Annotated in this window: 37 protein-coding genes; 25 read left to right on the top strand and 12 right to left on the bottom strand. The window is 47.7% G+C overall.

Annotated elements, in window-relative coordinates:
• Positions 1-33: 33 nt before the first annotated feature.
• Together FHS16_RS24765 and wecB are read right to left on the bottom strand one after the other, a co-directional pair.
• Positions 34-1,017 carry a UDP-N-acetylglucosamine 4,6-dehydratase family protein gene (locus FHS16_RS24765; RefSeq protein ID WP_183569213.1) on the bottom strand — a complete coding sequence of 328 codons (984 nt, stop codon included), beginning with the start codon at positions 1,015-1,017 and terminating at the stop codon, positions 34-36.
• A 65-nt stretch (positions 1,018-1,082) separates the two neighbouring features.
• Positions 1,083-2,210, bottom strand: coding sequence for a non-hydrolyzing UDP-N-acetylglucosamine 2-epimerase (gene wecB, locus FHS16_RS24760; RefSeq protein WP_183569211.1), 1,128 nt, complete (start codon positions 2,208-2,210; stop codon positions 1,083-1,085).
• Positions 2,211-2,514: 304 nt separating this feature from the next.
• Here wecB and FHS16_RS24755 point away from each other — a divergent pair, with 304 nt between their 5' ends.
• Together FHS16_RS24755 and FHS16_RS24750 are read left to right on the top strand one after the other, a co-directional pair.
• On the top strand, positions 2,515-3,624 hold the full coding sequence (locus tag FHS16_RS24755) for a polysaccharide biosynthesis C-terminal domain-containing protein (RefSeq protein WP_183569209.1): 1,110 nt from the start codon (positions 2,515-2,517) through the stop codon (positions 3,622-3,624).
• Positions 3,625-3,642: 18 nt separating this feature from the next.
• A complete protein-coding gene (locus FHS16_RS24750; protein ID WP_183569207.1) occupies positions 3,643-4,707 on the top strand; it encodes a hypothetical protein in 1,065 nt (354 codons plus the stop codon).
• 172 nt (positions 4,708-4,879) lie between these two features.
• Here the strand turns inward: FHS16_RS24750 and FHS16_RS24745 are convergent, their stop codons facing one another.
• Positions 4,880-6,001 (bottom strand): glycosyltransferase family 2 protein, encoded by a 1,122-nt coding sequence (locus FHS16_RS24745; RefSeq protein ID WP_183569205.1) that lies wholly within the window; start codon positions 5,999-6,001, stop codon positions 4,880-4,882.
• Between the two features lie 326 nt (positions 6,002-6,327).
• Here FHS16_RS24745 and FHS16_RS24740 point away from each other — a divergent pair, with 326 nt between their 5' ends.
• The 5 genes from FHS16_RS24740 (at position 6,328) to FHS16_RS24720 (ending at position 12,627) form a co-directional block, all read left to right on the top strand.
• Positions 6,328-10,134, top strand: a complete 3,807-nt coding sequence (locus FHS16_RS24740; RefSeq protein ID WP_183569203.1) for a phospholipid carrier-dependent glycosyltransferase — start codon at positions 6,328-6,330, stop codon at positions 10,132-10,134.
• Positions 10,135-10,175: 41 nt separating this feature from the next.
• Positions 10,176-11,177 carry a glycosyltransferase family 2 protein gene (locus FHS16_RS24735; RefSeq protein ID WP_183569201.1) on the top strand — a complete coding sequence of 334 codons (1,002 nt, stop codon included), beginning with the start codon at positions 10,176-10,178 and terminating at the stop codon, positions 11,175-11,177.
• Positions 11,170-11,604, top strand: coding sequence for a GtrA family protein (locus tag FHS16_RS24730; RefSeq protein WP_183569199.1), 435 nt, complete (start codon positions 11,170-11,172; stop codon positions 11,602-11,604). Before FHS16_RS24735 ends, FHS16_RS24730 begins: the two co-directional genes overlap by 8 nt.
• Before the next feature lie 16 nt (positions 11,605-11,620).
• Positions 11,621-12,280 carry a class D sortase gene (locus FHS16_RS24725; protein ID WP_183569197.1) on the top strand — a complete coding sequence of 220 codons (660 nt, stop codon included), beginning with the start codon at positions 11,621-11,623 and terminating at the stop codon, positions 12,278-12,280.
• A gap of 122 nt (positions 12,281-12,402) precedes the next feature.
• Positions 12,403-12,627, top strand: a complete 225-nt coding sequence (locus FHS16_RS24720; protein ID WP_006040330.1) for a helix-turn-helix domain-containing protein — start codon at positions 12,403-12,405, stop codon at positions 12,625-12,627.
• 68 nt (positions 12,628-12,695) lie between these two features.
• Here FHS16_RS24720 and FHS16_RS24715 read toward each other — a convergent pair whose 3' ends face one another.
• Positions 12,696-14,399, bottom strand: coding sequence for a methyl-accepting chemotaxis protein (locus FHS16_RS24715; protein ID WP_183569195.1), 1,704 nt, complete (start codon positions 14,397-14,399; stop codon positions 12,696-12,698).
• A gap of 396 nt (positions 14,400-14,795) precedes the next feature.
• Between FHS16_RS24715 and FHS16_RS24710 the strand changes: the two genes are divergently transcribed.
• Both FHS16_RS24710 and FHS16_RS24705 read left to right on the top strand, forming a co-directional pair.
• A complete protein-coding gene (locus tag FHS16_RS24710; RefSeq protein ID WP_183569193.1) occupies positions 14,796-23,930 on the top strand; it encodes a family 43 glycosylhydrolase in 9,135 nt (3,044 codons plus the stop codon).
• Between the two features lie 597 nt (positions 23,931-24,527).
• The gene (locus tag FHS16_RS24705; protein ID WP_183569191.1) at positions 24,528-25,838 is read left to right on the top strand and encodes a GHKL domain-containing protein; all 1,311 of its coding nucleotides are present in this window, start codon (positions 24,528-24,530) and stop codon (positions 25,836-25,838) included.
• Between the two features lie 63 nt (positions 25,839-25,901).
• Here the strand turns inward: FHS16_RS24705 and FHS16_RS24700 are convergent, their stop codons facing one another.
• Entirely contained in the window at positions 25,902-27,476 is a 1,575-nt protein-coding gene (locus FHS16_RS24700; protein ID WP_183569189.1) for a catalase, read from the bottom strand.
• A 214-nt stretch (positions 27,477-27,690) separates the two neighbouring features.
• Here FHS16_RS24700 and FHS16_RS24695 point away from each other — a divergent pair, with 214 nt between their 5' ends.
• From FHS16_RS24695 to FHS16_RS24645, 11 genes are all read left to right on the top strand, one after another.
• Positions 27,691-28,365 (top strand): tetratricopeptide repeat protein, encoded by a 675-nt coding sequence (locus FHS16_RS24695; RefSeq protein ID WP_183569187.1) that lies wholly within the window; start codon positions 27,691-27,693, stop codon positions 28,363-28,365.
• Positions 28,366-28,480: 115 nt separating this feature from the next.
• Positions 28,481-30,235: a sensor histidine kinase gene (locus FHS16_RS24690; protein WP_246431945.1), complete on the top strand. Its 1,755-nt coding sequence runs from the start codon at positions 28,481-28,483 to the stop codon at positions 30,233-30,235.
• Positions 30,236-30,398: 163 nt separating this feature from the next.
• Complete coding sequence (locus FHS16_RS24685) at positions 30,399-32,015, top strand: SWIM zinc finger family protein (RefSeq protein WP_183569186.1); 1,617 nt, start codon at positions 30,399-30,401, stop codon at positions 32,013-32,015.
• Complete coding sequence (locus FHS16_RS24680) at positions 32,012-34,915, top strand: DEAD/DEAH box helicase (protein ID WP_183569184.1); 2,904 nt, start codon at positions 32,012-32,014, stop codon at positions 34,913-34,915. The genes FHS16_RS24685 and FHS16_RS24680 overlap by 4 nt, the downstream gene beginning before the upstream one ends.
• A gap of 9 nt (positions 34,916-34,924) precedes the next feature.
• Positions 34,925-35,113, top strand: coding sequence for a hypothetical protein (locus FHS16_RS24675; RefSeq protein WP_183569182.1), 189 nt, complete (start codon positions 34,925-34,927; stop codon positions 35,111-35,113).
• Between the two features lie 193 nt (positions 35,114-35,306).
• Positions 35,307-36,677 carry an extracellular solute-binding protein gene (locus tag FHS16_RS24670; protein WP_183569180.1) on the top strand — a complete coding sequence of 457 codons (1,371 nt, stop codon included), beginning with the start codon at positions 35,307-35,309 and terminating at the stop codon, positions 36,675-36,677.
• 96 nt (positions 36,678-36,773) lie between these two features.
• Complete coding sequence (locus tag FHS16_RS24665) at positions 36,774-37,655, top strand: carbohydrate ABC transporter permease (protein ID WP_183569177.1); 882 nt, start codon at positions 36,774-36,776, stop codon at positions 37,653-37,655.
• Positions 37,655-38,500 carry a carbohydrate ABC transporter permease gene (locus FHS16_RS24660; RefSeq protein WP_183569176.1) on the top strand — a complete coding sequence of 282 codons (846 nt, stop codon included), beginning with the start codon at positions 37,655-37,657 and terminating at the stop codon, positions 38,498-38,500. The genes FHS16_RS24665 and FHS16_RS24660 overlap by 1 nt, the downstream gene beginning before the upstream one ends.
• Before the next feature lie 19 nt (positions 38,501-38,519).
• Positions 38,520-40,331 (top strand): cache domain-containing sensor histidine kinase, encoded by a 1,812-nt coding sequence (locus FHS16_RS24655; RefSeq protein ID WP_183569174.1) that lies wholly within the window; start codon positions 38,520-38,522, stop codon positions 40,329-40,331.
• Positions 40,328-41,962 (top strand): response regulator transcription factor, encoded by a 1,635-nt coding sequence (locus FHS16_RS24650; protein ID WP_183569172.1) that lies wholly within the window; start codon positions 40,328-40,330, stop codon positions 41,960-41,962. Before FHS16_RS24655 ends, FHS16_RS24650 begins: the two co-directional genes overlap by 4 nt.
• A 38-nt stretch (positions 41,963-42,000) precedes the next feature.
• Entirely contained in the window at positions 42,001-43,617 is a 1,617-nt protein-coding gene (locus FHS16_RS24645) for a glycoside hydrolase family 3 protein (protein WP_183569170.1), read from the top strand.
• Positions 43,618-43,781: 164 nt separating this feature from the next.
• Here the strand turns inward: FHS16_RS24645 and FHS16_RS24640 are convergent, their stop codons facing one another.
• On the bottom strand, positions 43,782-44,924 hold the full coding sequence (locus FHS16_RS24640; protein ID WP_183569169.1) for a YfbR-like 5'-deoxynucleotidase: 1,143 nt from the start codon (positions 44,922-44,924) through the stop codon (positions 43,782-43,784).
• A 111-nt stretch (positions 44,925-45,035) separates the two neighbouring features.
• Here FHS16_RS24640 and FHS16_RS24635 point away from each other — a divergent pair, with 111 nt between their 5' ends.
• The 3 genes from FHS16_RS24635 (at position 45,036) to FHS16_RS24625 (ending at position 48,695) form a co-directional block, all read left to right on the top strand.
• Positions 45,036-46,016 (top strand): bile acid:sodium symporter family protein, encoded by a 981-nt coding sequence (locus FHS16_RS24635; protein WP_246431944.1) that lies wholly within the window; start codon positions 45,036-45,038, stop codon positions 46,014-46,016.
• Positions 46,017-46,088: 72 nt separating this feature from the next.
• Positions 46,089-47,864: a two-component system histidine kinase PnpS gene (gene pnpS / locus FHS16_RS24630; RefSeq protein WP_183569167.1), complete on the top strand. Its 1,776-nt coding sequence runs from the start codon at positions 46,089-46,091 to the stop codon at positions 47,862-47,864.
• A 108-nt stretch (positions 47,865-47,972) separates the two neighbouring features.
• Positions 47,973-48,695 (top strand): response regulator transcription factor, encoded by a 723-nt coding sequence (locus FHS16_RS24625; RefSeq protein ID WP_183569165.1) that lies wholly within the window; start codon positions 47,973-47,975, stop codon positions 48,693-48,695.
• A gap of 25 nt (positions 48,696-48,720) precedes the next feature.
• Here FHS16_RS24625 and FHS16_RS24620 read toward each other — a convergent pair whose 3' ends face one another.
• Positions 48,721-49,587, bottom strand: coding sequence for an AraC family transcriptional regulator (locus FHS16_RS24620; protein WP_183569163.1), 867 nt, complete (start codon positions 49,585-49,587; stop codon positions 48,721-48,723).
• Positions 49,588-49,788: 201 nt separating this feature from the next.
• On the opposite strand from FHS16_RS24620, the gene FHS16_RS24615 reads away from it, so the two are divergent.
• Positions 49,789-50,643, top strand: a complete 855-nt coding sequence (locus FHS16_RS24615) for a lipoate--protein ligase family protein (protein WP_183569161.1) — start codon at positions 49,789-49,791, stop codon at positions 50,641-50,643.
• A gap of 157 nt (positions 50,644-50,800) precedes the next feature.
• Here FHS16_RS24615 and FHS16_RS24610 read toward each other — a convergent pair whose 3' ends face one another.
• The 5 genes from FHS16_RS24610 to FHS16_RS24590 all read right to left on the bottom strand — a co-directional run bounded on the left by FHS16_RS24610 (position 50,801) and on the right by FHS16_RS24590 (position 55,279).
• The gene (locus FHS16_RS24610) at positions 50,801-51,751 is read right to left on the bottom strand and encodes a phosphotransferase (RefSeq protein ID WP_183569159.1); all 951 of its coding nucleotides are present in this window, start codon (positions 51,749-51,751) and stop codon (positions 50,801-50,803) included.
• A 30-nt stretch (positions 51,752-51,781) separates the two neighbouring features.
• Entirely contained in the window at positions 51,782-52,219 is a 438-nt protein-coding gene (locus FHS16_RS24605; RefSeq protein WP_183569157.1) for a threonine/serine exporter family protein, read from the bottom strand.
• 24 nt (positions 52,220-52,243) lie between these two features.
• On the bottom strand, positions 52,244-53,002 hold the full coding sequence (locus FHS16_RS24600; protein ID WP_183569154.1) for a threonine/serine exporter family protein: 759 nt from the start codon (positions 53,000-53,002) through the stop codon (positions 52,244-52,246).
• A 27-nt stretch (positions 53,003-53,029) separates the two neighbouring features.
• Complete coding sequence (locus FHS16_RS24595; protein ID WP_183569152.1) at positions 53,030-54,217, bottom strand: M20 family metallopeptidase; 1,188 nt, start codon at positions 54,215-54,217, stop codon at positions 53,030-53,032.
• Between the two features lie 228 nt (positions 54,218-54,445).
• Positions 54,446-55,279, bottom strand: coding sequence for an AraC family transcriptional regulator (locus FHS16_RS24590; RefSeq protein ID WP_183569150.1), 834 nt, complete (start codon positions 55,277-55,279; stop codon positions 54,446-54,448).
• 136 nt (positions 55,280-55,415) lie between these two features.
• Between FHS16_RS24590 and FHS16_RS24585 the strand changes: the two genes are divergently transcribed.
• A complete protein-coding gene (locus FHS16_RS24585) occupies positions 55,416-57,485 on the top strand; it encodes a beta-galactosidase (RefSeq protein ID WP_281379181.1) in 2,070 nt (689 codons plus the stop codon).
• Positions 57,486-57,671 lie beyond the last annotated feature (186 nt).

Raw genomic sequence — 57,671 nt, 5'->3', positions numbered from 1 at the left:
TTAAAGTTTGCTTTCCCCTCATTTCTAATCGTATTAAATGAATTTTCCTTTTCTTAGCAATGTCTCAATCTCGTCATAGGACATGAGATCTTGGTCGGACTGGAAGTACGGGAAGGTTACTTTCGGGAGATGGTTATATTGGTTATAGAGCTGCTCCGTTGGATGCGAAGGGAGAATGACATAATATTGCTCATCATACTTGTACGAGTAAGGCGATTCGGATTGCGAGATCAATACCTCGTGCAGCTTCTCGCCTGGGCGAATACCGATGTCCTTGATCGGCAAGTTCGATCCTCCGAAAACATTTTTTAATACCTGAATCAGATCGATGATTTTGCATGCCGGCATCTTCATAACGAAGGTTTCGCCTCCAACGGCTACCGCAGTAGCCTTGAGCAGCAGTTGAATTGCTTCAGGCACGGTCAGAAAGAAACGCGTCATGTCGATATCGGTAAGCGTAAGCTCCTGACCGTCGATGATCTGCTGTTTAAACAAGGGAACGACGCTGCCGTTCGTTCCGAGCACATTGCCGCCGCGTATACAAACAAAACGTGTTTTCTCGCTTAAATCATTGGCTTTAATAATGATTTTCTCGCCGATTGCTTTGGTCATGCCATAGAAGTTGATCGGGTCTACCGCTTTGTCGGTCGAGACATCGATAACCTTCTCGACGCCTTGCGCGATGCTTGCGCGGATGATGTTTTGGGTGCCAAGCACATTGGTTTTGAGCGCTTCGTAAGGCTGGTATTCGCAAATCGGCACATGCTTCAGCGCGGCAAGATGGAAGACATAATCTACGTTTTGGCAAGCTTCGTACACAGCATCATAATCGCGAACGTCCCCGATAATGAAATTGAGCTTCGGGCTGTTGAATTTTCTTTTGAGATCGACCTGCGTAAATTCATTGCGGGAGAAGATGCGAATTTCCTTTGGATTCGCTCCTAGTAGGTTTCTAGTCAGCTCTTGTCCCCATGAGCCTGTACCGCCCGTAATTAATACCGTTTTATTTGTAAACATGTGTAACCCTCCTCAGATACTTATGCTTAGCTTTGTGCTGCATGATCGCTCTTCTTTACTTGCTTCTACTTGTTCCAGATGACTCTATTAACGATTTTGGTATAGCTCTGAATGATCTTGACCACCTTAATGGAAACATTCGTATCCTGATAATCTGGAACCAATGGGTTTACGTGAGTGTTATTGGAGTAAATGCCAACCGCGAGGTGAATGGATTCCAAAATATCATGGCCGGATACGCCTCCAATAACGACGGTCCCTTTATCCAGCACCTCCGGCCTCTCCGTACTGGTTCGAATTAATACGCCGGGGAAATTGAGAATGGCAGATTCTTCGCTTAACGTTCCGCTGTCGGAGAGCACGCAGTAGGCATGCTGCTGCAGATGGTTGTAATCCAAAAAACCAAACGGCTGGTGTATGCGAACGAGGGGATGGAGCTCCAATTGCTTTTCCTGCAGTTTTTTGAGCGATCTGGGATGGGCGGAATAGATGACGGGAAGCTGTAGATTGTCTGCGACGTGGTTAATGCCTTCAATCAGGGAGGTGAAACGCTCATCGATATCCAAATTTTCTTCACGATGCGCGCTGAGCACGATATATTTCTGCTGCTCCAGGCCGAGTTGGGATAAAATATCCCGGTTGTCCACTTCATGCTGGAATTGAGCGAATACTTCGGGGAGCGGGGAGCCTGTCACGAAAATGTGTTCCTTGCGAACGCCTTCTGCAAGCAAATACCTTCTGCTATGCTCCGTATAAGGCAAATTCACATCACTGATGTGATCTACGATCCGACGGTTCGTTTCCTCCGGAACATTCTGATCGAAGCAGCGGTTGCCTGCTTCCATATGAAAGATCGGAACCTTCAATCTTTTGGCGGCGATCGCGCTCAGCGCGCTATTCGTATCGCCTAACAGCAGTACGGCATCCGGTTGTACCTGTACCATTAAATCGTAGGAGCGGGAAATAACGTTGCCGATTGTTTCTCCCAGATTTTTGCCGACTACGTTCAAATAATAATCGGGTTTTCTAAGTTGCAGATCTTCGAAGAAAACGTCATTGAGCTGGGGATCCCAGTTTTGGCCCGTATGCACAAAGACATGATCAAAGTATAGATCGCAGGCTTTGATGACCGACGCCAAACGGATGATCTCCGGCCTCGTGCCAAGGATCGTCATTACTTTCAATTTGTTCACCGATTACCGCCTCCGGGTAAAATATAGTTGCCTTAAGCTCCTCCTAGCCGAGTGCATCTTCAAGATCCTTACATTAGAACTCACCTCCTATAGTACGGTTGTACGTCTATGGCTTCTGCGAACATTACTCTATGTTATTCGCTCGGATAGCTTGCCGCGCCGGTCATTCAACCACCCGAAAGAGATTTAGTTCATAGACTAGAAGATATCAGCCTTATTTTGAAAATAGACTCGCATTGTTTAGTAACGAACATATACTAGACAGAGGATTTTTCGAGTTGAACATGTCGGAGAGGGGAATGTTATGAGAAATATTCTGGTTACAGGCTCTAACGGGTTTATTGGCAAAAATCTGATAGAAGGATTAATGCAGCTCCCGGATGTGCTTGTGCTATCGTGTAGCAGAAGCACGAGCAGCGAGGAGCTTCAGCAGCAATTGTCAAAGGCGGATGTCATCTATCATTTGGCGGGCATTAATCGGCCTGAGCGGCCGGAGGATTACCGCGGCAATGTGGAGCTGATGCAGCGAATCATAGATGGATTGAACGCAATGACGAACAGGCCAAAAATCATATTCGCATCGACCATTCATGCAGCAGCCGACAATCCTTATGGGAGAAGCAAAAAGGAGGCTGAGGCTCTACTGATTCAATATGCCAAAGAGACTTCGACAGCTATTCATATTTGCAGGCTTCCGAATTTGTTCGGCAAATGGTGCAAGCCGGAATACAACTCCGTTGTCGCTACATTCTGTCATCATATATCCCGAGATTTAGAGATCCGCATCTCGAATCCCGACCAGCAGGTTGAGCTTGCTTATATTGATCACGTCGTAGAGCGGTTCATCGCTTTGCTCGCGCAGGCTGAACCTATTGAGGATGTGTATTGCCATGTAGAGACTACCTTTTCTGTCACATTAAAGGCTTTGGCCGATCAAATTTATGCTTTTAAAGCGATACGCACGCATTCCATCCTCCCCAATTTGTCGGATCCGTTTACGAAGTATTTATACTCCACTTATTTGTCTTATTTGGACCGCTCCGATTTCGCCTATGCTCTCCAAACCTTTCACGATCATAGAGGAAGCTTATTCGAAACCGTTAAATCTCCCTACGCCGGACAGCTTTTTGTGTCAACAACAGTGAAAGGGGTGGAGAGAGGAAATCATTACCACAATACAAAGGTTGAGAAATTTTGCGTCATTAAAGGGAAGGCAGTCGTAAAATTCAGGCATATATTCGAACAGGAATCTTTTTCCTACACGCTGTCAGATGAAAAAATAATGATTCTAGATATTCCGCCTGGCTACACCCATGCGATCGAGAACATGTCAGACGGTGAATTAATCGTGTTGTTCTGGGCAAATGAAATATTTGACGCAAACAATCCTGATACGTACGGGGTCAAGGTATAAAAAGGAGCGGGGGAGCTTATGAAAAAAAAGACGGTAAAACGGAAAGTTTTGGCCCCAAAAAAGACGAAGGCGGTTCGTCGGGGAACCTTGAAGAGAAAAGCGAAGAGCGTAGGCTTGAAAAAGAAAGCGACGAGGCCAAAGGCGCTCAAGCTTAGAAAAAAAGGGAATAGAAAAAGAATCTATGCCAAGAGGAGAGCGGTTCCCGTAAGAGCTAGCGCGGAGGAACAGCTGCATGAAGGAAATACCCGGTTGATCGTCTACATCCCTTTCAACAATTTAAATGTTAGGGAAACGCTGCCGGCCTCAATATCCGCGCTCACATTACCGGAGGCGAACACCCAGTTCACGGAGGCCTGGATCAATAAAAGAGTCGAAATCTTTATGAATTTCACGTTAAAGAGCCTGCTGAATCAAACCAATCCACATTATCTTGCTTATATCGTCTATCATGACACCTCAAGATTTTTTATCGAGAATGCGCTGCTAGGCTATCCTGCACTCCCCTCTAACATCCGGTTTATTTCAAGCAGTGAATATGAAGCTGAGGTTATTAGGCAGCTGGAAGGCTATAAATACTGGTATGAGCTTCATCTTTATAGCGATGACATGTATCACAAGGCATATATCGACATGCTGTACAACTACCGGCCGAGACCGGGGACGAAAGTTCTGATCTGCCAGAATGGGTATATTTACAACTCAGTATCGAATATTTTGGCCAAATATTTTAATTTCTCCAGCTCCTTCAACTGTCTGATCTATAAAGTCAGCGATTATATCAATGGCGTTAGGCATAATATATTCCAGCCGTCGGAAACGGGGGTATGGACAGGAGCTATCCAGCTCGAGCATGAAATTATGCCATATCCGGTCTACATTAATCACGGGCATGATGCGAATACGGCGTTTTTCTTCGCGCAGGAAGTACAGAACAATGCGGCTCAGGACGTATGGACGAACAATGCTGGCCATTATTCCTTGTTTGGGGATATTATCTACGATCCTTATATGAAACAACGGATTTTGGAAGATTTCCTAGGTGCATCGGCACCAGTTGCTTCTCCGCCGTACATGACCGTTTAATGATTGCAAATAGACTGATTCTGCAGGTTAGAGACCTTGCTCGGATCAGTCTTTTCGCTTGCTATCGATTCAAGAGAAAAATAGATGGAAACGCTAAACAGCCGAGCAGGAGTCCGCATCCTGTTCGGCTGAATGTTTAAAGCGTTCGTTTAGTGGGATTGCTGAGCGGGTGTCATATCGGGACAGCTGAACCGGTATGATACAGCTGCAGAAACTGAGGCGATGCCGGATCATAATTTGCGATCGGCATGCTGTATAGCATTTTGTCGAGATGATAGATGTCAGGCAGCGGCTCCTCAGTCCTGTAGAGCATGAAATACGGCGTATCGGCTTGCTTCAAGCCTTCAGCGATGACCTGCTCTCTCGTTGCGTTCGGCAGCCAGAAATATTTGGTGCGGGAGTCGGGGTTATCCGCAATAATAGGAATGATAGATTGGTTAGGAGTTACGTCAAAAAGCAATACTTTGTAGTTTGAAATATTTGATTCGTACAGCGTTTCAAGATTTTGCGTGAATGATGCCGAACCTTCCGATCCATACAGGATAACCGTCACCAACGGACTAATATTTCTCCGTAAGCGTGCTTGGTGCATGACATGGTACATGATGTAGCGGCGGTTGCGTTTCTTCTCGATGTTGTTTTCGATCTGCATCGAATTGCTGTGAGGCGTTGTGAGCATGAAATCCATGAGCATCTTCGGAACATAAACGATATCGCAAATTTCGGTTAGGCGCAGGAAGAAATCATAATCCTCAACAGGCGTGTACTGCCAGCCTGCGATCTGCATCGAATATTCTTTTTTGTACATGAAAGAGTAGCCGATGAAATAGAAATCGACGAGCCGTTCTTTCGGCTGGTCCTGCCAGATCAACCACGTTTTCGTCGTATCTAGTCTTCTGCCGCCTCGGATTAAGCCAAAGCTCCCATAAGCGAGCCCGACATTGGGAGAAGAATATTTGAGCTTATTCCGTAGAACACCGACAAAATTGCGATAATAGTAATTATCGCTTGAAACCCATGTTAAATATTTGATTCTCGGCATGCTTTGCAAAATTTCAAAACCAACGTTCAGGGCGGTGGCGGTGCCTTGGTTCTCATTTCTTGGAATGACCCTAACCCGCTTATCCCTGCGCGCGTAGAATCTAGCAATTTGGAGAACGTTAGGCGTAACGCCGTCAATTACGATTAGCAATTTGAAGTTTCTGTATCTTTGATTCAGAATGGACCGTATTGCTCTCCTAAACAGCCTGCTGTCTTGCGTATACACAGGCATAACTATACCTACATCTGCCATTGCGGAACATCACTCCCTTATATCTAGTTACCCATTTCATTGTATTCCGCGGTTCGTGTTCAGCCACGGCACCATCCTAGTAGGGATATGGAAATGGGCATAGATTTTCATTTGAATATGGCCGCGGGAGCAGATAGTAGAATAGGAGATAGACGTGCAACTAGAGAGGCGCGTTTTTCGTTATTATTATTGACCATGCGGGTATTATCCTTTAGAGTTAATATGTCATTATGGTTGAATAATCCAGAAAAGAAAGCCGTTTGAAGCGTATAACCGATATTCAAATGAGCTCTACCTAAACCTAATTCGAGGTGAGTAAAAGAACGATGATAAATAAGTTTAGTCGCGCTATGATAACCATCCTTCTACTGACTCTTCTTTGGCCAGCTTCTCTGCATGCGGCGAGCAATCTACTCGTTAACGCAGGGTTTGAACAAGTAACGGACAATGCCCCGGCACAATGGCAGCATGACGCTTATTTGAAAGAGGAGCACATCACCTCATACACGATATCGAGTTCAGAAGCCCACACAGGCACGTATTCGGCTGTTCTAGAGAATAAGGAAGCAAACCATTCGCGTTGGACCCAGACCATAAAGGTCAAGCCGAAAACGACCTATAAGCTGTCTGGTTATATTAAAACCGAACAAATCGGCGCAGATGCGACCGGGGCTCACTTTTTCGTAGACGGCGTGGCTGTTGCGTATCCCGAAATCAAGGACACCAACGGCAAATGGGCGTATGTCCACTTTTATGCGAAGTCAGGAAAGGATCAGAAGAGCATCACATTCGGCGCGAGTCTCGGTGGTTATGGCAGCATCAACACCGGGAAAGCCTATTTCGATGATGTCACCGTGGAGAAAGTATCGAAGGCCCCTGGAGGGACAGAAGTATTCAGCCTTGTTGCAACAGAAACCGGACAAGCTGCCGATCCTGATGAAGCGGCTGTGCCTGTATTGCCGCTGCTCCTATTCGCCGGGCTGTTCAGTCTATTATTTGCTGTGATTTATAAGAAGCTGCTGCGGCAAAGAAGCTGGCTGGAAGAGAAGACGCATTCGCAGGGTCTTATCCTTGCCATCGTATTTGCGGCTGCATTGGCATTGCGGCTATGGCTGGCAGTTACGAATAAAGGTTATGCCAACGATATTGCGTTGTTCATGGCTTGGGCCGATCAGGCCGCAAAGCAGGGGCTTGGCGCCTTTTACCATACGGAGATGTTTGTAGATTACCCGCCAGGCTATATTTATATTCTTTATATTCTCGGTTTGATCAAGGACATGCTCTCATTAGACGGAGCTTCAAACGCTGCGCTGCTGCTGTTTAAGCTGCCAGCCATATTGGCTGATCTTGCCGCTGCTTATTTTATCGTTCAAGCGGGCAAAAAAACAGCAGGATATTCGGTATCGCTTGGCCTGGCTTTGCTGTACCTATTCAATCCAGCCGTAATTGTGGATTCAGCGGTATGGGGCCAGGTTGATTCGATCTTCGCGCTTGCTCTCGTTCTGTCCATTCACGGCCTTGCCCACAATAAAATTGAGCGCGCTTCAGTGTGGTACGCGATTGCAGCGCTTATTAAGCCGCAGGCGTTTATATTCATGCCGGTGCTGCTGCTTTGGTTTATTTGGCGGAAGGAATGGAAAAAAGTCGCGATTAGCGCCATTTACGGTTTTGCGACGTTTATTGTGCTCGCGCTTCCGTTCTTTTGGGGGAATGGCGGGTTATCCGGTCTAATCCAGCTCTATAAAGGCACCTTGTCGTCCTATCCGTACGCTACTTTAAATGCGTTCAACCTTTATACGCTCACCAATGATAATTGGAAGCCGATTACGGATACATGGCTGATTTTCTCTTTTCAGACATGGGGTATGATCTTTATAGCTGCTGCAGTCGTTTTGGCTGCCTTCTTCGCGCTGCGAAAGCGTGACGCTGCCGCTTCGAGCCGGGTATATTTCATTGCAATGGTTCTTATTGCGGTCGTTTATATCGGCGTGACCAAGATGCATGAGCGGTATTTGTTTCCTATACTGCTGCTCGCGGTGCTGGCATTCCTGCAATCGTTGGACAGAAGGATGCTGGCAGTGTTTTTGGGATACAGCCTTACCAGCTTTGTCAACATGACCTATGTGCTCGATTACAGCACGATTACGACGAATGTTCCTTTTAATGGAATCGTGCTGCTGTGTTCGCTGGCAAATATCGGGTTGCTGCTATACTTGCTTTATATCGGATATGATACTTATATAAGCGGCAGGATCAAACCCGTTGAGCCGCTGCTTCCAAGCGAAGCCGAGAGGGAGGATCACGAAGCGTTAGCTGCCTTCAAGACCGGAGCCGCGTCCCGGATGACGCAGAGCGCCAATCGCTTCGTACGCAAAGACTGGCTACTTATGGGCGCTATTACGCTGATATACGGGATCGTTGCCTTATTCCAGCTCGGAGAGATGAAAGGTCCGCAATCGGCATGGCAGCCTGAATCGGCGGGGCAAAGCTTCTATGTCGACCTTGGAGACGTGAAGCAGCTTGACCGAATCAACAGCTTCGGCGGAGTGGGTACGGGGAAATTCAAATACGAATTTAGCCAAAACGGCATCGATTGGGATCAAGTCATGGAAATAGACAGCAGCCATGTTGCCGTATTTACGTGGACCAGCCAACCAGCGGCTTTGCAAGCGCGTTATGTCAAGCTTACGGCGGTTCAATCGGGCTTCTCGATGCATGAGCTTGTGATCTACGCACAGGGCAGCAAAGAACCGCTCCCAATCGTCGGTTTTAACGATGAGCTTGCCAAAGAGCCCAAACGAGGCAGCGTAGCACTATTGTTCGACGAGCAAGAGCTCGCGAAATATGACGCAACCTTTATGAATGGCTCTTACTTTGATGAAATCTATCATGCAAGGACCGCGTATGAACACTTGGAGCATATCGTAGCCTACGAGAACACGCACCCGCCGCTTGGCAAAATCATCATAGCAATTGGGATTAAGCTGTTTGGTCTTAACCCGTTTGGCTGGCGCATCATGGGTACGCTCTTCGGCGTTGCCATGCTTCCCCTGATGTACGTATTCGCCAGAAGACTATTCAAAACGAGTACGTACGCGGCGCTTGCGACAGCACTGTTTGCCGCCGATTTCATGCATTTCACGCAGACGAGAATCGCGACGATAGACGTTTATGGCGTGTTCTTCATCATGCTAATGTTTTATTTCATGCACAAATATTATACGCTCAGCTTCTATCGGGTAAAGCTGGGAGTCACCCTTATGCCGCTGTTTCTTGCAGGCTTGTTCTTCGGAATCGGCGTTGCGTCCAAATGGATTGTGCTTTACGGGGGAGCAGGGCTAGCGATTATGCTGGGCATATCCTTGTTTGAGCGTTACAAGGAGTACGCGGCCGCGAGGCGCGTTCTGAGAAGCGGCAAGGGTGCTGCCGCAGCCTTCAATGCCGAGAGCCTTCAACACATTGTCAAAGTCTTTCCAAGATATCCGGTGATTACCCTTGCGGTATGTTTGCTATTCTATATTGCAATTCCGTTAGCCATTTATGCCTTGTCCTATATCCCAGTTCTGACCGTAATGGATGACGGGTATACGCTGAAAAGTCTAATCGACTATCAGAAGCATATGTTCAGCTACCATAGCCAGCTTGTATCGACACATCCGTTCTCCTCTTCCTGGTGGGAGTGGCCGTTCATGAAGAGGCCGGTATGGTATTATTCCGGTGATAATATGGCTGAAGGGCTCAAGTCCACGATCGTAGCTATGGGCAATCCCCTTATTTGGTGGGCAGGTATTTTTGCGATGACCGCAACAATCTGGATTAGCATTAAGCGTAAAGATAAAGCGATGTATACCATTTGGATCGCTTTTCTCGCGCAATATGTGCCGTGGATGCTCGTTACGCGGCTTACTTTTCTGTATCACTATTTTGCCATGGTGCCGTTTATCATTCTGAGCCTTGTCTACATGTCGAAGGTGATCGAGGAGCGGAGGCCGAGCTTTAAGCATGTACGCAACCTTTTTCTGGCTGGAGCCGTCCTATTGTTCGTTGTGTATTACCCGGCGCTTTCTGGCATGACGGTAAAAAGCTGGTATGTGGAGCATGTGCTGCGCTGGTTCCCGAGTTGGTTATTCTAAATGATAAGCTTGCAGCAAATGCAGGAGAAAGGGGAAATAGCATGAATCAAGCTGCTGTAAAATATAGCATTATCGTTCCTATGTATAACGAGGAAGAAGTGATCGAGCATACGTATGAGCGGTTGAAGCTGGTGATGGATAACACCAATGAGCATTATGAGCTCTTATTCGTTAACGATGGAAGCAAGGACCGTACCGTAGAATTGGTCTCCATGATATGCGAATTCGATCCGCATGTCCGACTCATTAACTTTTCCCGTAATTTTGGGCATCAGATCGCGATTTCGGCCGGCATGGATTATGCGCAGGGAGATGCGATTGTGGTCATTGACGCCGATCTTCAAGATCCGCCCGAAGTGATCCTTGATATGATCGCGAAGTGGAAGGAGGGCTATGAGGTCGTATATGGCAAGCGCCTTAAGCGCAAAGGTGAAACCATGTTCAAGAAGCTGACCGCCAAAATCTTCTACCGTACGCTGCGCAGCCTGACTAACGTCGATATTCCTGTTGACACGGGTGATTTCCGCTTGATTGATCGCAAGGTGGGCAATGTTCTGCGCGGCTTGAAGGAGAAAAATCGTTTCGTGCGCGGGCTGGTCAGCTGGATCGGCTTCCGCCAGACGATGGTTGAATACGAACGCGAGGAACGATTCGCTGGTGAAACTAAATATCCATTGAAGAAAATGATATCCTTCGCCATCGACGGCATTACTTCGTTTTCCTATAAGCCGCTTAAAATAGCCAGCTATGTCGGCTTTACATTATCCTTCACAAGCTTTCTCTATCTGCTCGTCGTTATTTTCCAGCGATTGTTCACAGGCAGCACGATCACCGGCTGGGCTTCGATTGTGGCGGTGAACTTATTATTTAATGGAATTATCCTGATGCTTCTCGGGATCATTGGCGAATACATTGGCCGAATCTATGATGAGTCCAAAAATAGACCATTGTATATCGTTCGCGAGGTGCAGGGCTACCAGGAGAATGCAGACCGACATGCGCAAGATACAAGCGATGGGGATCGGATGAAAGAGTATGTCTAGACCAGCTTCGAGGAAGCTGCTTATTCAATTTCTTACCTTCAATGCGGTCGGTCTGCTGAATACAGCCATTGATTTCCTCTTGTTCACTTTGCTTATTTGGTTCGGCACTTATTACTTGCTCGCGCAGGTTATCGCTTACGGAGCGGGGATGATTAACAGCTACGTCCTAAATAGCCGATATACTTTTCAGAAGGATGGCAAGCAATCCTCGAAGCAGCATAAGCTGAATAGAGGGATGAAATTCATCGCGTGGAACGTTATTCTTCTCGGCATCTCCTTGCTGCTCCTTGCAGCCTTAACCAGGTGGCTAGGACTGAACGAAATTGTTTCCAAAGCGATCGTTACGGTGATTACGGTGGCGCTAAATTTCTACGGGAGCAAGAGATGGGTATTCACAGCGAGCAAGCCGCAGACAGAGAGCAGCTAGCGGAAGGTGGGGGGAAATGAAAAAATTACTGTCTTATGTGTTGGTTATCGTAGGCCTGATGATTTTATTGTATCCAAAAGCAAGCGAATGGTACGACAACCGCCAGCAGGATAAGCTGATGGCTGATTGGGAGGCTGCTAGCTTCGATGAAACGGCGGAACAGCAGGCACAGCAGCAATTTGAGGAGCTGACGGATTTGTTCAATGCGGAATCCGCAGCGACCGATGAGCCGACGGCAGCACCGACTGAGGCTCCGGCTGCGGCAGTCACTCCAGCAGCCCAAAAGATCGTACCGATCGCAACGATTAAGATCGACAAAATAAAGCTGAAGCTGCCTGTCGTCGAGGGAGCAACGCAGAAAAACATGAAGGCTGCTACCGCCCATTTGAAGGAGACAACGGCTATCGGCCAAGTCGGCAATGCGGCCATCGCAGGCCATCGGATGAGATCCAAGGGCAGGCTGTTCAATCGGCTGGGCGAGATCGAGGTCGGTGACAAAATCGTAGTCGACACGAAGGATCAAACCTATACATATACCGTCTATAAAGTGTCGATCGTAAAACCTACGGACGTCTCCGTACTGAACTACAATAACAAAGATAAGCTGCTTACCCTGATTACATGCGATCCAATCGTAAACCCAACGCATCGCTTGATTATCCACGCCAAAATGTAAGCGTCAGCGCCCATTTTCTCCGCGCAACAGCACCAATGGTATCGCCCCTTCATAGTATAAGTTGACTGTATCCCTTAACCTTGTTAAACCATAAAAACCCGCGCAAGGAGGGGTGACAAACATTGAAGGGTAGCGACCATAAGAGCAAGTTTTTATTGACGCATCGTGAACGCGAGGTATTTGAGCTGTTGGTACAGGACAAGACAACAAGAGATATCGCACAGCAACTATTCATCAGCGAGAAGACCGTCCGCAACCATATTTCTAATGTCATGCAAAAGCTGAACGTAAAAGGTCGTTCACAAGCGGTTGTCGAGCTTATTAAGCTTGGTGAATTACAAATCTAACATAGCTAAATAATTGGACAGTATAGCAATTTGCTATACTGTCTTTTTCTTTGAAAAAGCAAACGATTTTATTTTTGAAATATGGAAACGGTGTCATTAAGCTCGCTAATATGCTTTGTAAGAATATCTGATGAGGCCGCTATCTGCTCAAGCGCTGCTACCTGTTCTTCCTCCATCGAGGAGATTTCATAGACATCCTGTTTGATGCGCTCCGCACGGATATTCACTTCTTTCACGAGATAGTGAATTCGATTCAATCGTTCGCCGCCATTGCTCAATTCCTCAGTTATCGTTTGGATTTCGGCTTGTACGGTAACATTTGCTTCATGGATAGACTGATAACCTAACTGAGCCTTTGTTGCAACCTCTTCACCAAATTGCAGCTGTTCGATGCTTTCCATCATCCGGTTTTGAATCATATGAATGGTGTGTCGAACGTTAGCCATTTTCTCATCGATTTGCACAGATAGATTCGCGGTTTGGCCAGCGAGCTGCTTGACTCTGCCCGCTATAACCGCAAATCCTCGTCCATGCTCAGAAGCTCTTTGGGCTTCAATGGATGCATTGAGGGCAAGGATGTTAGTCTCGGATGAAATTTTGCGAATGTTCAGAAGCATCACGGCCATCTCACTAGAAAGTTGGTAGAGCAGTTTAGCATCTTGGTTGACATAGGATACGGTCATTTTAAGTTTAGCGAATTGTTCCATAAAGCTCTCGATATGCTGATTTCCTTCTTCGGCGATATGGAGCGAGTCGAATGCTTTTGTGTTGATTTTGTACGAATTTGTCGTGATCGTTTGGAATAACCGCAAGAGCTCATCGCATTCACGCACAGATAATTGAACATATTCATCATGCTCATACAGAGATTGAGAAACCTTCATTGTAGCGGTTGCGATGTCTTCACCGGCTTGCTTGTTCTCATGGAGACCGGCGTCCATTTGATAGGAAGAGGTGACAACTTGCTCATTCGTTTCTCGTACTCTGTCGATAATCGTGCGCAGCGTTTCGAACATCATGTTAAATGCGTCGCATAATTTTCCGATCTCATCGCGATTGCGGCTGAAGACAGGCTCTACCGAAAGGTTTCCTTGCGCTAATTGCGAAACATTTATGCTTAATTTACGAATTGGTACCGCGATTTCACTGGAGATTTTCCATGCAATGAGGAGCGAAACGACGATGCCGACAATAAAAACGGAACTATAGATGAGAACATTCTGTTGAAACTGTGAGGTGATCAAGTCCTTTTCGGATGAATTGACGATTAATTTGGCGCGAATAAGCTGATCCAAATCAGACTCGACAAGACTCGAAATCAATACTATATTTTCGAAAGCCTCTGTCTGTTCATCGACCGTTGCTTTGTCAATAATCAACTGATTTAGCTTATTCAATTGAGATCGTAGAGAATCCAACGTTTTATTGGTAGCGTCAATTTTCTCTTTGGTTAAGGATGCGCTTTCATTTTGTTTTAATTCAATTAACTGATCTTCAATGTATTGGACCATCGCGTGATGTCCGCTTTCCTCGAAGGTTTGCCTGCCATTCACGATTCTTTCAATTTCAGGATCGAATTCGGATTTGAGTGAGCCGGTCAAAGCGTTCGACTTTTCAATTGAAACGAGCATGGTGTTGTATTTGTCTATATATTTGTTGAACATAAACATTTGTGCCCCGCTTACCGTCCCCATCAATAATAACACTAGAATAAACGCGATAATCAGCTTATTTCTAATGGGTTGGTGTCTAATCCCGTTCATAATATTCATTCAATTTCCCCCTTTGAAGATAATTCATAATAAAAGATACTATGAAATCCATAAAAGATCTTTATTATTTTCAGTTATTTTGTGTAATGTTCTGTTTTTATAGAGGGGATCCATAAGCAGTCTTTCTTAAAAGCCGTGAAGCCACAAGCGTTGTATTAGAGTCTGACTATTAACTGTGGAAAATGAAGTTATGAAGACTCAGTGAACATTCAAACAATGCTAGTGCCGAAAACTATAAAAAAAGACAGTTTATTATAAATACTAGACTAATAGCTATCCTCTATAATGAATAATCATGACTGGATAGTCCGAGAGGAGTGTCATGAACAGGCTTATGCCATGCTTGTTTTTTTAAGTAGGGCACACTATCAATTATTTCTAGAGGAGGAAGAAGCGTTGAGAAACTCAGCAGCAGGCAGGGAAAAAACACTGCATAAAGCATTGGCGTACATACTATGCGTTAGTATGTTGTTCTCCTTCATGCCGCCAGCTATGATTTCGGCAGCAGAAGTTACGTCAACAGCAGATACACCGTTGAATGTGTTCCATGAAGACTTCAATGACGGGGATTCCGTTGGCTGGAGTACTTATGGGTCTATGGATGCTGGAAATCGGGGCGTATGGTCAGTGAATCCGGCGAAGCAGTATAGTATTAAAGGTGCTCCTGGTGCTAAAACGGTAGCAGACAGCACTTATTTTCAAGATTTGGTTTACGAAGCTGATTTGAAAATCGGCGGAACAAACTCAGACGGAACTGGTGTTCTCTTCAGAGTGAACAATCTATCAAATAATGTTGCTGACGGTTACACAGGCTATTATGCAGCATTAACTGTAGATAAGAAGGTTACGCTCGGTAGAGTAACTGGCAACGGAAATGAATGGAAGGAATTGGTGGCGCCTAAAGCAGTCCGTTGGAATCAAGGACATGTCAAGGTCGTTGCAGTTGGAAATCACATTCAAATGTATTTAAATGATATGACCATTCCGGTAATTGACTATGTCGACAATGATGGCAAGCAGATTACAAAGGGCGGACAGGTAGGTCTACGTACTTGGTGGGGAACATCGACCATTGATAACATCACCGTTAGAGAGTATTCAGAGAATAAGACATCCGCGCCTGAATTTAGCGTTGCCTCCGGTAATTACGCAAAATCGCAAGCGGTTTCATTAACGTCGGATACTCCTGGCGCGATTATTCGATATACCACGGACGGAAGTCAGCCGAACAGCAAATCTGCGATATATTCTTCACCGATTGTTGTGACGTCTGTGGCAGTTATTAAAGCGTATGCAGAGAAATCTGCAGAGATGGTCTCAGATACAGTTGAGGCGCTCTACGTGATTGCTAGAACCGAAGCAGAATTGACGGATGATTTTGAGGATGGCAATTCGGTTGGTTGGTCTACTTACACAGGTAACCAATCAGGTGCTTGGTCCGTAATAAACGGCAAGTACGAGGTTCAAAATGCTAGAGGCGACAAAGCGATGCTAGACGTAACTCCTGAGCTGTTTGTAATGGAAGCGGATATCAATCCATATGCCAGCCAACAAACCAGCGGTTTTGTATTTAGAGTTACGGACCCTGGCAATGGCTCGGATAATATGAGTGGCTATTTCGCAGGAATATCTCCGAACGGATCTCTTGAAGTTGGTAAAATGAATTCGGCTGCGAATAATGGCAATGGCAATTGGACTGAGATTACGAGGGACACGGTTGCTGTTTATCCTAATCAAGTTAATCAATTAAAAGTGATAGGGCTCGACTCGACTTACTATATTTTCGTAAACGGCAAATTTGAGGTTCAATTTACAGATACGGAGTATACAACAGGCGCAGTCGGACTTAGAGCTTGGAACGATAATAACAAAGTTTCTTACGATAATGTTAAGGTTACAGGCTTGACATACAAGGCAGAGACGTTTGATGAGAATTTTGATGATGGAAACGCTCAAGGCTGGACGACTTATGGCGGCTCTTGGAGTGTTACTGACGGCAAATATAAGGTGCTCGATGGTGCTGGCTTCAAAGCAGTTGCAGATGGAACCAACTACAGCAACCTGACTTACGAAACTGATATTTCTATAAGTAATGCTACTGGCGACCAGAATGCGGGCGTCCTATTCAGAGTTAGCAACCCAACGATTGGTACTGACAATCTGAAAGGCTACTATGCTGGCATCGGCATAGATGGGCGTGTATCGGTCGGTAAATTCAATAACAATTGGACAGGATTAGCATCGATCCCTTATCCAATCAGCCAAAACAAGGTATACAAGATGAAGGTAGTGGCAGAAGGCAGAAATATTGAAGTTTATATTGACGGCGAGATCGTTGTTAGTATCGTAGACCGTTCTTATACAGAAGGTGCTATCGGGCTAAGAACATTTCTTGTGGATGCGGTCTATGACAACATCAAAGTTACGGATACGGGTAAAGTTACTCAACCAACTTACGATTGGTCATGGGTGCAAGGAGCGGTATTCGTTCCTACGAATGTGGTTAACCAAATTGAGCAGTGGCGTAATTATGACCATGAGATTAACGATCGTGAGCTTTCGTATGCCAAAACATATGGCATTAATTTCGTTCGCGTATTCATGCACAATCTACTATGGGAAAATGATAAGGATAACTTCATTGCGAATATGAATGATTTTCTAGCATTAGCGGACAAATACGATATTAAGGTGGAGCTTGTATTCTTTGATGACTGCTGGAATGACTTCCCGGTATGGGGCGATCAGTTGGCACCAAGATACGGCGCGCATAACAGTCGCTGGGTGGAAGGTCCAGGGGACGCTGTTAAACAAAACTATGCAGCTAACAAAACGAAGCTTAAAGATTATGTCCAAGGTGTAGTAGAAGAATTCGAGAACAATGATGCAGTAGTAATGTGGAACGTGTATAACGAGCCAAGCAACGGAGAAAGCGGCTTGATGGACACCGTTACGAAGCAAATTATGAATGATTCAAGAATTTGGATTAAGGAAACAGGATCAAAGAAGCCGATCACTTCTACTGGCGGCAAGTTCTCTGGAGGACCTTACTCTGACTTCATTACTTATCATCCTTATGAATCTAATTACGAACGTTTCTTTGAACAAATCGGGCCAAATAGCGGTGTTCTAGCGGATGAGGTTATGAACCGTAAGAATCAATCTGTACCTGGCGTTGTAGAGAATCTCGGTGATAAAGGTATTGGTTTTGTTATTTGGGAGCTTGGTATTGGCCGAGATAACACACGATTCCCTTGGGGAAGCGAAAATACGCCTATGACTGAGGAACCAACCGTTCCGTTCCATGGTATCGTTTACCCGGATGGCCATCCATGGGATGTTAATGACATTAAAGTGTTAGTAGGCGATGCTTATGATAAGCTGCCGATCTTTAATGTACAGTATTATAAAGATAACAATTTCTCTCAGCTCGTTAAGAAATCTATTACGCCTCGTATTGATTTCGACCTAGGAAACGAGAGAGGAACAGGATCTCCTGATCCAACAGTGGGCATCGGTGAAGATAACTTCTCCGTAAGATGGAATGGAACAATTCAACCCGCCGTTACAGGAGACTATACGATTTATGCAGACAGCGATAATATCGCGAGAGTATGGATTGACGGTACTAAAGTTATTGATAAGATATCTAATGTTCGAGATGAGGTAAGCGGTGTCATTAACCTGACAGGCGGAGAAAAGCTTGCGGTAACTGTCGAATATGTACATGCGACAGGCGATGCTAGCTTGCATGTAAAATGGTCCGGACCAAACATGACGAAGCGAGTTATGCTTCCGGTATTTTCCGAAATTCCGGTTTCATCCGTTTCGGTAACACCGGCTGATGTGTCGGTAAAGGTTGGAGAATCTAAGCAGCTTATTGCTTCTTTTGAACCGGTAAATGCTTCGAATCAACAAGTAACTTGGAGCTCCAGCAAACCTGGAATCGCTTCTATTAGTGCAGACGGCGTAGTGAAAGGTCTTACAGCAGGATTAGCAACGATTACCGCTATAACGGTTGATGGCGGGAAGACAGCCACGGCAGAGGTAAACGTGACAGCTGGAACAACCTTCACGAACCCAATTGTTCCTGTCTCATCGGGTGCAGGTTCGGCGGATCCATCGATTGTATTCAAGGATGGCTATTACTATTATGTGAAGTCATTGAATGATACTTCATTAGTCGTAGCCAAGGCCAAAAGACTAGAAGACATCGGTTCAGCGCCTCGCACAACGGTGTATACACCGCCTGCAGGCACGATGTATTCGAAAGAGCTTTGGGCTCCCGAGTTGCAGTATATTAACGGCAAGTGGTACATCTACTTCGCGGCAGATGACGGGAATAACGCCAACCATCGTATGTATGTTCTGGAAGGGAATTCACAAGATCCACAGGGCTCATATACGTTCAAAGGAAAAATTACTGATTCCACGAACAAGTGGGCAATTGACGGCGCTGTATTGCAAGCTGATAATAATTCCTTGTACTTCCTGTGGTCTGGTTGGCCTGGCGATGTCGATGGAAGACAGAATATCTACATCGCGCCAATGAGCAACCCATGGACGATTAGCGGTGAACGAGTATTGATTTCTACACCGACTGAGTCGTGGGAGTTGAATGGAACTCCTCGCATTAATGAAGGTCCGGAAATCTTGAAAAAAGACGGTAAAGTATTCATCGTATATTCCGCTAGCGGAAGCTGGACAGATGATTACACGCTTGGTATGCTGACCAACACGGATGGCAATTTCTTGACTCCGGCTTCTTGGACGAAGAGTGGCCCGCTTTTCACAAAAATTGCCACAACATTTGGTCCAGGTCATAATTCCTTTACCAAATCACCGGATGGAACTGAGGATTGGATTGTTTATCACGCGACATTGAAATCTGGCGCAAGCTGGGGCAATCGAAGCGTGAGAGCGCAGAAATTCACTTGGAATCCAGATGGAACACCAAACTTCGGGACCCCTGCAGCGTACAACGCACCAGTTGAACAGCCTTCGGGCACACCTGCTGTTGACCGTTACAAGTATGAAGCCGAAGATGCAGTTCTTCACGGTAGCGCTGTAGTTGTTGCATCAGAGAACAGCTCTGGCGGCAAAGTCGTTGGCAAGCTGGATACTGCCAACGATTATGTAGAGTTTACGGTTGAAGCTGCAAATGCTGGTGCTTATAGCTTGATCGTTATGGCTGAGAATGGATCAGCAAGCTCTGCAATTGCTGAGCATGAACTGACAGTTAATGGTGGAACAAGTCAATCAGTTTTCTACCAAAACTTTGGTTGGAATCATATTAATCCGACATCACTAGATGTCAATTTGAACAAAGGCACAAACACGATTCGTCTTGCGAAGAAATCGGATTTTGCACAGGTGGACTACATCGTGCTTGACCGTATTGTTGCTGATGCAGCTAACATTCTTCCAGTAGAATCATTAACTGTGGATAAACCTGCTTTGAGCATTTCAGTCGGAACAACTGCGCTACTAACATCATCACTAAAACCGATTAAGGTTTCGGATCAAACGGTTTCGGTGCAATCATCGAATCCTGCTGTAGCGACTGTAACTCAAGTAGGAACAGATTCTGCAACAGGAAGCGCTATATTTAAGGTAACCGCATTGATGTCTGGTACTGCGCAAATTAAAGTTGTTAGCTCAGCGAATGGCAGCGTCATGGCGGAAAGCGTTGTAAAAGTTCTGGCAGAACCAAATCTGTCACTTTATGAAGTTGATCAATTTGATACGGCAACTTTAAATAGTGCATGGTCAGTTTTCCAGGAACTCAAATCCAATTGGAGTTTAACAAACAATAATGGGTTTATGACCATCCGTACGACGGCTACAGACATCTATCAAACCACCAACTCATTAAACAACGTATTCTTACGTAACGTACCGGCAAGCGGGGATTTTGAAATCCTTGCGAAGTTAACAGCCCCAGTTACGAAAAACCATCAACAAGCTGGTATCATCGTATGGCAGAATGCGGACAACTTCGTCAAATTCAACCATGTTTGGGCTGATGGAAAGACTCTCGAGACTGCGTACGAAATTAATGCAAAGTATCAAAAACCGGGTAACTTTGTAAAACACCCAGGCGGAGAAACTCATACACTTAAGATCAAAAAGATAGGTAATCTTTACACAACCTACTATTGGGATGGTTATGAGTGGATTCAAGCATCTGATCCTGTTACAGCTACTCTAAGTAATATTAAAGTAGGGCTTTTTGCAAGTAATATCGTAGCTAGTGATTCTCCAATTGATGCGAAGTTTGATTACTTTGCGATCAGAGAGATCGCAGGCGGCGTAGACTTATCTCCGAAGGCAGCTTCGCTGCAAGTTGGAGATACGGTACAGCTTGAGAACACAGGTATAAGCGGCACTGCTGTAACATGGACTTCAGCGAACACAAACATTGCTACCGTTAGCAATACAGGTTTGGTTGAAGCGAAAGCACCAGGTAGAGTCATGATTCAAGCGGTATCCAATGGTGGAGATTTCAGCTCGAAATCCATCGTAACGGTTCAAGGCAATGTTACGCCAGGAGAAGAGCTGTACGGTGAAGATTTCACTAGTGGTAATACTGGTGATTGGACCACTTATGGCGGTGTATGGTCTGTAAAAGACGGAGCATATACAGTTACAAGCGGCGCTGGATATAAAGCCATGCTGGAGACAGAGCAGTTCACTGACTTTGTATTGGAAACTGATGTGAAGATCATTAGCGGAACAGAAGCTGGCCTCGTATTCCGGGCATCTAATCCAAGTATCGGTTCTGATGCGTTAGACGGTTACTATGTCGGAATTAATGCAGTGAAGAAATCCGCTACACTAGGCATGTTCACGAATGGCAAATGGAGTGAGATTGCGACAAGGAATTTGCCGATCTATGTGAACGAATCGTATTCGATTAAAGTTATCGTGAGCGAAAACCACATCCAGGTTTACATTAACGACAATCCGCTTAACACGAATCCTTATCCGAAGTTTGATGTGGCTGAGCCATCGCATCCTTCGACTGGCTTGATCGGTTTAAGAACGTTCAATGCGGTAGCGCAGTTTGATAATGTGAAGGTTAGCTCCTACGTGGAAATAATTACAGGCCCAACCTACAGCAACTTAAATCAACTGGGTGGCATTGCAGATCCGCATGCCATGTTCTATGAGGGAGTTTACTATCTTTATGGTACGGACACTGCGAATTCTCCAAACATGCAAACTGGCATTAAAGTCTATACATCGACAGATCTCGTAAATTGGACAGAGAAAGGTTACGCTCTTCGTAGAGAAGATTCGTGGGGCGAAAAACAATTCTGGGCACCTGAGGTTATCGAGAGAGACGGCACGTTCTATATGTACTACGCTGTAGAGGAACATCTGGCGGTTGCAACAAGTGATTCACCGCTTGGGCCGTTTAAACAAGATGTTAAAGAACCAATTCATCAGAATCCAAAAGAGATCGATGCTCATATCTTCACGGACGATGATGGAAAAACTTACATGTATTTCGTTCGATTCAACAATGACAATCATCTTTTGGTTGCTGAGATGAACGATGATATGAAGACGATCAAAGAAAACACGATTAAAATGGTATTCGCTGCAACTCAGGAGTGGGAGAATAGTCAGAAAGCGCCCGTTGCAAAGATTAATGAAGGACCATTCGTCATTAAGCATAAAGGCACATACTACATGACCTATTCCGGCAACCACTTCCAAAGCCCGGATTACGGAGTAGGCTACGCAACAGCGCCGACACCGCTTGGTCCATGGACAAAGTATGAGTTCAACCCGATTATGAAAGCTAACGCACTCGTACCTGGAGCAGGACACCATTCGTTAATTCAATCGCCGGATGGTACTGAATTGTTTATGGTTTACCACACGCACTATGCAATTGGTCAAACCGAACCAAGGAAGCTGGCGATAGACCGCGTACAATTTGTACCGCAAGCAGATGGGCCGGATCTGATGGAAGTTTGGGGTCCAACGATTACACCGCAGCTAATGCCTTCAACTAATGGAGCCATTGACGTTCATTCGATCGTATTGGGCGGACAAGGCGGTGCAACTGCCATTACTGCAAAAGGCGGTACATTGCAGTTGATTGCGACTGTACTTCCGAACAATGCGATTAACAAACAAGTAACATGGACGATCTTAGATGGATCTACATTTGCTGAAATCTCGGCAAACGGCTTGTTGAAAGCTAAGGCAGATGGAACGGTAACTGTGAAAGCAGTGTCGGTTAGCAATCCTTCTGTTTCGAACACGATTGCTATTATGATCTCCGGTCAAGCCGATGTGGTAGATCCTGGACCTACTAATCCACCGGTATCGACGCCTACCCCTGAGGCACCAGCCAAAGTTGAAGGCAACGTCTTGACGCTTCCTGTTGTGAAGCCGGATGCGAACGGTGTGCTGACTATTAAGGTAGCAACTTCCGATTTCAACAAGGTACTTCAACAAGCGGATAGCAATTCCGTAAGTATTGAGGTTCAAAATGCGGGATCGGCGAAAAAAGTTGTCGTTGCGCTTACAGCAGGACAGCTTGAAGAGGCAAAAGCAAAAGGAATTGAAAGCGTCAATGTGGATATGGGCGCAGCGACATTTACCGTTACAGCAGGTCAATTTACTGCTGGACTAGACCCAGCGACAGAAATCGCGCTTTCGATTTCCAAAGTGGATAACAGCAGCTTGCATGCTGAAGCCATCGCAATTGTCGGCAGCAACCCTGTCTACGATTTCACACTCAGCATTAACAGTGCTAATGTTTCTAATTTCGGTGGGGAAACGATTAAAGTCGCATTGGATTATAACCTGAAATCTAATGAAAATCCGAACCAAGTTGTCGTCTACTACATTAGCGAAAGCGGCAAACCCGAAATCATTAAAAATGCGAAGTACAATACTGAGACTGGCAGAGTAGAATTTGATGCAAAACACTTTAGTAAATACACGGCTATGAACAACGCTGTTACATTTACGGATCTCGCAAATGCGGCATGGGCGCAAACAAGTATTGAAGCGCTGGCAGCTCGCGAGATTGTGAACGGTGTAGGCAACGATAAGTTCGCACCAAGCAGCAAAGTGACTAGAGCGCAGTTTATTACAATGCTGATGAACGCCTTTGAATTCACTGATTCGAGCACAGTAAGCTCGTTCAGTGATGTGAAGGAAGGAACTTGGTATTATAATGCTGTAGCTCTTGCGCAGAAGCTTGGAATTGTTAAGGGTAAAACTGACGGCAGCTTTGGTGTAAATGATGAAATTACTCGCGAAGAGATGGCTGTTATGGCTTATCGCGCATCGAAGCTTGCAAGGGTAGACCTGAGCGCTGCAGGGGAAACGCAGCAGTTTGCGGATCAATCTGATATTGCAGCTTACGCTTCAGAAAGCGTCAGCGCAATGCAAGGCGCAGGAATTGTGAATGGCAAAGGTGATGACTTCTTCGCTCCGAAGGATCTTGCTTCGAGAGCAGAGGCTGCCAAAATCATTTACAGCTTATTTAATCTGATGCCTTAATAGTTAAATCATTTAAAAACAGCCACCCTCTCATACTTATGAAGGGGTGGCTGTTTTTGCAGTTACTTAATAATTAGCTATACAAAAGAACCGAATAGTATATTAAACTATTTATGTATGAATTCATGAACCCTTAGATTAAGTAAAATTATAAATGATTATAGCTTGCTTGTCTCAATGACGATATGGCTCTTGGCGCAATCCAAGCTATCGAAGAGTATGGCTTGAAACCAGGTACTGATATCTTCATCGTATCGGTAGATCGACGCATTGCCAAACCGTACGTACTAATATAAAAATGGCGCAATATACTTGAAGAAAAGAGAATAGGAATCAGGTGAGAAAAGGATAGCGGGCATGAGGAGTTTGGAATACATGCAATGGTTTTAAAATCGAAGCATCCGCTTCAAGCTTCTCATTTATTTTGTCACTTACTTGTCGAGCTTATTAAGCTTGGTGAATTACAAATCAAACATTGCTTGAGGATTGGACAGCATAGCGATATGCTGTCTTATTTTTTGTTATAATCTAATTATTACATTGGAATAATCCGATAACTAACTTTTAACGCTAAGAGGAAACGAGACTAATGCGAAAATGAGAATCCAACTATCTATTAAAAAAAGAATGATTTATTTTATCATCATTTCGATGGTGGTAATGAGTGTGTTAACGGGTATTAAATTATATTTTTCCTATCATTCCACGAGCAAAATGGCCGAGATCACATTAGCGAAGCAATACACGGAGATTGCCGCGGACATTGCCGCTGATTTGGATAAAGAAACGTTTGGAAAGTTTATGCAGACGAAAACGCAAAATGAGCATTACATACAGCTGACACAGTTTTTGGAGGAGTATCAGAAACGAATCAACGCTCTTTATGTTTACATTTTGATGCTGGATGACACCGACGTTTCCAAAGTTATGGTATCCGCAATGCCGTCGACAAGCGTTAAGGAGTTTCCGATTGGTTATCCTTGCACGGTGCCTGCTGAACAGGTTCAGCTCGCTAAGCGAGGGTTCGATTATCATACAAGGGTTATACATGACGAGCTGACTGGCTCTTATTTATCGGTAGGCGTCCCGTTTTTTGACGACAAAGGCAAGGTTCTCGGAGTAATCGGGATCGACATTTCAGCAAGTGAGCTTGGCAATATTAGCAGGCAGGTCATTCAAAACAACATGAATGTGTTCGGCTTGGATATTCTATTTGCAATCCTTCTGCTGGCAGGGGTTTATTTGCTGAATAGATGGTACAAGGGACGACTGAAGCAGGATATGCAGGAGTCTGAGGAAATGTATATATCCGAACTAGGGAAGGTCGTAGACACGATCAAGTCGAGCCGACATGATTTGATGAACCATTTTCAGGTGCTGAACGGGTTGATGGATATTCGCAAGTATGAGAAGGCACATGACTATCTGAAACAATTAACGGAGGAGTCAAAAACACTGCATTTATCCTTAAGCGTTAAAAACCCAATGCTGCTGGTACTGTTTAAGAGCAAGTGGGAGCTTGCCCATTCTCACAACATTCAAATGAGCTTCGATACGGAGTTCGATGGGTTTGATCGCATAGCGCCAATGGATATGGTGAAGCTCTTTTCGAATTTGCTGGATAATGCGATTGACGCGACAGCAGTCTATGAAGGCGTGCTGCCGCGAGATATTCAAGTCAGCTGCCATATGCACAAAAACAAATATCTGTTTGTGATTACTAATCCAACGGAGCTATCGGAGACCGAGCTGGGAAGCTTGTTTCAATCCGGATATACGACAAAGCAGCAGGCGAATGGTGCTCATGGCAACGGCCTGTCTATAGTACGAAGAACCGTTGATAAATATGAGGGTGAATTGAATTGCCGCCTTGAAGAAGGCAAGCTGCGGATGGAAATATTGATCTAATGACGAAGTGCCGGCAACATGCAAAGAGGCCAGGACCACCAGTGTCCAGGCCTTTTTCGTATTTTAATAGCCATCGGTCGATTGGCCAAGCTCGCTTGCCAGCTCCATGCCTTCGTTTGCCGGATTCGTTCCTACATGCACGCCGTTTTTCATTTGCTGGTCGGCATGAGCGAGTCCCTCTGAAACTCGGTTTCCATAGTCTTTGTCGGCCTCCGTGAAATGCTTTACCATTTGCTCGCGAATGACGGTGCTGCAGCTCTTGAGTGCATCGACTAAATTCTCAATAAGCTCGTCACGTTCCCATTGCTCGAATTTGCGATAGGTTTCGCCCGCTTGCTGGAAATTGTTCGGGCGGTCAATGGGTGCTTTGAGCAGCTTCGCCGAGTAGTAGGGCTCATGCGGTTCGCCTGAGCGCTCGGATTCTTTAAGTCCTCCCATCGTCGATGGTTCATAATTGACATGGGGATTTTGTCCCGGTGCGATATCAATGGAGAAAGCCATTTGACCGTCCCGTTGATTGGTAGCTACTTTCGTTTTGGGCGCATTAATCGGCAGTTGAAGATAGTTCGTTCCGACCCGGTGACGCTGCGTATCCGAGTAAGAGAACGTACGGCCCTGCAGCATTTTATCATCGGAGAAATCAAGTCCGTCAACCAGGACTCCCGTCCCGAAGGCAGCCTGCTCTACTTCTGCAAAGTAGTTTTCCGGATTTTTGTTTAACACCATTTTGCCAACGGGCAGCATGGGGAACAGCTCAGGATCCCATAGCTTCGTATCATCGAGCGGGTCGAAGTCGAGCTCGTCATGCGCGTCATCGCTCATCCATTGCACTTGAAGCTCCCATGCGGGATAATCGCCGCGTTCGATGGCCTCATATAAATCTTGCGTCGCATGATTGAAGTTTTTTCCTTGAAGCTGCTCCGCCTCGCTTTGCTTCAGGTTTTTGATTCCCTGCAGCGGCTCCCAATGGTATTTGACAAGAACCGCTTTGCCTTCGGCATTTACCCATTTGTATGTATTGACGCCTGAACCTTGCATCTGTCTGTAATTTGCAGGAATTCCCCATGGGGAGAACAGGAACGTAATCATATGCGTCGCTTCAGGCGATTGCGAGACAAAATCGAAAAAACGCTCCATGCTTTGCACATTAGTAACGGGATCGGGCTTGAATGCATGTACCATATCCGGAAATTTCATAGCATCGCGAATGAAAAAGATTTTGAGGTTGTTGCCTACCAAATCCCAATTGCCGTCTTCCGTATAAAATTTGGTAGCGAAGCCGCGCGGATCACGAAGCGTTTCGGGAGAGTGTCCGCCATGAATGACGCTCGAGAAGCGCACGAATACGGGAGTGCGCTTGCCTGGTTCTTGGAACAGCTTCGCTCTGGTGTAAGCAGCAATCGGCTCTTCGCCGAGCTTGCCATACGCTTCAAAATATCCGTGTGCGCCAGCCCCTCGCCCATGAACGACACGCTCAGGAACACGCTCACGGTCGAAATGCGATATTTTCTCAATGAAATGATAGTTCTCCAAGGTTGAAGGACCGCGGTTGCCAATCGTTCGGATATTCTGATTGTCCGAGATGGGATGACCCTGCCGGTCGGTAAGCGTCTGCTCATTTGTTTCATTGGTCGACATTGTGTTTCATCCTCCGCATTTACTTTTATTGGAATCCTTCCACCTATTTTGTCTTGCGGGGCTTAACATTATTCATGGACAAGCTAGCGAAAGGAATTGCAACAATTGATCAATAAAAGGTAGGATTATGGTATAATAGAGCCATATTTCAACATTTATTTTATTTCAGGGACGAAGTAACTGGCCGATTTTTACAAATGCACAGGAGGGTAAGATGTTAAAATTTGGACTTTTTGTATTTTTGTTTTGGTTGCTCGGCAACCCGTTTATTGCCATTATCGTTATGCTCCTCCTGCTTTACCTACTCGATCGGCGTTTTGTTGGCATATCGCCTAGTATCCTCAAACCATTAAAAAGACTATCGAGAATTAGGAAATTAAAACAGCAAATAAATCAATCCCCGAACGATGTATCTTCCAAGCATGAGCTAGCGCGCCTGCTGCTTGAGCGGAAAAAGTATGGCGAGGCTCTCCGATTGCTTGAGCCAATCGAGCATGTGCTAGCGGATTCGGCTGAGTATTGGGATGACCTGGGCATCGGCTATATAAATAGCGGAAATGAAGAGAAAGGAATGGCCAGCACGCTCCGTGCGTTGGAGCTTAACCCGCGCGTCAAATACGGTGCTCCTTACTTGCGACTTGCTGCTCATCTGGCAGCAGCGAATTCAAGTCAGGCTCTCGCATACTTACATGCTTTTCAAGAAGTGAATTCTTCCTCCTGTGAAGCCTATCACTACCAATCCTCCATTTACAAAAAACTTGGAAATACCGAAGAGGCGAGACTCGTAGCCGAAGAGGGGCTGCGTGTGTATCGCATGCTGCCTAAATACAAGAAGCGCCAGGAACGCCAGTGGGCCGTACGTCTATGGTTCAGAAAACGTTTTGGCTGATTCGCTCCTAACCGATTTCTCTTGCGGATATTTGTAATCATTTGTTAGCGGGCAGCATATTGTCGTTTGGATGTGTTTGTTACATAATGAAAGCTATAATAGATAGAAGGGCAAGATGCATGAGATGCAACGCAACATTTGGCTTGTGGCCATAAGTGTTATAGTCGTTTTGGTTTTACTGAATAACACGGCCTATTATTTTTTAACCAAAAGGACACTGGAAGAATCGTTTAACGAGGAGCTTGTCACGGCTGCCAAACGGCTGCAAGTTTCGCTGGAGCAATCAAGAGAAGGTTCGCAGCAGTTCCAGAATCAAATCGGACGCGAGCTTCGCGCAGCGTCGATTGCCATACAATATGCGCTAGACCCGGATGTTGAGAAGGTCACGACCGAGCAGTTGATAGAGCTTCGCGACAAGCTGGGACTTAGCCACATTACGCTTCTTAAAAAACTGCAGGATGATATCGTGTTATATAAATCAACGAATCCGAATCAAGTGAATAAGAGCACAAAGACATGGAAGCCTTGGTACGAAGTTTTCAATCAGCTCTTTGACGACAAGAACGCCTCAGTGGATTGGCTTGGGCAATCGCTGCCGAACTTCTGGAGCGGACCGTTCGAGGTCTCGTCCACAAACGTGGATCAAATCAACAAATGGGGTTATTACTTCGACGGTGCAACCAATTACATGATTGATCCTTATGTAAATTATGAGCGCCAGGAACAATATGAAGGCGCAACCGGCGTTCATCGGATGATCGAGAACTCGCTGCAAAGCAGTGACTCCTTGAAGGAAATCGCATTTGTTAATCCGGAGACGTTCCCTGACGGCAAAGAGACGATCAATACGGAGGGGCATGTACAAGGTCACAAAGTGCAGGAGCCAATCTTCTACGGTTCTTATACGATTAAGTCCGCGAAGGATACGGAGCTGGTGCGCAAAGCCTATTTCTCCAAAAAAACGGTCACGCTCCGAGAAAATATTAATGGGCAAGAAATTTATAAAATGTACATCCCAACCTTTGCGAATGAAAGCGGGATAAACATTACAGACCGTGACGGCCAGCCGATGAACAGCTACGTGCTAATGCTGTCGTCTGATTATCATGTTATTCAAGACAAATTGGATTCACAGTTCTTGAATCTAGGCATCATAATTCTGATCGTAACCGGATTTAGCTTGCTAATTGCCGTTGTCGTTATGCGTTATTATAGACAGTCGAAGGAAAAAGTTGTCCGCGTGACGCAAGAAACCTACGTCGAAGAGATTAACCAAATGTTTCATTCGATTCGTGCGCAGCGTCATGATTTCCTGAATCATGTGCAGACGATTCATTCCTTGGCAGAGCTGAACAAATCGCAAGAGCTTGTAGCCTACACGAAGGAGCTGACCGGCGATATTCGGCTCATGAATGATATTATTAATATCGGAAACCCAGCCATTGCTGCGCTCGTACGCTCCAAAATTTCGCAGGCGGAAATTCATAAGATTCAATTCAGCTGCTCCTTTACAGGCCTCAATATGCAGGAAATGGGCATTAAAACGCTCGATGTGAACCGCATGCTGGGCAACTTGATCGATAATGCATTTGATGAGGTGCTGAAATACACTGAGGATCGCCGTCATGTAACGCTCGTCGGCAAGCAGACTGCGACTGCTTTGGAATTCACAATCACGAATATTTGCGAGAATGCGGAGGAAGCTGTCGCCATGCCGATATTCGAAGCGGGTTATTCCACGAAGCAGCAGGATCATCAAGGCTTGGGTCTCTCTATTGTGAAATCCATCGCTAAGCAATACAAAGGCGACGTATATGTTACTGCCGAGCCGACGGGCAAATTGACATTTGTCGTGAAGATGCCATTATAGGAATGAAACGCCTGACCGCAGGATAACAACTGCAGTCAGGCGTTTCTTCTTATTCGATGAATTATTTTAGTCGTTATCGTCGTTTTGCCTCCAAATGATGGCACCGGCGGTTCTCGCTTGGTATAATAGTAAGAATGCAAGTGAACGGAAAGGAAGCGGGTGAATGTCTGTAATGCACCTCAATGAAAAGCTGCACGCGCTGATGGAACAACAGCTTAACGTTCATGTCGAGACCACGATCATGAAACGGGGCTGGCAGTACTATATGGAAGGCAAAGTGAACAGTGCCAACGAAGGAAGCCAGGACCATCTCTACGGCGTGGTGAAGGGTTCGGATTTGTATGCCGTTATTCTGGATGCCGGCAATTTGAGGTATAGCTCTTGCACTTGTCCTTATTCTGGATTTTGCAAGCACATGGCAGCCGTTTATTTTCAATATTGCAGTCAGCAGGAGGGCGGGCATACGCTTGCCGAACGCTCTTATTTCCGCTTGCTCGGACTGTCGTCCGCAAGCAACTTTGTCAAGAACAAGCCGAGCGTGCAGGAAGCTCCTCAGCCGGAGGCGGCACCCGTCATTCAGAGAGATCCAGGAGAATCGGCAACGGCTCTGGAATGGTTTGCTTGGATGGAGGCAACCCATGGCGAGACGTGGCGCAAATGCAGGCATTCGCTTCATGCGCTTCAGCCCTTGCTCTCGTCGCTGAAGGGACTTTCCAAGGATTGGGAGAAACGGATGCAGCGCCTGCACTGGTCGACCGCGATTATTTTTGTTCTTGAGCAAGCTGAACGGGCGATCAATACAGTTGATTCGTTCAGCAGATATTATCATGAAATGTCATTCATCCGTATGGCGGAGCCTTGGATTGAACATTTATATACGCTCGTTTCGGAGCTGGCGCCAGCTGAGATGGAGCCGCGGGAAGAGGCGTGGGCGGATGCTTTGATTGCTCACGTCAAGCTATGGGCATCCAGCACGGAACGGCAGCTATTTGATTGGGAATACATGTATTTGGCTTTTTGCGAGAAGCTTGCCGAAAACCGAAGCTGGTTTGAAGGAGAGCTTTCGGCGATGGTGGAGCAGTCGGGGGAGGAAGCTCCGGAGAGCGTGAACAAAGCATTTTTGCACACTGCCATTGGGATCATGTACTTTTTGGATAGACAGGACAAAGAAGCAATCGAACATTTCTCATTGACGGAATTTGAGCGTTCGCAGAAAGTGATGTACCCTTGCGCGGCACAACGAATGGAAGAGGGACGTTGGGAGCTTGTTGCCGAGTGGATGAGCTTTCTTTTCGAGAGAGTGAACAAGGGCAAAAACGGAAGGTCCGTGGGACCTTTCGTAACCTTATGCCGCAGAGCGGATCTTGATCGTCCGGATATGCCGGTCTGGTCCGAGTATATGACGCAGCTGCTGCCTCATTCCTATTCTGAATTATCGGATCATTGGCTGGATCAGAAGCGGTATGAGGAGTGGGCGGATCTTCAAATGCTTGTGGGCTCGCGCCCTGAGGACGTTGGCGCGCATGCGCTGAGGGAAATTGCCAAGCTTGCGCCTCGTGCGTTAATGCCGCTGTATCACCAGTCTGTAGAGGCATCGATTCAAACGCGCAACCGCCAAGGCTACCGGGTAGCCGTTAAACAGCTCAAGAAGCTTGAAAAGCTCTACAAAGCCGATAAGGATGCAGTACGGTGGGAGCAATATATTGGAGGGCTGGTACACAAGCATCAGCGTCTTAGAGCGTTCCAAGAAGAGCTGTGGAAAGGGAAAATTGTTACATGAAAACATATATTGGCGCACGCAAATTGACGGTAGACGGATTTTGGAACGAGGATGAGAGCGGCGCCTCCGTTTTATTAAGCGCTGTTGACCGTAAGGATGCGGCAGACGGGAAGCTGCGTACGTTATTGTTTGCATGGCATAAAGCTTCGTGGTACGGGGCAGATATCGAGGAAATCAGCATTGGCGAACGGAAGCTGTTGAAGATTCCTCCATTGCTCGCCATGGACTACTTGTCTTCGCCTCAGCATGTCAGGCTGCTTCAGGTAGATTGGACGGATCGCTTAGGCGTTTTGATGCAAATGGCTGAACACATAAGAACGGCACTGCTTAACGGCTGGTTTGCGCCGGATTGGGAACGCTGGAACGACGAGAAACGAGCATGGCGGATGTCGATTCCAGAGAAAGAGCATGCGTTCTCCCTTCAATGGGATACCAACGCGCAGGCTGCCCATCGGAATGGCGATATCGGCATCGAGCATTGGATCAGCGGAGCCATTGAACAAATGATTGAAGAAAACGAGCAGGCAGGGAGCGCTTGGAAGGCGGTAAGCTCGGCCTCGGGCGAAGCTGTCCTTAGGCGGAAAGCTGCAGATGAGGAAGATTGGCTCATCGCGATCGGACTCCGGAAGGATGTGCTGCCGTTTCGGATCGCGCTGCAGCTTGTTGAGCCTGCGGAGTCAGCGTATTGGCGGCTGCGCCCGGCATTGCAGGATAGGGATGGCGGCCCTTGGCTGCCCATTCGGTTCAATGAGAAGGATGGCGGCTGGGAGGCGGATACGGAGGATGAGCGTGAAATCCCGTCCGAATGGCTGTCGCTACTGGTGGGCAAGCTTGCAAAAGAACAGTTGAAATGGATAACTGCTCTGCCTGAGCTGAAGGCTGCCTCGAATGAGAACGAGCTTAGAGAAAGGCTCTCCGACAACGAAGCGTGGAATTTCCTTGAGCATGCGAGCGTTCAGCTGTTGGAAGCTGGCTGCCCCGTGCTGCTGCCTAGCTGGTGGGAAGCGGTACGCACGCGCAAGCTGAGGCTGAAAGCAAAGATGAAATCCTCGGTAGGCTCTGCAGCACAGCCGATGTTTGGCCTAGACCAAATCGTCCAGTTTGATTGGAAGCTGGCGCTTGGCGATGTCAATTTGTCTGAAGCGGAATTTATGCAGCTGGCCGAGCAGAACCGCCGGCTCTTCCATATAGGCGGAGAATGGGTCCATTTGGACCCCCAGGATGTCACGCAGATCAAGCAGTGGTTGAAACGAATGGGCAAACGCAAAGGCTTGTCGTTCCGTGACGTGCTTGAGATGCATCTAAGAGGCGGCATCCCGCTGGATGACAGCGGGGAGCTGGAGTCGGAGCTGGAAGCGGAGGTCGAGCTGAATGAGCATATGACCGCATGGCTTACGCAGCTGCAGCAAATATCGGAAATACCGTCTGCCGAAATTCCTCCGTCTTTTTTAGGCGAGCTACGCCCTTATCAGCATCAAGGTGTTTCTTGGCTTCTATTTCTAAGAAAATTCGGACTCGGCGGCGTGCTTGCAGATGATATGGGACTGGGAAAAACCATTCAATTTATGGCTTATCTCGTCTATATAAAGGAGCGGAAGCTCCAATCGAACGGACCTTCCCTGTTGATTTGCCCGACATCGGTTATCGGGAACTGGGAGAAGGAGCTTGAGAAATTTGCGCCGTCTCTTCGTGTCATGCTTCACTACGGAAACAAGCGGGAGAAAGGCGAGCATTTCCGCGATTCAGTCGCTGAGGCTGATCTGGTCATAACTTCTTACTCACTTGCACAGCTGGATGAAGAGGACTTGAACCTGGTCGATTGGGATGCGTTATGCTTGGATGAGGCGCAAAACATTAAAAACGTGTATACGAAGCAGTCGACGGCTATTAGACGTTTGCCTGCCCAGCATCGAATCGCGTTAACCGGAACGCCGATGGAAAATCGGTTGACGGAGCTTTGGTCGATCTATGATTTCATCAATCCAGGTTACTTAGGCAATATTAACGAATTCCGGAAGGAAGTCGTTGCGCCAATCGAAAAAACGCGGGACGAAAAAATGATTGCGGGCCTTCAACGCTGGGTGAAGCCGTTTATGCTGCGCCGTGTAAAAAAAGATCCGAACATCCAGCTTTCGCTGCCGGATAAGAATGAATTTAAAACCTATATGACATTGACGGCCGAGCAAGGCGTGCTATACGAAAATTTAGTTGCGGACCTGCTCGAAAATCTCGATAAGCTGGGGCCTATGCAGCGTAGAGGTCTCATTCTTGCAGCATTAACGAAGCTAAAGCAGCTGTGTGACCATCCTTCCTTGCTTAGCGGTGAAGATAAACCCGCTGCCTGGGAAATCGAACGCTCCAACAAAGTGGCTAGGCTGCTTGAAATGTGTGAGGAAATTGCAGCAGAGGGTGAACGCTGCCTTATTTTCACGCAGTACATCGATATGGGCCATCAGCTCAAGCAGATGCTGGAGGAGAAGCTCGGCCTGCCTGTTCCTTATTTGCATGGCGGTGTGCCAAAGGTCAAACGCGACCAAATGATTGAGCAGTTCCAGAATGCCGATGAGCCTTGCTGCGCCTTCGTCCTTTCGTTGAAAGCCGGAGGAACGGGGCTGAATCTAACGGCAGCGAACCATGTGTTCCACTTCGATCGCTGGTGGAATCCGGCCGTAGAGAATCAGGCGACCGACCGGGCGTTCCGTATCGGGCAGACGAAGCAGGTTCAAGTGCATAAGTTTATTACGCTCGGCACGCTGGAAGAGAAAATCGACGAGATGATCGAGCGGAAGCAATCACTTAACGATCAAGTCGTCGGGCAGTCGGAGCAATGGATTACCGAAATGACAACCGAGGATTTACGAGAGCTTTTTGCGCTTCGAAAAGGCTGGTTAAAGGGATGAGGGATCTAAATGATTGAAGGCAGCTTGCGGGCAAAGCAGGAGAAGCTGCAGCTTGACACCCAAAAAGCCAATCAAGCTGAGCAAACCTCACATATCGAGGAATTTCCTGCAGTGGAAAGAAGCCATGAGGAAGCAAATGTGGAATGGCAGCAGTTTTATGAGGTTATCAAGGGCATTACCAAGGATATGCGTTACTAATATGGAATGAACATTGACATAGCCTGTCGGGAATAATAACCCGGCAGGCTATTCAATTTTATCCCTCTTGCGAAAAATAAGAGAATTGTATCCCTAACTTATCGTTTTTTGGACCTCCTGCCCTAGGAGCAGACCCGACTATAATAAAGGTGCGAGGCAAACAAGTACGACCATAAACGAGGAGGTCTTCCGAATGAGAAAAAGATCTACAGTAATTGCGACTCTATTGGTATCGATCATGCTGGTTGCATCGGCATGCGGCTCTAACGGAAATGCAGAAACAAACACAAACACAGGCACGAATAACAGCACGAATACGCCGGCCGAAGCGACTGATCCGCCAGTCGAAGCTAAGGACGTAACGTTGTCGCTTCGTCATACGCAAATCAAAGAAACGAGCAAGACCCGTTTGAAAATTCTGGAGGATGTCGTAGCCAAAACGCAGGATGAAAACAAAGGCTTGACCTTCAAGCTTGAAGGCATTGACGAGATTGTCAACCGCGATCAGAAGCTGAAGGCTGAAATGGCTGCCGGCAACCCTCCCGATATATTTGAAGTATTCGGCGGCGCAGACCTTAATCTTTATGTGAAAGCAAATCGCATGCTCGACCTGACGCCAATCATTGATGAGCTTGGTCTTAAAGACAAATTCGCAAGCTTGGATGAGTTCACGGTAGATGGCAAAGTGTACGGCCTGCCTTTCGGCGGCTATAGCGAAGCGATCTTCTACAACAAAAAAATCTTCTCTGAGCTAGGTTTGGAAATTCCGACCACTTGGGCGCAATTGCTTGACGTGTCCGAGAAAATCAAAGCAGCAGGCTACACGCCTTTCGGGCTAGCGGCCAAAGACGGCTGGGTAAACGGCATGCTTTGGAATACCGTGATGGAACGCAACGTAGGCATTGACGCCTTCAGCAAAGTCGTATCCGGCGAAGCGAAATGGACGGATGAAAACTTCGTCAAAGGTTTTGCTTCCTACGCGGAGCTTGTGAATAAGGATTACTTCACGAAAGGCGCTCTAGGCCTTGCCTATGCTGACCAAGGCGCGCAATTGCTTTCTGGCAAAGCCGCAATGGTATTTACGGGTACTTGGGACGCTAACCGTTTCTCTGGCGATGAAGCAGGCGAGCTTAAAGGACAAATTGGATACTTTGCATTCCCGTCCATCGATGGCGGAGCAGGCGACCAAACGTCCATTAACGCATCGTATTCGAATGGATTCGGTTTCTCTGCGAATTTGAACGAGGATCAAATTGAGGCGGCTAAGAAGTTCATCGCGAACTTCTTCACGGAAGAAGTTCAAAAACGCACGCTGGTTGAAGATAAATTGCTTCCTTCCATGAAGCTTAGCGATTTGTCCGGCGTTGACCCGCTTACAACTGAAATATTGACGGTTATGGCAAATGCTTCGACTTCTTGGAAGGCTTATGACGCAATTGTACAACCGGCAGTAGGCGCGGACGTTAACGTTGGCATCCAAGAGCTGATCGGCAAAGTAAGCACGCCGGAGAAAGTAGCGGCAAAAATACAAGCGTCGCAAGACAAAGCTAACGCAGCGAAGTAATCGCGAGGCATTACAATCGATCCTGTGACGGGCGAGAGGGTGTCCTTCCTTCCAGGAGGACACCCTCTTTTCACGCCAGGGTAAAAGGAGGACATTATGAACAGAGCACTTAAAAATCCGATTACTTACGTGGCGTTCATTATTCCGACGCTTGCTTTATACGCCTTATTTTTCGTATACCCTGTTATCGTATCCTTCTTCTACGGTTTCTTTCGCTGGGATGGCATTACCGAAAAAGTGTTTATCGGCTTCGATAATTTCACGAGACTTTGGCAGGATGAGGTTTTTAGAAAAGCACTAGTCAACAACTTTTATTTCATGGCGTTTTCCTTAATCGTGAACATTCCGCTCGTCTTCCTGATTTCTATCATTATTAGTAAAGTTAGACGGATGCGTGACTTTTACAAATCGGCCGTGTTCGTACCGGTCGTCATATCGACGGCAACGGTTGCGATTCTGTTCGGCGTGCTCTACAACTATGATTCGGGTATGATCAACCAATTTATTCGCCTCGTTGCGCCGGATGATTGGGCCCGCGAGTGGTTGTCAGATCCGAAGCTTGCGATGCTTTCGATCTTGATTGCCAATGCCTGGCAAAATATCGGCTTCTTCATTGTGCTTTGTTTGGCAGCGATTCTAAACATTCCGAAAGAGATTGTCGAAGCCTCCAAGCTGGACGGGGTAAACGGCTGGCAGGAAACATGGTCCATTACACTGCCGCTCGTTAGGCCGATCCTATTCGTCATGCTGCTGCTCACGGTTTCGGGAACGATGAAGGTGCTCGATATCGTACAAATTATGACGAATGGCGGACCGTTCCAATCTACGGAGGTCATGTCGACCTATATGCTTAAAGTAGGCTTCCGTTCGCTGGAGCTTGGTTACGGAAGCGCGATTGGAGTAGCGATGTTCATTATTATTTTGGTGCTGACCGGCATTCTGCAGCGCATCACGAAAAGCGAAGAGGTGCAATACTAATGGAAAAAACACGGAATTCGCAGTGGTGGATGCATACCTTCCTGTTCGGTTACGTGATCGTATTGCTGTTCCCGCTGCTATGGCTGTTCATGTCTTCATTCAAAACGAATCGTGAAATAACGGTCAATACTTGGTCGCTGCCAACAAGCTTTAATTTCGACAATTATGCAGCTGCGTGGCAAACGGCGAATATCGGCAAATATGCGTGGAACAGTACGTTCGTAACGGTCATTGCCTGCGTGCTTACGCTGTTGTTCGCCGCGATGACTTCCTTTGCGATCGCTCGCATGAAATACAAGAAATCAAATAAAGCGATATATCAATTTATTTTGCTTGGCCTGATCGTGCCGCCAGGCGCGCTATTTATCCCTTTGTACCGATTGGTACAAGGCATTAAAGTATTCGGACAGCCTTTATACGATACGCATTGGTCATTAATTTTGGTATACTGCACTTATGCATTGCCTATAACCGTGTTTATCATTTATGCCTTTATGCTCTCGATCCCGAATGAACTGGAGGAAGCGGGCATTGTGGATGGCTTGGGTGCAGTAGGCCTGTTCTTCAAGGTCATCATTCCAATTTCGCTGCCTGCACTCGTTACCGTCTTCATTCTGAACTTCATATCCAATTGGAACGAATATATATTATCGCAGTTGTTTATTACGTCCGAATCGCTCAAAACGCTTCCAACCGGCATGGCTACCTTCAATGACGGATATCGCACAAACTTTGCGTCGTTGTCAGCTGCGGTCATTATCAGCATTATACCTGTGCTTGCCGTGTACGTGTTTTTGCAGCGGCAGATTATTGAAGGCATGACGGCGGGAAGCGTGAAGGGGTAAACAAGAAGGAGCCTGCCAGATGAACCTGAGACCGAAATTGATGCTTGCTTTCATATGCCTGATCGTGATCCCAATGATTGGCCTCGGCATCTTCTCCTTCCTTAATTCAGAGACGCTGCTTGAGAAAAAATATAGCGAGCAAACGGAAATTTCGCTCAGGGCGGTTGGAGGGAACATCCGCTATTTCTTCCGCGAGCTGGATCAGCTCTCCGATGGCAATCTTACAAGCTCTGAGGTTCAGGATACGCTGAAATACAGCACTTACACATCGAATGACGCCAGTACACTCATTGCGATTAACCAAGCCGAAAAAGAAATGAAAAGAATCTTGTTTCAGCATCCAGCCGTCAGCTTCGTGGTTCTCTATGCGAAGGACGGTACGATGTTTCGCTCTTACCGCAACGATCCAACAACGTTCAAGCCGATTTCCTTCGACATGCTGAAAGCCCATTCGACGTATGATCGAGTGATAAAACTTGGGGGGCGACCGCTTTGGATTGGCCCGTATGAGCAAAGGGAGCTGACAGGCGTTGATCCGCCGCTGTTCACGCAGATGCGCGTGGTGAAGGATATCGAGACGTTCAATGATTTAGGCGTCATGATTACGCAGTACAAAACGGAAGAAGTTTCGGCGATGCTCAAAGCGTTTCAGAATCCACAGGCGGATGCCGCCGAAACCAGATATTTGATCGTTAATAAGTCGGGGCTCATCATGCTTGACAGCAAGAGCGAATTCGATGGCCGGAATATCAATGAACAGACTGACTCTCTGCCGCAGCAGACGAGTAACTACAATAGCTCCAGGGTAAAGTTCGAAGGCGTGGACAGCCTGGTGTCCTCTTACCAATTGGATCGCAACGAATGGATTCTGGTCTCCGTTAAGCCTTGGAACTCGCTGACGAACGAGAATGTCAGATTCGTGCAATGGATTGGCATGATAACGGTGCTGGGCTTATTGTCTGCGGTTCTATTTAACGTCTTCTTCGTTAACCGTGTAGCCAAATCGATTATTAAAGTGGTGCGCAAGATGAGGCTTGTCGAGCAAGGCTTGCTTGATATCCGAGTGACCGCACAAGGCAAGGACGAAACGGTGCTTCTCGCCAATAGCTTCAACAGCATGGTTGAACGGATCGGCAACCTTCTCAGCGAGGTAAGGCGGGAGCAAGCGCGCAAGCAGCATGCCGAGATGATGCTGATGCAGGCGCAGATCAAGCCCCATTTCCTTTTTAATACCTTGGAGTCGATCAACGCGCTTGCCGCTCAGAATGAAGGCGCCAAAATCATGCTGATGGTGCGCAGGCTAAGCAATCTGCTTCGTACGAGCATGCATCATTCGGAAGAAATCAGGATTAATCAAGAGATTGAGCATGTACGCAGCTATTTGGAAATTCAGAAGTATCGTTTCGAGGAGCTGTTCTCCTATGAGCTGAATGTGCCGGCAGATGCCTTGGATTTCTCCATTCTTAAGCTTACGCTGCAGCCATTGGTGGAAAACAGCATTCAGCACGGTTTTGACGGTTATGAGGATGGTCAAGGCAAAATTGTGATCGATGTGTTGACCGAGCCTTATCAAATAGTCATTATGGTCCGTGATAACGGGCTTGGCATGAGCGCAAATGTGCTCAAGAAGCTCGCGGCAGAGCAAGGCTCGACAAACGGCCCGACAAATGCCGCTGAGATTGGCGAGCGCAGAGGACTTGGCCTTCGCAATGTTGCCGATCGCTTGCGCATTCATTACGGCCCTGCTTTTGGCTTGTGGATATGCAGCCAAGAGGGCAGCGGTACCGTTATTCGCTGTGTAATTCCGAAGAGCAGAGGTGATCAGCTATGACAGGTAAAGTGCTCTTAGTCGACGATGAAGCACATATAACGAGAAATCTAGAAAAGGTTATTCCCTGGGAAATGCTTGGCCTAACTGTCGGCGGGACGGCAAAAAACGGCATGGAAGCATTGGAGCTTATGGAGCAGCATTCCTTTGATTTATTGCTATGCGATATCCGTATGCCGGTAATGGACGGGTTGGAGCTCGTGCGGCATATCCGGGATAAGGCGATGCCGTGCGATATTATTATGCTCTCGGGTTATCAGGACTTTGCTTATACGCGCACAGCCATTCAATTCGGAGTCAATGATTATGTGCTGAAGCCCATCCCGTATGATGAGCTTACCGGCGTTATCGCACGTGTAATGTCCAGTCAGCGGAACAAACAGAAGCAGCTGCAGGAAGAGAAGCAGAAGCTCGGCCGCATGATAGATCTGGCCAGCGAGAAAATTTTATACGATATTATTATGGATTATACGGATGTGACTGCAGACAATTGGCTGCTGACCGGAGACGAACAGCAGCTGAAGCAGCAGCAGTTCGTCTTAATCGTGCTCGATCTGGATGTTAGCTCAGAGTCGACGAAGGATTGGCGGGACTGGTCGGATAAGGAAAGAAAGCTATGGAACTTCGCCGTCTGCAACGTACTTCGTGAACGACTGCAGCAGAACGGACTGCATCATGCAGTCATTCAAATTCGCGATGGCGAATGGTGCGTGCTTATTGAAACGGATAAGGAAGCTGCCTTTGACCTATCAGCAATAAAAGGCTGGGCAGAAATGCTGATGTCCGCCATCAAAAACCATGTAAAGCTATCTTTGTTTGCGGGGATATTCCGGGAATTTGCTGCCGTGGCTGATTTGTCGCAAGCCTATAAGCTGGTGCAGCAAGGGATGCAGCTAACGCCGGAGCACGATAGCATTGCGGTGTATCCATCCGAGCAGCAGAAATCATCGCAAGCCGATCAAGCATTCTGGGATACCGCCGAGAAAATGATCGGAGCAGTCAAGCGCGGTGATTCTATCGGCGTAGACAACGAGTTGCAGGGCATCACGACGCTGTTGCAGCGCATGAATGAGCCTTCGCTTAATCGCGTCAAGCCGCTGCTGCATTTCTTTGTGCTCCACCTGATGCGTGAGATGAAGGAAATGGGGATCTTCTCGCGCGAGCAGGAAGATATGCTGTGGCGAAGATTGGACCGGCGATTTGGCGTTAAGGATTTGCTGTCGGTCATCCGTCAGGTTACGAATGCCGTATCGGAAAAGTCGATGGATAAGAAAAAACAATCCGAGATTTCAATGTCGGAGGCGAAAGCGTTTCTGGATCGCAATCTATATCGTGATTTAAGCGTAGAGGAGACAGCGACGCATGTCGGGCTGAGCACATCGTATTTCAGCTTATTGTTTAAGCAAACATTCGGAGAAACGTTCATTGAATATGTTACGCGTCAACGAATGGAGCGAGCGAAGGCGATGCTGGGGGAAACGGCCAAGAGCATAGCCCAAATAGCCAAGGAAGTCGGGTATGCGGAGCGGCGATATTTTACTAAGGTGTTCATGAAATATACGGGAGAGAACCCGACTGACTATCGAAGCAGAAGGCAGGGCGGTGCTCCTGAACATGCAACATTGAACGAATAGCCGGCTTGCGTTTCGAAAAACGAGAGGATGGGGAAATAGTGACGAGCGGACAAGAATGGCAAAGCTGGAGTTTGAAGAAGAAAATCGGGCAATTGTTTGTATTCGGGTTTCATGGCTTTGAGCCATCAGAGCCGATCAAACAGCTGATCGAAGCAAATGGCATTGGCGGCACGATTTATTTCACCCGCAACGTGAAGGATGCGCAGCAGGTTCATCGGCTAAGCACAGAGCTTCAAAGCATTGCGAAGCAGGCTGGCAATCCGCCATTGTTCATCGCAATCGACCAAGAGGGCGGCATGGTGGCGCGGTTGGTTGAAGGAGTGACGCTCATGCCGGGCAATATGGCGCTAGGAGCGGCAGGGCTTGCTGAAGGAGCGATGGAAACGGCGCGAGTCTGCGGAGAGGAGCTCCGTCAGCTCGGCATCACAATGAATTACGCGCCATGCATTGATGTTAACAACAATCCTGACAATCCGGTTATTAATGTCCGTTCCTATAGCGATCGCTCGTCTGTCGTTGCAGAGCTCGGAGCCGCTGCGGTAGCGGGGTATCAAGCAGCAGGAGTAGCCGCAACGGTTAAGCATTTCCCAGGACATGGCGATACGGCGGTTGATTCGCATCATGCGCTGCCTATTCTGCAGCATGGCCGCGAGCGCTTGGAAGCGATTGAGCTGAAGCCGTTCAGAGCCGCCATTGAAGCGGGAACGGATTGTATCATGACCGCTCATGTATGCTTGCCTGCGCTTGATGCTACCGGCGTACCTTCTACGTTGTCCAAGCCGATCTTGACCGGCCTGCTTCGCACAGAGCTGGGCTATAACGGGGTTGTCGTGACAGATTGCTTAGAGATGGATGCCATTGACAAAACGTATGGTCCGGAGCAAGGCGCGATCAAGGCACTGCAAGCTGGTGCGGATATGGTGCTCATTAGCCACACCTTCGAGAAGCAGCGGTCGGCTCTGGAAGCCGTTGCTGCGGCGGTAGAGAGCGGGGAGCTCGAAGAGTCTCGTATCAATGAAGCGCTTGACAGGGTGATGACGCTGAAAGAAAAACGGAAGCTTGATGAAGCCCTGCAGCCTTGGTCACAGGTTGAATCCATAATCGGTACAGAAGCGAATAAAGCGGTAGCGAGTAAATGGAGCGAGGCATCGGTGACTTTGGTGAAGAATGACGACGGACTGCTGCCATTAAGCAGAGGTGAAAGCACGCTGGTGCTTTGGCCTGAGATTGTACCCGTTTCCGTTGCGGATGAGATGCTGTCAGGCGATGGTTCACTCGGATACTTTCTGCAAGAGCTTGGCGCGAACGTCGTTGAGCGCCTTATGAACGAACCGAATCCATTAGCTGATTTGGAACAGTTCAGCCAAATCGTTGTTGTAACCTACGACGCATCCAAGCACCAGGTGGAGCGCGAAATCGCGCGCGAGGCTGTGCGCTTGGCGCCCGAGCGTACAGTAGCGGTATCGGTAAGGAATCCGCTTGATCTATTGCTGTACCCTCAAGTAAAAGGGTACATGGCCGTTTACGAGTGCAGGCCTTTGGCGCTTGCCGCCGCAGCCAAGGCACTGCTCGGCGATCTCGTGCCGAAGGGGAAGCTGCCCTTGGAAATATCGGCGGCTTATCCGTTCGGTTGGAGCGCGGAAGGCAGTCGCTAGCAGAAGCCGTTTTTCGTGCAAGGATGGTGGATGTGATTGTGAAAAGCAGACTGTCGAGGAAACTCGGCAATCTGCTTTTTTTGTGCTTCTATATTTTTTTAAGCACACGGGCTGCGTGATTTGGCTCTGGGCGATCAGACATACTTGCAGAAAGGCCATTGTCGCTATTGTCCAATTAAATTGGAGTAGGTGAGGTCATGCAGCGTGTAGGCAAGAAAAAAAATGACGCAGGGATTCTCGTACCGATGCTGGACTTTTAACAATTGATTGTAGTAAGTGTCTGCATAGTGAGGATTGTTGCGCATCTCCAGGCTCGCTTTGATCAAGGCATCCAGCTTGTCTGCGATATCGACCATTTCACCGACATAGTCATCCGATTTGCTGTGCGCGATAAATTCGAGCATGTCCGCATGAAACAGCTCGGGCAGCTTATTGATCATGAACAATGCGGTTTCTTTCTCATATTGCTCGAATGCAAGCTTAATATCCGGATTGTTATGCTTGAAATTCGAGACGACATCGCCAGACAGCGCCTCAGGCAAGTCATGCAGGGTGGCTTTGGCCAGCAGCTTGTACAAATCAATGCTTTTATTGCCGAAGCGCTCCCGCTCAAGCAGTCCATTGAACAAGGCGAGCGAAGCGACCCGGAACGAGTGCGTCGCATCATTATCCGGTACGAGGTTGTAGCTGCCATTCCATCTCTGAACGGTATCAAGCGCAACGATATATTGAATAAAATCATAGAGGCCAGCTTGTTTTTTGTATTCCTCCAGCAGCCAAATTACGGAAGCGAGGCCTGTATCCGCAAGCGTCTGCTCCAGCTCCTTGTACTTGGCATGAAAGAATGGATTGGAATCGTAACGGGATTCCCGGTGGCAAAACAGGTAGGCATCCAGCGTATCGATGGCATCGACCAGACGGCCGATGTACGTATCATCCTGCGCGTTTACGATAAAGTCGAATGCCTGTTCCTGCAACGATTTGGACAAATAGGAAACGATTTCCTTGCTTAGCTCCTGCTCGAAGCTGCGAATATGATTCATGACAAGCGATTCCTTTTTGGTCACATGCTTGATGGAGCCGGTGCCCGTGTTGTTCAAATCGCCCCAAAGGCATCTGCCGAGCAGCTTGAGCTTATCGAGCGGGTTGCTGCATACTTTCTCCTCGATAATCCCGATCATAATGGATAAAGCGGCGCATCTAAAGCTATGGGCGGATGCATTGTCCTCGAAACGAGGCGCATGCTCGCTCCACCTTGGCACATATTGCATGCGAATAATTGTATTGGTGAATTTTCCGTTCTTCATCTATCGGCTCCTTCGCGCGTGAAGTTCAAGAGTTTCCGTTCAAGTGCGGGTTGACTATGCTATTATATAGCTTATGTACAAAATCGACTAGACGAGGTAAACGAGGGATGAATGATGCGTGAGTTCGGTTTGGCTTTTAATCGTCATTTTGAAAAGTGGATGTTTATTATTATTCCGGGCTCCTTGGTGCTTGGTTTTATTTTTGCTGATCAGCTTCAGTCCTTTATTCCTTTCGTTCCATATCTATTTGCTTACGTTACGCTAACGATGGCGATCGGCTGCGGCTTAGGCCAATTGCGGGTAGTCATGAAGCGTCCCGGCATCATGGCGCTGACCTTCCTCATTGCGCATGTGCTCTCGCCTTTAGTGGCATATGGACTTGGCATATTGGCTTTCGGAGCTGACTCTCCGTATGTGGTTGGACTCGTACTGTTTACGATTATACCGATTGGTGTCTCCACCGTGCTTTGGGTCGGCATGTCGGGAGGCAGCGTTCCGCTTATGCTGGCGATGGTTGTGCTGGATTCGGCGCTTAGTCCTCTTGTTGTGCCCGCTGGCATTCAGCTCTTTTTCAAATCGGCCGTAGAGGTGGAAGCTGGACCGATTGTGCTGGACTTGCTCGTTATTATTGTGCTTCCTACTATTATAGGCGTCGCGCTCAACCAGTTCAGCCGCGGGCGGATTCAGCATGCCGTTGCGCCTTACACGTCGCCGCTCTCGAAGCTATGCTTCGTTGCGGTCGTTTCCTTGAACGCGTCGGCGATCGCACCGCATTTGGATAAGCTGAAGCAGGATATGGCGGTGCTTGTGCCTTTGGTTATATTGCTTGTCGGTTTATGCTACGCCTTTGGATATATCGGAACGGCCTCGCTGCGTAATGACGAACAGCAGATAACGGTTTCCTACGCAACGGGAATGCGCAATATCTCGCTCGGCATCGTACTCGCGCTTGGCTATTTCAGCCCGCTGGCTGCGGTGCCAGTCGTTTTATCGATTCTTATCCAGCAGCCGCTCGCTACGCTCCATCATTATGTTTTACAAAAACTTAACAAAGGCAAGGGTGGCGAAAGCGCGGCGACCCATGTACGATAAACGTTGTATGTTAGGGTAAGCAGCAGACAGCGAAAGCGTTCCGTGCTTGAATAAACGTAGGGAGTGAACCGGATGAACAGCTTTCGAACCAGGCTGACGCTCATTATGATCGCGATGATTGCCTTATCGGTCATAGCAGCAGGGTTATTCATGGTCAAAACATTCAAAGAAAATCACATTAATGCGCTGGAAGACAATATGGTGCGCGAGATGCAGATCATTTCGGCCAAAATGGAGTGGAAATCCGGCGAGCTGTCGCAGCTACATGATTATTACTCGAAGGAAGCGAAGGAGCTTAAGCGTTATACGGGAGCAAGGGTTACTTTTATACGCAATGACGGGGCCGTGCTGGGCGATTCAGATGGCGATCCGGCGGATATGGATAATCACTTGGACCGGACCGAGGTCAAGGAAGCGCTGAACGCAGGAACGGGCAGGGCGATTCGGGCAAGCGATACGATTAAGCAAAATATGATGTACGTAGCCATTCCGGTAAAAGTCGTTCCGAATCAAGCGCCGGATGTCATTAGGCTGGCGATGAGCTTGAAAGAGGTAGACGAGAGCATCAATCAACTAACGTTACTTTTGTTCGCAGGCTTGCTTGTGTTGTTTCTCATTGCCGCTCTAATCAGCTATCGCCTTGCGCTTAGCTTGACTCGCCCGCTTGAGCAGATTACAAGAGTAGCCAAGCGGATAAAAAATATGGATTACAAAGCAAGAGTAAAAGTGACGAAGCAGGATGAAATTGGCGAGCTTGGCAACGCTATTAATGCGATGGCAGATAGCTTGCAGGTTCAGATGACAAGAATTCAGCAGAATGAGAATCAGTTGGAGAGCGTGCTCGACAACATGATCAACGGAATCGTGATGATTGACCGCAGCGGGAAAATCGTGCTGATGAACAGACGCGCCGAGGAAGTGCTCGGATTCTCCGCACGCGAGCTCGTCGGGCGGCATTACGCTGAGGCGAAGCAGCAGTATGAGCTATCCCAAATGATTCAAGAGGGACTGAAGAGCAAGGAGCATCTGCGCGAGGAGATTACGTTCTACTTCCCGGAGGAGCGGCTGCTTGAGCTGAATTTAGTGCCGATTCATCCAGAAGGCAATGAATTCTCCGGCGTGCTTCTCGTCCTGCAGGACGTCTCGGCGATTCGCAGGCTGGAGCGGATGCGGAGTGAATTCGTTGCGAACGTATCCCATGAGCTGAAGACGCCGATAACCGCTGTAAAAGGCTTTGCAGAGACGCTGCTCGGCGGTGCGGTGAATGATGAGGAAACGGCGCGGTCTTTCCTGCAAATTATCTATGACGAGAGCGACAGGCTTAACCGCTTGATCGGCGACATTTTGGAACTCTCCAAAATCGAATCCCGGCGGGTTCCGCTCGTATTCTCTCCTGTAGAGGTCGATACGTTTGTTGACAAGTCGATTACGCTCCTCGAGTCGGAGGCTGCACGCAAACGGATTGAGCTGAGCGTGAACGTTGAGCCAGGCTTGTACGTGGAAGCGGATGAGGACCGCCTCAGGCAGATCATTATGAATTTGCTCTCCAATGGCATTAACTACACCCCTGAGGGCGGTAGAGTTGCAATGATGGTGGAAGGTATTGGCGATGACTATATCCGCATTCAAATCAGCGATTCCGGAATTGGCATTCCGAAGAAGGATTTGCCGCGCATATTCGAACGGTTCTACCGTGTAGATAAAGCCCGCTCCCGCAGTTCAGGCGGCACGGGGCTTGGCTTATCGATCGTTAAGCATTTGGTCGAGCTGCATAAAGGAACGATCTCCGTAACTAGCGCAGTGGGTGTCGGTTCTACTTTTACAATTGAGCTGCCAGTCCTGCAATAGAAAAAAGATTTACCTATTCTTCATGAAACCATGATAAACTAAGTGTAAAAGGTTTAAATATGCGGAGGCGGTGCCTATGGCACTGCCATACGCCAAGCTGGAGGTAACATGTCGCATAAAGTGCTCGTAATAGAAGATGAACCGACATTAGCTAGGCTTTTGTCGTACAATTTGACCCAAGAGGGCTATGAAACGACCGTTATTGATCATGGCGGGGAAGGCTTGCAAACCGCTTTGCAGCGTAATTTCGATTTAGTCATTCTAGACATTATGCTTCCAGGCATGAATGGTTTTGAAATTCTGAACCGACTTCGTCAGAACGGCGTTAGAACGCCTGTTATTATTTTGACAGCACGCAATGCGGAAGAGGAAGTTGTGCAAGGCCTGAAGCATGGGGCGGACGACTACATTACGAAGCCGTTTGGCGTTGCTGAGCTGCTTGCCCGGGTATCTGCGGTGCTTCGCAGGACGCAGCTTGACGACAGCAAGCCGATTGAATCAACGGAAAAGGTCATTACGGCTGGGGAATTATCTATTTATCCAGAGAAATACGAGGTTATTCTAGGCGGTGAGACGATTCCGCTAAGGCCGAAGGAATTCGAGGTTTTGCTTTATCTGGTGCAGCGCCCGGGCATGGTTATTACGCGGGACGACCTGATGAATGTGGTATGGGGCTTCGATTATATCGGAGGGCAGCGTACAGTAGACGTTCATGTCAGCTCCTTGCGGAAGAAGCTTGAGCTTGGCCAGCAATCCGTACAAATCGAATCGATCCGTGGCGTAGGTTATAAGCTCGTGATGCCCAAAAAGCTCGTTACCCCGAAATTATAGGGCAGACGAGCTTTTTCTATGTCTGCTATTGCTTATTCCACACGAGCATTTTTCGTTGGAACTGCTTCGGCGAGCAGTCGTTGTATTTCTTGAACATTTTGTAGAAATGGGCCATATTCGGCATGCCGATCCGCTCGCCTACCTCCGATATACTCAAATCCTTGGTCAGCAGGATCCGCTCTGCCCATTTCACTTTTCGATAATTCACATATTCGGTAAATGAGAGCCCGATCGTTTTCTTGAAATATTTGACGAAATAGTAGTAGCTCATATTGGCGATTTTGCAAACCTCATCTACTTGAATACGGTCCGTCAAATGGTTCTCGATGTAATCGAGCACGGGCTTCAGACGAATGCGGTCGAAATTGTCCTGCTCGATGAGCACCTTGCGGTTGTCATGGCGCAGCAGAATAAGCAATATTTGCTTAATCAGCACACTGACAGCCAGCTCGTAGCCGGTTTCTTTCCGGTCAGCTTCGTTTAACATTTGCTGAATATACGAAGCGGTCTGCTCCTTGACGGCACGATTCTCCTGGAAAATATAATTAGCTTTGCTCAGAGGCAATTGGGTTTCTGAGAAAAAGCGCATATACGGGATAGTGCTTTGATCAAAAAAGGGCTCGAGGTCGAACTGCAGCACAATGTAATCAAGCAGGCTGTGGCTGCGGTCGCGGTGAAGCTCTGAGGCTCCGATAATCATCACGTCACCGCTGGTCAAGTGATAGCATTCCTCGTCGATATATACGTCCAGATCGCCTTCGAGAATAAGCAGCAGCTCCAGCTGCTTATGGAAATGCCAATTTGTAAATCCATCCAGATCGCGCATCGTTTGAAAAATTCGCAGCGACAGCAATGGGTTCTCGTATGCTACCTTTTCATTGATTGCTTCCATGTTGGTGCTTCCCCCTAGACGCTGCATGACAATACCCTTATTGTATTGAAAGCGTTCGCCCTTGGCAATAAGGAGGCGACATTATTGATCGAATGCTGTCTGATTTTTTGAGAGTAGATGCGCAAGCGTTCATTATTCGTTAAAATAAGAATAATGGCAAATGCACGGAGCGCTTGACTAGAGAGGGCTGGAAAAAGACATATGGAACAAAAACCGCTAGATATGCTGGGTCTAGACAACATATTGCTGCTCGATCGGACTAAGGAGCTGGGTGAGCCTGACGTGCTGTACGCTTTTGCTTTGGATGAGCTTCTTTGCCGAACAGCGGGTAAGGGAGGTCCATCGATTCTCCATATATGGCGACATCCGAAAGGCTTCGTGATGGGCTTGCGCGACAGCAGGCTGCCGCGGGCTGCCGAAGTGGGGCGCATGCTTCAGGAGGAAGGCTGGTCGACTGCGGTCCGTAATTCAGGCGGCGCAGCTGTACCTCTTGATCCAGGTGTCATTAATCTATCCTTGATCATGCCGAAGCCATCCGTTGATTCGTTTCATTTCCATGAGGATTTCGAGAGGATGTACGGACTGATTGGAGCGGCGCTTCAGAGGACGGGCTGCAGGGTGGACAAGGGGGAAATCGCGGGTGCATACTGCCCAGGGGAATTCGATCTTAGCATTAACGGCTTTAAGTTTTGTGGAATCGCCCAGCGGCGGCAGACTCATGCTTATATCGTGCAAGCGTTCGTCGTAGCGGAAGGCTCCGGCGAAGAACGTGCACAATTCGTAAGATCCTTCTACGATCAGGCAGCAAGTGGAGCCGATTCGGATGATTACCCCGAGGTCATGGCAGGCAGTACCGCGAGCCTGGAACAATTGACGGGGCTGGGGACAGGTGCTGGACAAGCTTTTGTTGATGCGATTAAACAGTGTATCGTCTCGCAGCAAACGGCAGAGGGAATACAGGCTGCCGAGGAGAGGCTGGTGCTTCCGACGAAGGAGCAGGTACGGGAAATGGCGGGAATGCTGCGTTCGCGGTATGCGATTGAAGGGTTGCAATGAAATGATTGGTTGTGAAATATCAGTGAAGCGCATTAGCTAAGTCGATGATATCGAATGGAAGCAATCTAACTGATGATCTTGATGTGAATGATGTGAATCATTGTCACAGATGACATTGAAGTGAAATATTTTAGCAGATGATAGTAGAGTGAGTGTCTTAGCTTATGCCCAAATATTCAGCGCATTGCATCAGATTGTCGGTCGTTTCATGCAGCTGCTGGCGAAGCTGGTCGAGCGGCCAAATGCCTTTATCTGCGCGGAGATCTTTGGCGATTAGCTGGAGCATCCATAACGACAGCAGGGAAGCATACAAGTAATAGCGATGCTTGAAGCGAGAAGCACCAAGGGAAACGCCTATATCGTTTTGGGCAGCAAGGTAATGAGCCAGCAGACGCTCGCGCATGTCCGCTGTCATTTGCTTGGGGAATACGGGATGGGATAAATCGATCACATGATACAAGTCCCAATACCGATGGTTGAAATGCGCATGCTCCCAGTCCAGCACTTTAACCTGATCGCTCACTCGGGCATAGTTGCCGAGATGGAGGTCGCCGTGCGATAGGACCAGCTCTTCGCTCTCGAAGCACTCGCCATCAAGCAGTGATAGAATTCGGTAGGGAAGCGGCGCTGGAATGCTGGGCCACGTTTGCTCAGCATCTGCGTCTTCAATAAGATGATGTATTTCGCGTTTCATCGCAGCCGCAGTTGGCTTAGGACCTTGCCTTGATAGCCCATTCAGATGGCTGATATCATGGTTTTGCCACTGGGCCATATAGGTTAGCACCTCCATCGCAGCAGATTCCTCGAAGTGATGCGATAATGGACCTAAATCTTCAAAAAGAATCCAATGTGTTTTCGTTGCGTTCGCCGCAGAGCATGCAACGAGCCTCGGGTAAATAGGCGGAAAAGCGGATAAAATATGCGCATTCACCCATGCTTCAGCCTGAGCTTGTGCGCGGCTCGTCACAGGTTTGAAAATCAGTGAATCCTCAGTTTCATTTATGAAAATACGCTCAACGGTATTTCCATTCATTCCTCGATAGATGGGTTCTCTTCCAATTAGGAGAGTTTCGTCCAGACTCCCGTCAGCTTTTATAATCGCATGCATGACTTCCCGCCTTCTCTCCCTTGTTCTAAACTAATGTTTTCGTTCCGATTTCCTAATAATTTGATTAATAACCTCCGAGAACACAAGCCCGATCGCGATAGCTCCCGAGATCATAAACGCTTTAACGGCAAGCTGTACTGCGATGTCGTAATTGTCTTCAACCACGTTGCGCATGGCATCATACGCCAGTCCCCCAGGTACGAGCGGGATGATTCCCGATACGCTGAAAACGATGATAGGGGTTTTATAGAGCTTGGCGAACAGCTGGCTGATGACGGTTACGATAAAAGCGGCAATTAGGGTGGAGGGGATGGCATCCATATTCAGCTGCGTACAAGAAACGTAGATGAGCCAGCCGATCATGCCGACGGCGCCGCAGTGCAGCAAAGTCCGCTTCGGGACGTTGAAGATGAGTCCAAAGGCAGCAGTAGCTATGAAGCTTGTAACAAGCTGTTCAAGCATCATCATGGTGGTGTACCTCCATCATTCGATTTAGTAAAAAGATAGCACGGCAGCAATGCCTGCTCCGATCGCAAATGCGGTGAGAAACGCTTCAGCGCCCTTCGACAGTCCGGATACGAGATGGCCGGCCATTAAATCGCGAACGGCTGCCGTTATATGCAAGCCGGGCACTAACGGCATGACTGAGCCGATTATGATTTTGTCCAAATCCATTCCGAAGCCTTTATGTACAAAAAATACGGACAAGGTACCGATTAAAAGTGCGGTAATAAATTCAGCGAAAAACTTGATCGGAACCATGCGATGAAGCTGAAGGAAAAAAGCAAAGCCTATTCCGCTGGTCAGCATGACTGGCAATGCATCGGGCCAGCTCCCTTGGAACATAATGAGAAAGCATCCGCTGGCGATTGCGGCCGCTACGATTTTCAGCCAGGACGGGTAGACGAATGCGTTAGAATCAATTTCTTGCAGCAATCGATGCGCTTCGCCAGCCGCCAGCTTGCCTGTGCTTATTTTTCTGGAAATATCGTTGACAAGGGACACTTTGAGCAGATTGGTCGAACGCTCGTTAATACGAATCAGCTTCGTCATTTGGGAGGAGCCGTCGATGGCAAAAATGATGCCGGTTGGCGTCACGAAGCTGTGCGAATTGTCAATGCCGTAAGCGGCAGCGATCCGCACCATCGTATCCTCGACGCGGTAGGTTTCGCCCCCGTTTTGCAAAATGATTTTGCCCGCCAATAAACATATTTGGGTAATCTCGTGACTGTTGACGATGCTTTGGCTCAATCAGGCCAGCCTCCTTAAGCTTGCTTTTTAGTTGCTGCGCACGGTTTGGTTCTCGAATTCCGCACGAATGCGCGCCAGCAGAGATGGATCGGCAAAAACGTCATATGCGGTGGCAGCTAGCATTTTGGCGCCAAAGAGCATGCTGTCGAGCGCGTATTCGGTCATTGCGGCATCGCGGAAAGCTTCGGTATGAAGCAGCAGCCGATCCTGAACGACCTTGACGTATGGATGTATCGCAGGGCAGCGCACCGAGACGTTGCCGAGATCAAGCGAACCATGGTCTTTGCCAATCTCGATTTGTTCCTGGCGTATGCCTGCTTCCATTAGATTGGCATTGAACTGCTTCGACAAGGCATCATTCGTTAACAGCTCATCATAGGAGAACTCGAATGTGTTGGTTGCAAGCGTGCAGCCCGCTTGCAAAGCAGCTCCTTCTGCGCAGCGCAGCACCTTGGCCGTCAATTCATCCGTATAAGCGCGAGTGGCGGATCGCACATAAAATTTGGCGGAGGCATAATCGGGAATAATATTCGGCGCTTTGCCGCCATTGTCGATTATGCCGTGGATGCGAGCGTCACTTCGTGTCTGCTGTCGGAGCGCGTTAATGCTGTTGAACAGCTGAAGCACCGCATCCAGTGCATTAATGCCCTCCTCTGGACTGGCAGCCGCGTGTGCCGCAAGGCCTGCGAACTCGAATTGAATGGCATCCATCGCTAGCGATTCACCCGACTGCTCAAAAGTATGGTAGGGATGCGCCATCAGCGCAAAATCACAGTCGTCGAATAATCCGGCTGCTGCCATTGGGACTTTGGCGCCACGTGTTTCTTCGGCAGGCGTGCCGTAGATCCTGATTTTACCGCCTAGTCCGCTGCGAAGCAGTGCGGCTTTCAATCCTACCCCTGCAGCAAGGCTCATTGCACAGATAAGATGATGGCCGCAGGCGTGCCCAATTTCCGGCAGCGCGTCATATTCGCATAAGAAACCGACGGTAGGGCCTGGCTTAGCGGTATCAAATACCGCGATGAAAGACGTTTCGATATCTAAAATGCCGCGTTCCACCTCGAAACCGTATTGGGTAAGCTCGGTAGTCAACAGTTCGGCTGCAAAAAATTCCTCGTGGCCTAGCTCTGGCCGGCTGCCGACTGATCTTGAGATCGAGCGGAATGCCTCCGCGTTATGATCTATCTCATCACATATTAGTTTTTTGTCTGTCATGTTGATCTTAAACCTCCTTAAGTAAGTTAAAGCAACCGTTTTATTGAAGTTTTATTGAAGCAATTATTTATGTTTCACGTGTAGATATGGAAGGGGCGTGTGCACAAGCGAAGGCGAGTGGCTGTAAGGACATCTATGTGCTTACGGCATCAAAAGCAGCCAAGTCGAATGTCTGTAAGAACGAATGCGTTCTTACGAAACGTCCTTGCTTGTAAAGTGGGCCTGCAGCTAGCGCATGCCGTGTATCTTTTTGAATTGTTCAGGACTTAAACCCTCCAGCCGCCGAAATACGGAGCTGAAATAGCTGGGAGAATCAAAGCCGACGCGATGCGCGATTTCATGCATCTTGATTTCGCTTTCGCGGAACATGAGCTCTTTGCTCCGATTGACGCGCTCTCGGTTGACATACTCCATCGGGCGCATTTTCAGCGATTTTTTGAACAGCAGACATAAATATTGAGGCGTCACTCCCATGCAGCCTGCCAAATCCTTTATCGTAATGAGCTCACTATAGTGTGCCTCAATGTATTGCAGAACAGGTTGAAGCTTCAAATAATTCTGCTCCACGGAATTGGAGCTTACTAGAATAACCTTCATCAAATCGAGTAAAAACATATAAACCAGCTTTGAGCATTCAAGCCCAAGGAAAGAGCGTCCGGATTGCGTCATGGCGTAAATATTTTTCATATGGGTAACAATCATATCATGATCTGCGGTTGAATAAACACCAGATTGCGTGATGCCGGCCTGCCGGAACAACTTGTCGGATAAATCGCCGCGGAAGCTCATCCATATGACATCCCATGGCTCTTGAATCGAGAAATACTGATGCTGTTCGTTCGGGAATAAGCAGAATCCCTGCCCGGCGCGAACCGTCATCCGTTGATCGCCTACTTGCAGCTCTCCTGCGCCGCTAATGACCTGAAGCCATTGAAAATGCGGATAACCGTTGGGCCGATCAATCGACTCTTGGTTGCTCCAATGCCCGATACTTGTCAAATAAACGGGAAGCATGGTGTCTGTCTCGGTCAAAATGGGAAAAACCATCGTGTCGATGTTCATAACCTCCTGTTTCATATTTTTAAAGTGATGCGAAAATACTGTTATATAGTTACTTATATGAACAAGTTATAATATGAATATCATTATAGTATATCCAATAAGCGCTGCAATCAAGATGAAACTGGAGGTCGCTGAAATGACTTTGAAATTCCCGCCGATTAGTTCAAAAATTCCGCAAATGCTGCATGGTGCAGACTATAACCCGGATCAATGGCAGAAACACCCTGAGGTGCTGGCGGAAGATATCCGCCTCATGAAGCTGGCGCACTGCAATGTGATGTCCGTAGGGATCTTCGCATGGATGGCGATTGAGCCTGAGGAAGGCGTATTCACATTTGAATGGCTCGATTCGCTGCTGGATACATTCGCTGCTAACGGCATTTATGCATTGCTGGCTACGCCAAGCGGTGCGCGTCCGATATGGATGTCACAGAAATACCCAGAGGTGCTGCGCGTAGCTCCGAATGGCATTCGCAATTTGCACGGCGCACGCCACAACCACTGCTTCAGCTCACCAGTATACCGTGAGAAGGTCACCATCATGAATACGAAGCTTGCCGAGCGTTATTCGGATCACCCTGCGGTGATTGGCTGGCATATATCCAATGAATACAGCGGCGAATGCCATTGCAATTTTTGCGAGGACGCATTCCGCGGCTGGCTCAAAAATAAATACGAAACGATAGACGCGCTTAACGATGCTTGGTGGACGACATTCTGGAGTCATACGTATTCAGACTTCGGCCAAATTGAGTCTCCAACAGAACGCGGAGAGAAGGCTGTTCATGCACAGAACGTCGACTGGAGAAGATTCGTAACGGACCAAACGGTTGATTTCTGCCGAAATGAAATCGAGCCGCTGCGCGCGGCGAACAGCGAGCTGCCGATTACGACGAATTTTATGCTCGATTTCGAACCATTGAACTATTGGAAATTTACCGATCTGCTCGATATGATCTCTTGGGATGCCTATCCGACTTGGCATGACAATGGCGGCGACGAAAGTGAGCTGGCAGCTTGGATCGGCTTCAACCATGACGTGTTCCGCTCACTAGGCGGCGGCAAGCCGTTCATGCTGATGGAAAGCACGCCAAGCATGACGAACTGGCAGCCGGTAAGCAAGGTGAAGCGTCCAGGGATGCATATGCTGTCCTCGCTTCAAGCGGTGGCGCATGGCTCGGATACGGTTCAATATTTCCAGTGGCGCAAGAGCAGGGGCTCGAGCGAGAAGCTTCACGGCGCGGTCGTCGACCATGTCGGCCATGAGCATACGCGCGTATTCCGCGACGTTGCCGAGCTCGGCGCGACGCTTGAGAAGCTGAATGAGGTTGTCGGGACGACAGTGAAGCCGGAGGTTGCACTCATTTACGACTGGGAGAATCGCTGGGCTGTGAAGGATTCTCAGGGTCCGCGCAACGGAGGGCTGCACTACGAGGAAACGGCGAAGCGTCATTATCGTCCGTTCTGGGATTTGGGCGTTCCTGTCGATATTATCGATTCCGAATGCAGCTTTGATAACTATAAAGTGCTAGTTGCGCCTATGCTGTATATGGTTCGTAAAGGCGTTGGCGAACGCATCGAGCGCTTCGTTGAGAATGGCGGCATCTTGATCGCTACCTATTGGAGCGGTATCGTTGATGAGAACGACCTCTGCTTCCTAACGGGTTTTCCAGGACCGCTCCGCAAAACGCTTGGCATTTGGTCCGAGGAGATTGATTCCTTGCATGACCATGACTCGAACCGAGTGGTGCTGAATGAAAATAATGCTCTTGGACTAAGCGGTGAATATACGGCTAAGGAACTATGCGATCTTATTCATCTGGAGGGAGCAGAAGCGCTTGCGGTATACGGCGAGGATTTCTACGCTGGACGTCCGGCCTTGACAGTTAATCGTCTAGGAGCGGGTAAGGCTTACTATATTGCTTCTCGCAATGAGGCCGCCTTCACGAATGATTTGATCACGAAAATCGTGGAGCAAGAGGGAATTAAACGCGTGCTTGAAACGGACTTGCCGGATGGCGTTACCGCGCAATTGCGGACTGACGGTCAGAATGATTATGTATTCGTCTCTAATTTCAGCGCGGATGCCGTGTCTGTCAATCTGGACAGCCGCAGCTATTCCGATTTGCTTACTGGCGATGCTGCCGGCGAGCGTGTGGCGCTTGATGCTTACAGCGTCCGTATCTTGAAGCGCAGTTCAAATTAACTATTAAAAGAAAAAGGCTGTGTGTACCGTACAGGTTTCTGTACAGTGCGCACAGCCTTTTTTGAAAATATAGGAAAGTATATCATTTCGACAACTTTCTCTATATTTCTACGCGAAACGTAAGCTTAGCCGCCAGAGGACGGCTTCAGCCGTTTACGCTTGAAATATAGGAAAGTATATCATTTC

The sequence above is a fragment of the Paenibacillus endophyticus genome, assembly GCF_014192395.1.
GTDB classification, from domain to species: Bacteria; Bacillota; Bacilli; order Paenibacillales; family Paenibacillaceae; genus Pristimantibacillus; species Pristimantibacillus endophyticus.
This window is presented reverse-complemented; position numbering and strand designations above follow the sequence as displayed.

What these genes read in the sequence shown, in the direction of transcription:
- FHS16_RS24765 (WP_183569213.1), bottom strand. Translation starts at nt 1,017, where the DNA reads ATGTTTACAAATAAAACGGTATTAATTACGGGCGGTACAGGCTCATGG.
- FHS16_RS24755 (WP_183569209.1), top strand. Translation starts at nt 2,515, where the DNA reads ATGAGAAATATTCTGGTTACAGGCTCTAACGGGTTTATTGGCAAAAAT.
- FHS16_RS24750 (WP_183569207.1), top strand. Translation starts at nt 3,643, where the DNA reads ATGAAAAAAAAGACGGTAAAACGGAAAGTTTTGGCCCCAAAAAAGACG.
- FHS16_RS24745 (WP_183569205.1), bottom strand. Translation starts at nt 6,001, where the DNA reads ATGGCAGATGTAGGTATAGTTATGCCTGTGTATACGCAAGACAGCAGG.
- FHS16_RS24740 (WP_183569203.1), top strand. Translation starts at nt 6,328, where the DNA reads ATGATAAATAAGTTTAGTCGCGCTATGATAACCATCCTTCTACTGACT.
- FHS16_RS24735 (WP_183569201.1), top strand. Translation starts at nt 10,176, where the DNA reads ATGAATCAAGCTGCTGTAAAATATAGCATTATCGTTCCTATGTATAAC.
- FHS16_RS24730 (WP_183569199.1), top strand. Translation starts at nt 11,170, where the DNA reads ATGTCTAGACCAGCTTCGAGGAAGCTGCTTATTCAATTTCTTACCTTC.
- FHS16_RS24725 (WP_183569197.1), top strand. Translation starts at nt 11,621, where the DNA reads ATGAAAAAATTACTGTCTTATGTGTTGGTTATCGTAGGCCTGATGATT.
- FHS16_RS24715 (WP_183569195.1), bottom strand. Translation starts at nt 14,399, where the DNA reads ATGAATATTATGAACGGGATTAGACACCAACCCATTAGAAATAAGCTG.
- FHS16_RS24705 (WP_183569191.1), top strand. Translation starts at nt 24,528, where the DNA reads ATGAGAATCCAACTATCTATTAAAAAAAGAATGATTTATTTTATCATC.
- FHS16_RS24700 (WP_183569189.1), bottom strand. Translation starts at nt 27,476, where the DNA reads ATGTCGACCAATGAAACAAATGAGCAGACGCTTACCGACCGGCAGGGT.
- FHS16_RS24695 (WP_183569187.1), top strand. Translation starts at nt 27,691, where the DNA reads ATGTTAAAATTTGGACTTTTTGTATTTTTGTTTTGGTTGCTCGGCAAC.
- FHS16_RS24690 (WP_246431945.1), top strand. Translation starts at nt 28,481, where the DNA reads ATGCATGAGATGCAACGCAACATTTGGCTTGTGGCCATAAGTGTTATA.
- FHS16_RS24685 (WP_183569186.1), top strand. Translation starts at nt 30,399, where the DNA reads ATGTCTGTAATGCACCTCAATGAAAAGCTGCACGCGCTGATGGAACAA.
- FHS16_RS24680 (WP_183569184.1), top strand. Translation starts at nt 32,012, where the DNA reads ATGAAAACATATATTGGCGCACGCAAATTGACGGTAGACGGATTTTGG.
- FHS16_RS24675 (WP_183569182.1), top strand. Translation starts at nt 34,925, where the DNA reads ATGATTGAAGGCAGCTTGCGGGCAAAGCAGGAGAAGCTGCAGCTTGAC.
- FHS16_RS24670 (WP_183569180.1), top strand. Translation starts at nt 35,307, where the DNA reads ATGAGAAAAAGATCTACAGTAATTGCGACTCTATTGGTATCGATCATG.
- FHS16_RS24665 (WP_183569177.1), top strand. Translation starts at nt 36,774, where the DNA reads ATGAACAGAGCACTTAAAAATCCGATTACTTACGTGGCGTTCATTATT.
- FHS16_RS24660 (WP_183569176.1), top strand. Translation starts at nt 37,655, where the DNA reads ATGGAAAAAACACGGAATTCGCAGTGGTGGATGCATACCTTCCTGTTC.
- FHS16_RS24655 (WP_183569174.1), top strand. Translation starts at nt 38,520, where the DNA reads ATGAACCTGAGACCGAAATTGATGCTTGCTTTCATATGCCTGATCGTG.
- FHS16_RS24650 (WP_183569172.1), top strand. Translation starts at nt 40,328, where the DNA reads ATGACAGGTAAAGTGCTCTTAGTCGACGATGAAGCACATATAACGAGA.
- FHS16_RS24640 (WP_183569169.1), bottom strand. Translation starts at nt 44,924, where the DNA reads ATGAAGAACGGAAAATTCACCAATACAATTATTCGCATGCAATATGTG.
- FHS16_RS24635 (WP_246431944.1), top strand. Translation starts at nt 45,036, where the DNA reads ATGATGCGTGAGTTCGGTTTGGCTTTTAATCGTCATTTTGAAAAGTGG.
- pnpS (WP_183569167.1), top strand. Translation starts at nt 46,089, where the DNA reads ATGAACAGCTTTCGAACCAGGCTGACGCTCATTATGATCGCGATGATT.
- FHS16_RS24625 (WP_183569165.1), top strand. Translation starts at nt 47,973, where the DNA reads ATGTCGCATAAAGTGCTCGTAATAGAAGATGAACCGACATTAGCTAGG.
- FHS16_RS24620 (WP_183569163.1), bottom strand. Translation starts at nt 49,587, where the DNA reads ATGGAAGCAATCAATGAAAAGGTAGCATACGAGAACCCATTGCTGTCG.
- FHS16_RS24615 (WP_183569161.1), top strand. Translation starts at nt 49,789, where the DNA reads ATGGAACAAAAACCGCTAGATATGCTGGGTCTAGACAACATATTGCTG.
- FHS16_RS24610 (WP_183569159.1), bottom strand. Translation starts at nt 51,751, where the DNA reads ATGCATGCGATTATAAAAGCTGACGGGAGTCTGGACGAAACTCTCCTA.
- FHS16_RS24605 (WP_183569157.1), bottom strand. Translation starts at nt 52,219, where the DNA reads ATGATGATGCTTGAACAGCTTGTTACAAGCTTCATAGCTACTGCTGCC.
- FHS16_RS24595 (WP_183569152.1), bottom strand. Translation starts at nt 54,217, where the DNA reads ATGACAGACAAAAAACTAATATGTGATGAGATAGATCATAACGCGGAG.
- FHS16_RS24590 (WP_183569150.1), bottom strand. Translation starts at nt 55,279, where the DNA reads ATGAACATCGACACGATGGTTTTTCCCATTTTGACCGAGACAGACACC.
- FHS16_RS24585 (WP_281379181.1), top strand. Translation starts at nt 55,416, where the DNA reads ATGACTTTGAAATTCCCGCCGATTAGTTCAAAAATTCCGCAAATGCTG.